The 57,671-nt window shown below is 37.0% G+C and carries 46 protein-coding genes, 2 pseudogenes and 3 riboswitches (2 of these 51 cut by a window edge); of the genes and pseudogenes, 13 read left to right on the top strand and 35 right to left on the bottom strand.

All coding sequences use genetic code 11. The features are described 5' to 3' along the window. Together PY093_RS04890 and PY093_RS04885 are read right to left on the bottom strand one after the other, a co-directional pair. Positions 1 to 233 carry the start of a WecB/TagA/CpsF family glycosyltransferase gene (locus tag PY093_RS04890; protein WP_275644755.1) on the bottom strand. The gene continues 487 nt to the left of window position 1, outside the view, so only the first 233 of its 720 coding nucleotides appear in the window; its start codon is at positions 231 to 233; its stop codon lies off the left edge, out of view. 23 nt (positions 234 to 256) lie between these two features. Then, the gene (locus PY093_RS04885; RefSeq protein ID WP_275644754.1) at positions 257 to 1,537 is read right to left on the bottom strand and encodes a nucleotide sugar dehydrogenase; all 1,281 of its coding nucleotides are present in this window, start codon (positions 1,535 to 1,537) and stop codon (positions 257 to 259) included. 285 nt (positions 1,538 to 1,822) lie between these two features. Between PY093_RS04885 and csaB the strand changes: the two genes are divergently transcribed. From csaB to murJ, 3 genes are all read left to right on the top strand, one after another. Continuing rightward, positions 1,823 to 2,932: a polysaccharide pyruvyl transferase CsaB gene (gene csaB / locus PY093_RS04880; protein ID WP_275644753.1), complete on the top strand. Its 1,110-nt coding sequence runs from the start codon at positions 1,823 to 1,825 to the stop codon at positions 2,930 to 2,932. Positions 2,933 to 2,986: 54 nt separating this feature from the next. Continuing rightward, the gene (locus PY093_RS04875) at positions 2,987 to 4,165 is read left to right on the top strand and encodes a glycosyltransferase family 4 protein (protein ID WP_275644752.1); all 1,179 of its coding nucleotides are present in this window, start codon (positions 2,987 to 2,989) and stop codon (positions 4,163 to 4,165) included. A gap of 67 nt (positions 4,166 to 4,232) precedes the next feature. Further along, positions 4,233 to 5,759 (top strand): murein biosynthesis integral membrane protein MurJ, encoded by a 1,527-nt coding sequence (gene murJ, locus PY093_RS04870; RefSeq protein WP_275644751.1) that lies wholly within the window; start codon positions 4,233 to 4,235, stop codon positions 5,757 to 5,759. A gap of 106 nt (positions 5,760 to 5,865) precedes the next feature. On the opposite strand, the gene PY093_RS04865 is transcribed toward murJ, so the two are convergent. The 4 genes from PY093_RS04865 to PY093_RS04850 form a co-directional block, all read right to left on the bottom strand. After that, the gene (locus PY093_RS04865) at positions 5,866 to 7,794 is read right to left on the bottom strand and encodes an S-layer homology domain-containing protein (RefSeq protein ID WP_275644750.1); all 1,929 of its coding nucleotides are present in this window, start codon (positions 7,792 to 7,794) and stop codon (positions 5,866 to 5,868) included. Positions 7,795 to 8,134: 340 nt separating this feature from the next. Beyond that, positions 8,135 to 10,078 carry a S8 family peptidase gene (locus PY093_RS04860; protein WP_275644749.1) on the bottom strand — a complete coding sequence of 648 codons (1,944 nt, stop codon included), beginning with the start codon at positions 10,076 to 10,078 and terminating at the stop codon, positions 8,135 to 8,137. Positions 10,079 to 10,105: 27 nt separating this feature from the next. Then, a complete protein-coding gene (locus PY093_RS04855; protein ID WP_275644748.1) occupies positions 10,106 to 11,623 on the bottom strand; it encodes an N-acetylmuramoyl-L-alanine amidase in 1,518 nt (505 codons plus the stop codon). A gap of 222 nt (positions 11,624 to 11,845) precedes the next feature. Further along, positions 11,846 to 13,834, bottom strand: coding sequence for an S-layer homology domain-containing protein (locus tag PY093_RS04850; protein ID WP_275644747.1), 1,989 nt, complete (start codon positions 13,832 to 13,834; stop codon positions 11,846 to 11,848). Between the two features lie 240 nt (positions 13,835 to 14,074). Here PY093_RS04850 and PY093_RS04845 point away from each other — a divergent pair, with 240 nt between their 5' ends. From PY093_RS04845 to PY093_RS04830, 4 genes are all read left to right on the top strand, one after another. Next, entirely contained in the window at positions 14,075 to 14,809 is a 735-nt protein-coding gene (locus PY093_RS04845) for a hypothetical protein (RefSeq protein WP_275644746.1), read from the top strand. A 134-nt stretch (positions 14,810 to 14,943) separates the two neighbouring features. Next, positions 14,944 to 15,915, top strand: coding sequence for an Ig-like domain-containing domain (locus PY093_RS04840; protein ID WP_275644745.1), 972 nt, complete (start codon positions 14,944 to 14,946; stop codon positions 15,913 to 15,915). Next, positions 15,915 to 16,583 carry an Ig-like domain-containing protein gene (locus PY093_RS04835; RefSeq protein ID WP_275644744.1) on the top strand — a complete coding sequence of 223 codons (669 nt, stop codon included), beginning with the start codon at positions 15,915 to 15,917 and terminating at the stop codon, positions 16,581 to 16,583. The genes PY093_RS04840 and PY093_RS04835 overlap by 1 nt, the downstream gene beginning before the upstream one ends. A gap of 12 nt (positions 16,584 to 16,595) precedes the next feature. Continuing rightward, positions 16,596 to 16,874: a hypothetical protein gene (locus PY093_RS04830; RefSeq protein ID WP_275644743.1), complete on the top strand. Its 279-nt coding sequence runs from the start codon at positions 16,596 to 16,598 to the stop codon at positions 16,872 to 16,874. Positions 16,875 to 16,978: 104 nt separating this feature from the next. On the opposite strand, the gene PY093_RS04825 is transcribed toward PY093_RS04830, so the two are convergent. Next, positions 16,979 to 18,397 (bottom strand): S-layer homology domain-containing protein, encoded by a 1,419-nt coding sequence (locus PY093_RS04825; RefSeq protein ID WP_275644742.1) that lies wholly within the window; start codon positions 18,395 to 18,397, stop codon positions 16,979 to 16,981. 445 nt (positions 18,398 to 18,842) lie between these two features. On the opposite strand from PY093_RS04825, the gene PY093_RS04820 reads away from it, so the two are divergent. Next, complete coding sequence (locus tag PY093_RS04820; RefSeq protein WP_275644741.1) at positions 18,843 to 19,397, top strand: hypothetical protein; 555 nt, start codon at positions 18,843 to 18,845, stop codon at positions 19,395 to 19,397. A gap of 102 nt (positions 19,398 to 19,499) precedes the next feature. Here PY093_RS04820 and PY093_RS04815 read toward each other — a convergent pair whose 3' ends face one another. Then, a complete protein-coding gene (locus PY093_RS04815) occupies positions 19,500 to 20,090 on the bottom strand; it encodes a competence protein ComK (protein WP_275644740.1) in 591 nt (196 codons plus the stop codon). Between the two features lie 333 nt (positions 20,091 to 20,423). On the opposite strand from PY093_RS04815, the gene PY093_RS04810 reads away from it, so the two are divergent. Continuing rightward, entirely contained in the window at positions 20,424 to 20,894 is a 471-nt protein-coding gene (locus PY093_RS04810; protein WP_275644739.1) for a VanZ family protein, read from the top strand. A 113-nt stretch (positions 20,895 to 21,007) separates the two neighbouring features. Continuing rightward, positions 21,008 to 21,523, top strand: a complete 516-nt coding sequence (locus tag PY093_RS04805; RefSeq protein WP_275644812.1) for a DUF3231 family protein — start codon at positions 21,008 to 21,010, stop codon at positions 21,521 to 21,523. Between the two features lie 264 nt (positions 21,524 to 21,787). Here the strand turns inward: PY093_RS04805 and PY093_RS04800 are convergent, their stop codons facing one another. From PY093_RS04800 to PY093_RS04775, 6 genes and pseudogenes are all read right to left on the bottom strand, one after another. Then, positions 21,788 to 23,122 carry a DUF5667 domain-containing protein gene (locus PY093_RS04800; RefSeq protein ID WP_275644738.1) on the bottom strand — a complete coding sequence of 445 codons (1,335 nt, stop codon included), beginning with the start codon at positions 23,120 to 23,122 and terminating at the stop codon, positions 21,788 to 21,790. A 203-nt stretch (positions 23,123 to 23,325) separates the two neighbouring features. Continuing rightward, positions 23,326 to 23,410, bottom strand: a riboswitch (cyclic di-GMP riboswitch). A 212-nt stretch (positions 23,411 to 23,622) separates the two neighbouring features. Next, positions 23,623 to 25,023, bottom strand: a complete 1,401-nt coding sequence (locus PY093_RS04795) for an amino acid permease (RefSeq protein ID WP_275644737.1) — start codon at positions 25,021 to 25,023, stop codon at positions 23,623 to 23,625. Positions 25,024 to 25,188: 165 nt separating this feature from the next. Next, positions 25,189 to 25,604: pseudogene (locus PY093_RS21370) on the bottom strand (hypothetical protein); the annotation flags it as partial. 347 nt (positions 25,605 to 25,951) lie between these two features. Beyond that, positions 25,952 to 27,442, bottom strand: coding sequence for a tripartite tricarboxylate transporter permease (locus PY093_RS04785; protein ID WP_275644736.1), 1,491 nt, complete (start codon positions 27,440 to 27,442; stop codon positions 25,952 to 25,954). Between the two features lie 15 nt (positions 27,443 to 27,457). Further along, the gene (locus PY093_RS04780; RefSeq protein ID WP_275644735.1) at positions 27,458 to 27,916 is read right to left on the bottom strand and encodes a tripartite tricarboxylate transporter TctB family protein; all 459 of its coding nucleotides are present in this window, start codon (positions 27,914 to 27,916) and stop codon (positions 27,458 to 27,460) included. Between the two features lie 109 nt (positions 27,917 to 28,025). Further along, entirely contained in the window at positions 28,026 to 29,036 is a 1,011-nt protein-coding gene (locus PY093_RS04775; RefSeq protein ID WP_275644734.1) for a Bug family tripartite tricarboxylate transporter substrate binding protein, read from the bottom strand. A gap of 294 nt (positions 29,037 to 29,330) precedes the next feature. Between PY093_RS04775 and PY093_RS04770 the strand changes: the two genes are divergently transcribed. Then, positions 29,331 to 30,260, top strand: a complete 930-nt coding sequence (locus PY093_RS04770; RefSeq protein ID WP_275644733.1) for a nuclease-related domain-containing protein — start codon at positions 29,331 to 29,333, stop codon at positions 30,258 to 30,260. Here PY093_RS04770 and PY093_RS04765 read toward each other — a convergent pair. From PY093_RS04765 to PY093_RS04690, 16 genes and pseudogenes are all read right to left on the bottom strand, one after another. Continuing rightward, on the bottom strand, positions 30,250 to 30,444 hold the full coding sequence (locus PY093_RS04765) for a hypothetical protein (RefSeq protein WP_275644732.1): 195 nt from the start codon (positions 30,442 to 30,444) through the stop codon (positions 30,250 to 30,252). The two genes, PY093_RS04770 and PY093_RS04765, sit on opposite strands and share 11 nt — an antisense overlap. 734 nt (positions 30,445 to 31,178) lie before the next feature. Then, on the bottom strand, positions 31,179 to 31,865 hold the full coding sequence (locus tag PY093_RS04760; RefSeq protein ID WP_275644731.1) for a response regulator: 687 nt from the start codon (positions 31,863 to 31,865) through the stop codon (positions 31,179 to 31,181). Continuing rightward, complete coding sequence (locus tag PY093_RS04755) at positions 31,862 to 33,460, bottom strand: ATP-binding protein (protein ID WP_275644730.1); 1,599 nt, start codon at positions 33,458 to 33,460, stop codon at positions 31,862 to 31,864. The genes PY093_RS04760 and PY093_RS04755 overlap by 4 nt, the downstream gene beginning before the upstream one ends. A 302-nt stretch (positions 33,461 to 33,762) precedes the next feature. Beyond that, entirely contained in the window at positions 33,763 to 34,455 is a 693-nt protein-coding gene (locus PY093_RS04750) for an ECF transporter S component (RefSeq protein WP_275644729.1), read from the bottom strand. Continuing rightward, the gene (locus PY093_RS04745; RefSeq protein WP_275644728.1) at positions 34,431 to 36,056 is read right to left on the bottom strand and encodes an ABC transporter ATP-binding protein; all 1,626 of its coding nucleotides are present in this window, start codon (positions 36,054 to 36,056) and stop codon (positions 34,431 to 34,433) included. The genes PY093_RS04750 and PY093_RS04745 overlap by 25 nt, the downstream gene beginning before the upstream one ends. Then, entirely contained in the window at positions 36,038 to 36,916 is an 879-nt protein-coding gene (locus tag PY093_RS04740) for an energy-coupling factor transporter transmembrane component T (RefSeq protein ID WP_275644727.1), read from the bottom strand. The genes PY093_RS04745 and PY093_RS04740 overlap by 19 nt, the downstream gene beginning before the upstream one ends. A gap of 12 nt (positions 36,917 to 36,928) precedes the next feature. Further along, positions 36,929 to 37,678 (bottom strand): DUF4430 domain-containing protein, encoded by a 750-nt coding sequence (locus PY093_RS04735; RefSeq protein ID WP_275644726.1) that lies wholly within the window; start codon positions 37,676 to 37,678, stop codon positions 36,929 to 36,931. Positions 37,679 to 37,690: 12 nt separating this feature from the next. Then, the gene (locus PY093_RS04730) at positions 37,691 to 38,257 is read right to left on the bottom strand and encodes a class D sortase (protein WP_275644725.1); all 567 of its coding nucleotides are present in this window, start codon (positions 38,255 to 38,257) and stop codon (positions 37,691 to 37,693) included. A gap of 5 nt (positions 38,258 to 38,262) precedes the next feature. Beyond that, a complete protein-coding gene (locus PY093_RS04725) occupies positions 38,263 to 40,044 on the bottom strand; it encodes a DUF4430 domain-containing protein (protein WP_275644724.1) in 1,782 nt (593 codons plus the stop codon). A 239-nt stretch (positions 40,045 to 40,283) separates the two neighbouring features. Beyond that, a riboswitch (cobalamin riboswitch) is annotated at positions 40,284 to 40,484 on the bottom strand. Between the two features lie 473 nt (positions 40,485 to 40,957). Beyond that, on the bottom strand, positions 40,958 to 41,152 hold the full coding sequence (locus PY093_RS04720; protein WP_275644723.1) for a hypothetical protein: 195 nt from the start codon (positions 41,150 to 41,152) through the stop codon (positions 40,958 to 40,960). Positions 41,153 to 41,607: 455 nt separating this feature from the next. After that, positions 41,608 to 42,741: a M20 family metallopeptidase gene (locus tag PY093_RS04715; RefSeq protein ID WP_481769272.1), complete on the bottom strand. Its 1,134-nt coding sequence runs from the start codon at positions 42,739 to 42,741 to the stop codon at positions 41,608 to 41,610. Positions 42,742 to 43,109: 368 nt separating this feature from the next. After that, positions 43,110 to 44,132, bottom strand: coding sequence for an ABC transporter ATP-binding protein (locus PY093_RS04710; protein WP_275644722.1), 1,023 nt, complete (start codon positions 44,130 to 44,132; stop codon positions 43,110 to 43,112). A 1-nt stretch (position 44,133) separates the two neighbouring features. After that, positions 44,134 to 45,120 carry an ABC transporter ATP-binding protein gene (locus tag PY093_RS04705; RefSeq protein ID WP_275644721.1) on the bottom strand — a complete coding sequence of 329 codons (987 nt, stop codon included), beginning with the start codon at positions 45,118 to 45,120 and terminating at the stop codon, positions 44,134 to 44,136. A gap of 15 nt (positions 45,121 to 45,135) precedes the next feature. After that, a pseudogene (locus PY093_RS04700) lies at positions 45,136 to 45,312 on the bottom strand (ABC transporter permease); the annotation flags it as partial. Between the two features lie 383 nt (positions 45,313 to 45,695). Beyond that, positions 45,696 to 46,610 (bottom strand): oxygen-dependent tRNA uridine(34) hydroxylase TrhO, encoded by a 915-nt coding sequence (gene trhO, locus PY093_RS04695; RefSeq protein WP_275644720.1) that lies wholly within the window; start codon positions 46,608 to 46,610, stop codon positions 45,696 to 45,698. 374 nt (positions 46,611 to 46,984) lie between these two features. Continuing rightward, positions 46,985 to 48,073 (bottom strand): NAD(P)H-dependent flavin oxidoreductase, encoded by a 1,089-nt coding sequence (locus PY093_RS04690; RefSeq protein ID WP_275644719.1) that lies wholly within the window; start codon positions 48,071 to 48,073, stop codon positions 46,985 to 46,987. Between the two features lie 360 nt (positions 48,074 to 48,433). On the opposite strand from PY093_RS04690, the gene PY093_RS04685 reads away from it, so the two are divergent. Further along, a complete protein-coding gene (locus PY093_RS04685; protein WP_275644718.1) occupies positions 48,434 to 49,333 on the top strand; it encodes an LCP family glycopolymer transferase in 900 nt (299 codons plus the stop codon). 12 nt (positions 49,334 to 49,345) lie between these two features. Here the strand turns inward: PY093_RS04685 and PY093_RS04680 are convergent, their stop codons facing one another. Then, positions 49,346 to 49,609: a capsular polysaccharide export protein, LipB/KpsS family gene (locus PY093_RS04680; RefSeq protein WP_275644717.1), complete on the bottom strand. Its 264-nt coding sequence runs from the start codon at positions 49,607 to 49,609 to the stop codon at positions 49,346 to 49,348. 227 nt (positions 49,610 to 49,836) lie between these two features. Here PY093_RS04680 and PY093_RS21365 point away from each other — a divergent pair, with 227 nt between their 5' ends. After that, positions 49,837 to 49,986: a hypothetical protein gene (locus PY093_RS21365; RefSeq protein ID WP_481769271.1), complete on the top strand. Its 150-nt coding sequence runs from the start codon at positions 49,837 to 49,839 to the stop codon at positions 49,984 to 49,986. On the opposite strand, the gene PY093_RS04675 is transcribed toward PY093_RS21365, so the two are convergent. From PY093_RS04675 to PY093_RS04660, 4 genes are all read right to left on the bottom strand, one after another. Continuing rightward, entirely contained in the window at positions 49,951 to 50,664 is a 714-nt protein-coding gene (locus PY093_RS04675; RefSeq protein WP_275644716.1) for an ABC transporter ATP-binding protein, read from the bottom strand. The two genes, PY093_RS21365 and PY093_RS04675, sit on opposite strands and share 36 nt — an antisense overlap. Before the next feature lie 557 nt (positions 50,665 to 51,221). Continuing rightward, positions 51,222 to 51,386, bottom strand: a complete 165-nt coding sequence (locus PY093_RS04670; protein ID WP_275644715.1) for a hypothetical protein — start codon at positions 51,384 to 51,386, stop codon at positions 51,222 to 51,224. A 44-nt stretch (positions 51,387 to 51,430) separates the two neighbouring features. Continuing rightward, positions 51,431 to 51,514, bottom strand: a riboswitch (cyclic di-GMP riboswitch). Between the two features lie 582 nt (positions 51,515 to 52,096). Then, the gene (locus PY093_RS04665; protein ID WP_275644714.1) at positions 52,097 to 54,328 is read right to left on the bottom strand and encodes a YcdB/YcdC domain-containing protein; all 2,232 of its coding nucleotides are present in this window, start codon (positions 54,326 to 54,328) and stop codon (positions 52,097 to 52,099) included. A gap of 575 nt (positions 54,329 to 54,903) precedes the next feature. Further along, positions 54,904 to 57,671, bottom strand: partial view of a M14 family metallopeptidase gene (locus tag PY093_RS04660; protein ID WP_275644713.1) — the 3' portion only. 469 nt of this gene lie beyond the right edge of the window; only the last 2,768 of its 3,237 coding nucleotides appear in the window; the start codon falls outside the window, past its right edge — the gene reads right to left on this strand; it ends in the stop codon at positions 54,904 to 54,906.

Below are 57,671 nucleotides of genomic sequence, written 5' to 3'. Positions count from 1 at the left end.
TTTAATTTAGAAGCTAAAAGAATGCCAATCCCATCAGGTATTTGGTAAGTTGAAGAGTTTATTAGTTGTTTGAGCTCACCGTTCTGCTCACCAGCAATAACCTTTTCTGGATTTACGGCAATTATTGTCGATTGTACACCTTTATTTATCCGTTCTTTTAAGTCTTCAATTATTTCATCATAGCTAAGTGGTGATATATCAATCCCTAAGTAGCTTTCCTTTTCCCTCATCATTATTCACCACTTTCGCATCTAAATTAATTCTCTTGAATTACTTTCACTGTTGATAAATTTCCGATTTTATAGACAGTTACCTTTGTAGGATCAATATTCGTGCAGTTTTTCGTATCAAATACAACAGGACTATTCATTTTTCCGATTAGGTCCTCTGCGTTAAGTGTCTTAAACTCATTATGATCAGCTAAGATTAACACAAGATGTGCATCACGAACTGCTTCTTCAAATGAAACTAGTGGAAAACTCACTTGGTCAATTTGTACGTGTGGATCATGTACTCGGATTTGATAACGACTGTTATGTTGAAGCTTTTCTAGTATTTCAATCGCTGGACTTTCACGAACATCATCTATATTTCCTTTATATGTTAAACCAAAGACCGCAATCTTCGGGTTTGGTAATTCACTTGTCATGTGAGCCACCTGATTGACCACGAAATCTGGCATTGAGTTATTAATTGTTCTGGCTGTTTGGATTAACGGAGACTCATCGACTGCTTTTTCAACAATAAAATACGGATCGACTGCAAGACAGTGACCTCCAACTCCTGGTCCAGGTTGGTGAATATTTACTCGTGGATGCTTATTCGCAAGCTCAATGACTTTATGTGCATCTACACTTAACTTTTGTGAGATTTTAACGAGTTCATTAGCTAGTGCAATGTTCACATCACGGAACGTATTTTCCATAAGCTTAGACATTTCAGCAGTGACAGCTTCTGTCTCAATAACATCGCCTGTAACAACGGCACGATACACGTCACCAGCTTTTTTAGCAGCTTCTGGGCTAGTACCACCAACAATACGTGTATTTTCAATAAGTTCAATTAAAATTCGACCTGGTAACACACGTTCTGGACAATGGGCAAGATAAACATCATGTTCCGTATTGAAACCATTTTCGCGTAAGATTGGTGCAACGACGTCATCCATTGTACGTGGAGGGATTGTTGATTCAACGATAACAACATCACCTTTTTTCAAAAAAGGGACAATTGCCTTTGTTGCACTAATAACATAGTCAACATTTGCAGTTGTGTCTGCATGAATTGGCGTTGGAACAGCTATGATGAAGACATCAGCCACTTCAGGTGTTAGTGAAGCTTTTAATTTCCCTTCTGAAACAACTTCTTTAATAATTTCTGGTAAGCCAACTTCTTCAATATGAATTTCACCATTGTTTAAGGAGTTAACAACACGTTCGTTTACATCAACCCCCACTATGTCATAGCCTGCACGCGCAAAAACCGCTGCAGTTGGTAGACCAATATATCCTAAACCAATAACACATATTTTTTTCATTTTATAAGGACCTCACTTAGTAAGAAAATAATGATTAGCTCTTTTATTGACGTTATATAATTCGTAACTGTTTCATGAAAGTTGTAGGTTTACAAGAAAATTTAATAGATGTAAATATTGTTTTCTCCACAAATTCTTACACATTATATCAAATCTCGTCAATCCTTGCATCAATAAGATTGAATGAGGACTACCTTGATGATAAAATAAAGGGTGATTTTATGCGACTAGCAATAATTTCTAGTCCTGTACTCACAATCATCTACTTGAGGAGGCAATACTTCTTTGAAAATTGTTATTTCCGGATTCTATGGTCTTGGAAACACTGGGGACGAAGCCATTTTAGAATCAATTATTGATAATTTACGCGATCAGCTTGATACACCTGATATTACGGTTTTCTCATTATCCCCTGAAGAAACAGCCCGTACTCATTCAGTCAAAAGCGTATATCGTGGTTGGCGTCATGATTTTAAAGGTAAGGTTAAGGCACTTAAGGAAGCAGACTTATTAGTAAGCGGAGGCGGTGGATTACTACAAGATACCTATCCTACCCGCTTTATTTTCGGTCCATTACCGTATTATTTATTAATTGTTTTTTTAGCTAAGCTTTGCAGCACAAAGGTTATGTTCTTCTCTCAAGGTATCGGACCTGTTAACTCAACTTGGGGAAAAATTCTAATGAAAATATTTGCAAATATGGCGGACTTTGTTACTGTCCGAGACGAATTCTCAAAGAGCTTGCTTCATGAACTCGGTGTAACCCGCCCTAAAACCGTCGTTACGTCTGATATTGTATTTGCATTTAAAGCAAAAGATGATAACGCATGTATCGAAAGTCTGCAGCTTGAAAGCAGAGATAATCTTGTGGCTGTATCTGTTCGCCCTTGGTTTGAAAAAGTGAAACAGTTCGAACAAGTTGCTTATATAGTTGATAAACTAGTTGAAGACCGTGGTGTTACTCCGGTGTTTGTACCAATGGAAGGACACCACGATATCAACGCTAGCGAAAAAGTGCTAGCACAAATGAAACATGCCGATAAATGCCATATGCTAGCAGGTAATTTTACACCTAATCAGTATTTAAACTTCATTGGACAATGTAAGCTAACAATTGGGATGAGGCTGCACGCCCTAATCTTTTCTACTTTAAAGGGAGTACCTCATATTGGATTAAGCTATGATAAGAAAGTCGAAAGTTTACTTAAAAGAAGTGGCATGTGGGAATTTTCCGCTGTATTAGAAGAAATAAATGAACAGGAACTAACAAATAATGCGCTTCATTTGCTTGACAATCATGAGAAATATGTTGATATCGTAAAAGATAATTCAGAAGCAATGCGTACTGAAGCAGTTCGAAATGTAGAGCTTTTGGAAGAAAAGTTTGCAAAATAAAATGAATTAGGCTTTGGTGTTAGGTATGTTTTTGACACAAGGAGGGAGTTAAAGATGAGGATTTTAATTGCAACAGCTTATGATTACCCTCATGCAGGTGGGCTTTCTGTCCATGTAGCAACATTGAAAGCAGGATTAGAAGAAAGAGGACATGAAGTGGACGTCCTCTCATTTACAGATGTACCACCTGTTATGAGAAAGCTCTATGCCCAAGGCCCCAGCTTTGTTATAAACAAAGTGAAAAAAGGAAAAGGAATACTGTGGAGTCATATCGTCCGCAGACGCCTTCTAAAAGGATTAATCGAGAAAAACAAAGGCAAAAACTACGATATTATAAATGCACAAGATCCATTTACAACGTTAGCAGCTTTAGAAACTGGAATTCCTACTGTGTCAACAGTCCATGGCTATATGGCGTTTGAGGCAGTTAGTAAGGGGTCTATTGATGAGGGTAGTCCAGAAGCACAGTATATGCAGAATATCGAACTAAAGGCGTATAAGGCCACAAGGAAGGTCATTACAGTTGACACTCGTTTAAAGGACTACGTTAAAGAAATGTCAGGTGTTGATGGAATCGCAATACGTAATTTCATTGACATCCATGGTTTTAACCCTGACAAAGATAATAAAGAGGCCTTACGTAAGCAGTACGGTATACCAAATGATACAAACGTTCTATTTGTCCCTAGAAGGTTAACAAAGAAAAATGGTGTAATTTATCCAGCACTTGCAATGCCAGAAGTGCTCAAACACCATCCTAATACAATGCTTATCTACGCAGGAAGTGGAGAAGCCCTTTCGGAGATTAAGAAAATTGTTTCTGAAAATAATCTTGAATCCAATGTACAGCTTCTTGGAGCGGTCCCACATGAAAAAGTAAAGGATTATTATGCCTTAACTGACATCGTTCTTGTTCCAAGTGTCCACTCTGCTGGTGTTGAAGAAGCAACATCAATCTCTGCATTAGAAGCAATGGGATCTGGTTCTCCACTAATTGCATGTGCAGTAGGTGGATTAAAGGAAATTGTTGAGCCTGAGAAAGACGGTTTACTTGTAGAAGAAAAAAGTGTCGAACAATTATCTGATGCAATAACCTTTTTACTTAACAACCCGAATAAAGGTGAAGAATTTGCTATAAATGCACGTAAAAAGATTGAAAGTGAATATTCTCATTTAGCTGCGGCCCAAAAATATGAAGAAATTTACTTAAGTGCATTAGATAAGTCGAAATAGCACAGTTATAAGAAGTAAGGCATTTAATCGCCTTACTTTTTGTGCATAAAAGGAATGTGAATTACTTATGTCAAAGTTGAAACGAACGGCCGTCTGGATTACATTACTAGCTCTTGTTCTAAAGTTGTCAGGTTTTTTACGTGAAAGTATAATCGCGAGACAATTTGGGGCTAATGAGTACACTGACGGCTATCTGCTTGCATTCTCCTTTATTACTCTTGTCGTCGCAATGATTTCTGGTGGTTTTAACAATGTATTCCTACCTATGTATGTGAAAAATAAAAAGGAAACACCAGTTGAAACAGAACGCAACGCAAACGGGATTATGAATGGAACTGTACTTATCTTTTTTATTATTTCCGTATTAGGCTACTTTTTAGCACCATATATTGTCCCATTTATTTTTGGTAATATGAGCCCAACGACAGAGGTTATAGCGATTGAAATCAGTCAGTTATTTGTACTATTTATGAGTGCTATAGCATTAAATGGGATCTTAGAATCCTACTTACAAGGTCGTAGAATTTTTGTGCCATCACAAATTTCTAAATTGCTAGCTACCTTAATGGGTGCCGTTTTTGCACTTCTGTTCTCTGAACAATGGGGAATTCATAGCCTAGCATATGGTTTTATATTTGGGACAACTCTTGGCGCAATCGTACAATTTTATTATTTACGAAAAGGCGGCTTTCAGTGGCATGCTACTATAAAAGTTGAAAAAATATTTCGTTCTGCATTTCTCGTTTTACTTGTCCCAGCACTATTAAACTCTGTTGTTGGACAAATTAACATGTTCGTCAATAAACTGTTTGCTTCTGGAACAATTGACGGGGCTGTTACTTATTTGAACAATGCTTCATTGCTAGTAAGTATTCCAAACGCTATTTATGCAACGACAATAGCCGCAATTATCTTTACACTACTTTCTGAACAAGTAGATGACGCACCAAAGTTTCAACAGACGGTGTTTATGGGAATGGAACTCTCTCTCGTCACCTTACTACCAATTGCAGTTGGACTTTTACTAGTGGGTGATGCTGCAATTTCGTTTGTTTATGAACGTGGTCGCTTTACCGCTGAAGACTCGAATAATACGTATTTAGCACTACTTCTCTATTTACCTTTAATCGTTACTCAAGGTTTGCAATATATTGTCTCGAAGTCAATGTACGCTAGAGGTAAAACAGCAATTATCTTGAGGATTAGTGTAACAACAATTATCATTAACGTCATTTTGAACTTCTTACTTGTAAAGCCATTAGGCTACCCAGGTTTAGCACTTTCAAGTTCATTAGTTTCTGTGTATTACCTAGCAGTCACAACCTTTGTTGTTTACAAAGACTTTGATCGTAAAGAAGTGAAAAAGTTGCTAACTTTATTTTTAAGGGTAATTCCTGCAACCTTTGTTATGGCTATTCCATTGTTTCTTGTAAAACAATTTACAAATATCGAAGCTCTATACTCGTTGATTGAATTAATGATTCTTGTTCCACTTGGGGTATTTCTCTATGTTGGAGGACTGTTCATTTTCTATCGCTCAGGTTTGAATCGATTACTTAGTATTGTACGTAAAAAGAAAACTGGATCTGTCTAAGAAAATAACAGTGCGTGCGTCCGGAGCTAGACACCAAATCAGCAATAGAAAAAAAATTTATAATAAAAAGCCTGCAATTAGTATAGATTGCAGGCTTTTTTACGTCTTATTTTACAACAGGAAGTTCCCTTACATAATCACCATGAACATAAGCATCAGTATACTTATTAGAGTCTGAGATTGTTTTATACCACATACCATCTGTTTGTTGTGAAGTTTCTAATAAAACAAATGGGAATCCTTCATTAGGATATGTGAATTGCGCGGCTAACTGAGTGTTAGGCTCTATTCTTACATTTAATTTTTCCGTATTCTCACCTATCGTATATAAACCTCTTTCGTTACCTTTTAATGCTTTATCTATACGATACATATGCCCAGCAATTTTTTGCCCCCAGTAAGGATCAGAAGCATATCTAACATTCATTCCCCGAGCTTTGTTACCTAAAACAGCGCCATTAAAGTGTTTGCCCGCAGGATCAAGATATTGATTGGAAACATATTGTCCAGCATACATAATACTCTCTTCAAAGCTAGAAAATGTTTGAGCATTTTCCCCAGGCGCCGCGTCCGTTGCTTTTAAACCGAATAGATTGAACTTTTTTTGTGCAATCTCACTAGTACCATACGTACTTTCATGAATAGCATGGGCAAGTAAATACATTGCATTTACATTATACTTTTCTTGAGCTTCTATAAAAACCGAACCCAAATCTTTAAGTGGACTTTCTGGTTTAACATTTGCAATATAAGCATTTAATTGCTCAGCCGTATAGCTGGTTTTAGTACGTAATGGAAGATAATTAAAGTATTGATGAGCCTGTCCTACCTCATTACCATTAGCTGCGTCTACAAAAGTGTCTCCATCCCAACTATAGTAGGTTTTCCCTTCTTGAAGGAAGGTAGGTGCTGCACCATATAGATACCAATCATATCCGCTTTTACCGGGGTTATAGATATAGTGAACTAATTCACCCTTATTAACCATATAATAAGAACGCCCGCCTAACATTTGATCAGGATATAAAGTCACATCTGTATGTTTTACATAACCAACCTTGTCAGCAAGTTGAACTTTAACTTTATTTTCATCAGCATCAATATATCCCATTTCAGCATTAGTCGGTAAATACCCAATTTGAGTAACCATATTTTCTGCATAAATAAGTGTTATTGATGATCCTAAAGATGGTTTAGCATAGACAACACCATTACTCATTTTGACAATTTTAGAATCAAGTGTAACTACTTGATTTTTAGTATCCCTTATTGCAGCATTAGCAGTTTCAAAAGATATATAGTTCGTAGTGCTAAAAACTAATTTCCCATTTGAATCGATTGTAGCTACTTTATAGCCAACGCTCGGTTCTGGTTTTGGTTCTGGTTCTGGTTCTGGTTCTTGCTCTGGTTTAGCTTCTATTACCTGCAACATACGATAAATAAACGCTGCAGCATGTGCTCTAGTAGCATTTTCTTTAGGTCCAAAACGGTAGCTGCCATCACCATTAGACATTCCATTTATAATTTTAAAATGGACATTATGTGCAATTCCTTGTTTAAACGTTGCGTTGATAGAAGATGAATCAGTAAAGGTAAGAGGCGCTTCAACTCTAGCAATCTTCTTATAAAGTAAGGCACGATCAATCATGATTGCCATTTGTTCTCTAGTGATTTTATCGTCAGGCTTAAATGTCTTATCTGAAAAACCTTGAACAAGTCCTGCTTGATTTGCACTATAGATTGTTTTAGCTAATGATGAACTAGCTGGTACATCAGAAAAAGTTGTATGAGTGGTAGCTACCGGTAAGGTAAGAGCCCTAGACAAAAATGCTGCAAATTGAGCACGCGTCACGGGATCGCTGGGCTTGTAAACACCTTCTTCAAACCCATTTATTACTCCTCTTTCTATCATTGCTCGTAATTCTACTTCAAGAGTGTTGCCGGTGATATCATCCTTCGCCGCGTATGTTGTTGTAGAAACTGTGAATGTTAGCAGCATAAGAACAGCTATCATCATACTAAAAATTCTTTTCAACGTTCCATTCCCCTCTCTAGTAAATAGATTAATATGTTTTAGTTTAGTTGTTTCTATCATTCTTGTTTTTTCTACAAAATCTCCTTCTATTCTATCAAATATTTCCTTTAAAATTACTATAATACGAAAAGTTTTTTCTTGAAATATATGTAAAGTACCATTTTTCTTTAGGAAAGAGCCTTTTGGACTACTTTTTTCATTTTTCTATATTAATAGCTTTACTTGCATATTTACAAGGGTTGCTAGTTTCAAATTATCATTCTAGTACACATAGATCGATCTTCAGTAAGAAAATAATTACAAAAAGGCATGTCTAGAATTGACATACCTTTCTCATAATTTAGCGAAATAAAGGATTTTCTGCCCGCGCAATAAAAACAGAGAAATCAGATCTTGTCATAAATTGATATGGTTTAAACGTACCATCCTTAAATCCTTTTGTTATTCCAAATGTAGCAATCCGACTAATCGCCTCATGCCCAGTTACATTTGACGATACATCAGTAAAAGCGAGAGTGCCTGTAGCTGTTAATTTATATGCATTTGATACCATAATAGCCATCTCAACCCTTGTTACCGGTTGATTCGGTCTAATTGTACCGTCGGTAAATCCCTTTACTATTCCAGACTCAAATGCAGACTGAATATAGCCTGATGCAAAGCTTTCAGAATTAACGTCAGAAAATACTGTATTTTTCTTTGTACCGTCTAAGCGAAGAGCTCTACCAATCATTGTAATTGCTTGTGCTCTAGTCACAGTTTCCTGTGGGCGTATCGCATTGTCATCATACCCAGTTAATATAGATTGACTTGTTAGAAATACGATATGAGGTGAAAACCAATTTTGATTTTTAATATCTTTAAAATAAGGAGAATTCACTTCCACTGTTAGAGAGTTTGTAAGTAATGATTCTCTCCCATCTAGTGATAAAGCAGCAAATTGATACTCATAGTTTCCTTTTAAAACATAATCAGTAAACGATAAATTTGTAGCATTTTTCTTAATCAATACACCATTTCTATATATATTATAAGCATTATAATTTTCGGGTAATGATACTACTTCAAAAGATACGATCCCACTTTCGTTTGCGACCATTGATACATCAAGCATTGTCTCTGTGATTTTAGCGAAAGCTCCTGATTGGGCGAGGCCATATCCATACCAAGGGTCTTTACCTTCAAGACCTAAATCTATTGCTTGATCTATTAAGAGCTGCCTTAGCTCAATATTCGCTTTTTCCGGGAATTGTTCTTTATACCCTGCAAGGATTCCCGTTATAAACGGCGTAGCCATAGAAGTTCCGGTCATCCAACCGTACCCGTCTTGATTACCGTCATAATCATAAGCCTTAGGTAGCGTACTATAAATACTATCCCCAGGAGCAACTATTTCTAGTGATGCACCTGTAGCAGAAGTTGCGCTTCTATTTTTAAGAGAATTTATTGAGCCAACTGCAATTACACTATCAAATTTTGCAGGGTATTCAATCGTGTCGGTATTTCCTAATGTTTTCCCGTTGTTACCTGCTGATCCAACAATTAATATTCCCTTATTATAAGCTTCATCGATTAATACTTCCATTGCTGGATCTAATTCGGGCGTAGTAAGACTAAGATTAATAATATCCATTTTATTTTCTATAGCCCATTCAATCCCTGCCATAATAGAAGATGTTGTACCTAGCCCTTCACCATCTAGTACTTTTATAGCAAATAACTTCGCGTCAGGAGCTACTCCAACAGCACCTATATCATTGTTTTGAGCAGCTATAATTCCAGCAACATGTGTGCCATGGCCATTATCATCATTATAGGATGTACAATTACCTTGGTATAACGTCTCCGGTATTAAGCAGATCCCGCCGGAAACTTGTAAGTCAGGATGAGTTGTATCTATTCCTGTGTCAAGAACGGCTACTTTTACACCTGCTCCAGTTACACCGCTTTGCACAGTAATATCAGCCTTAGTTTCCACAGCTCCCCAGTCTGTTATTTGTTTTTGTAATTGGAACTGGTTATCATATTGGACCGATTTAACCTGAGGAAGTGCTTCTAATAATGAAATAACATTAGCAGGAACCCTCATAGAAACTCCATTAACAGAGTTATATTGAAAGAGTACTTTACCTTTAATTTTTTCTATCAGACTAAAATCTATTTCGTCCTTAAAAAGAACGATAACGTTTTCAGATGCTAAACCTTCTGCTTGTATATTCTTATTAGGTGATACCAAGATAATCATAACTATGATTACGAGTACTTTAACAAATTTATTCAACATATCTACCTCCTCATATAATCTTATACTCTATTTTCCAACATTATATAAAGAGTTTACATCAGTCCCATTAGCTTTGTAATAATCCAAAATCCCCCAATATATTGCCTTTGCTGCTTCTTGGCGCCACTGGTCAGACTCTAATTTTTTTTTGTCTTCTACATTATCTATGAACGCTAACTCCACTAGTGCTGCAGGCATTTCATTTTCACGTAAAACATGGAGGTTTCCTTTTTTTACGCCTCTATCATATAGATCCCAAGCTTCTATCAATCTTTTTTGAACATACTCAGCTAATAGTTTACTTTGTTGAACGTAAGGGTTTGTTGCTGCTGCACTATAGTAAAAGGTCTCTGTACCATTTGCCTTCGTATTAAAAGCATTTGTATGAATACTAACGAATACATTGCCATTCCATCGTTTCGCAAGCGCTACTCTTTCAAAAAGCTCAAGTCTACTATTATCTTCTCTAGTTAATTTTATATTAAATGGTGTTTGTAAGAAATAATCCTTGACCTTTAAGGCTACATCAAGCGTTACAGTACTTTCATATAGTTTACCACCAATCGAACCTGGGTCATTACCACCATGCCCCGCATCTATTACAATAGTTTGGGATCTAAGAAAACTCTCAAGGGTTGTTTCACTATTCTCGACTATAAGGAGATCCTTGTGTACAAAACCTTCTATATCTAATCCCCTAATTAGTAGCCAATCTCCAAATTCATACAATATTTCAACCTCGACATCTTTAGGGAGTTTTCCAATAACTGGATAAGTAAGTAGTGGACCTGTTCTTACATTTATTTCAGAAACCTTTACAGTCGCCTCCTTCATAGCCGACGCCTTATAATTTAGGGTAAACTTCGGATTTATTGACCTAGCTAAAAACACCGAAAAGTCAGAGCGTTTCATTGGTGCTTTCTCACCGAAACTACCATCCTTCATTCCTTCAGCAATACCTTTAGACATCAGGACCTTAACTGCTGCTTGTGTCGTTTTAGCATCATATCCAAAAGCTCTGCTTATAAGAAGTGCCATTTCTCCTCTAGTTACAATGTTATTAGGCTTAAACTTTCCATCTGGATAACCATTAATGATTTTATCTGCTGTTGCAGAACTTATATACCCTGATGCGAAATTTGACATACCCACATCAGGAAAAGAAGTAGCTCTTTTTGTACCATCAAAGCTTAGTGATCTACCAAACATAGCAGCTGCTTCTGCTCTAGTTACAAATCGATCCGGAAGAAAATACCCGTTTGAACCTGAAACTATCTTTCCACTAGCAAGGTATGTCACTTCAGTATACACACGATGGTTTGCTGGTAAATCTATGAAGGAAGGAACAGAAACGGTTTCCTGGCTGCCTTTATCTACTGAAGTTATCTCGTCTATCACTGTTTCTTCACTTTCAGATTCGGGTTGAACCTGTTTTTCTTGAACAACTTCATCTCCTTGTTCAATTGTTTCTTCCGCAATTGATATACCACTGGAAAAAGACAGGAAAATAATCGTAAGTAATATAACGTAACATGAGCTTTTCATCCCTTTTCTCCCTCCCACTATTAAACTCTTATACTATTCTATCATTAGATATCAAATTACGGAATGTGTCGAAGAAGCTATTTTTTTATATTATCATGCCAAATTTTGTTAGGATTATAATCCCAAATTAGAAGTTCAGAACTTAAACCATGACATCTCCAAAAAACGCAAAAAAACCCAACTCCAATAAACAGAGTCAGGTTTTGTAAAATTAGTTCATTATTAGTTTACAAACTTAACAAATTGCAAGAATTTATCAAGTATTTTCGCCATTTGGTCACGTTTTGTAGTTGCTTCAGGACCGAATGAACCGTTTGAGAATCCACTCATAATATCTGCTTGCATGACTGCTTCAACTGCTTCTTTTGAAGAAGCACCTACTTTAGTATAGTCTGTTAAGTCTGTTAATTTTTTATTATTTAAACCACTTAAGTCAGCATTTACATATGTCATAGCACGTGAAATCATGATAGCTGCATCAGCACGAGTAATTTTATTACCAGGATAGAATTTACCATCTTCTCTACCTTTAATGATACCAGCTTCTACTGCAGCTGCAATTTCACCATTTTTATTGATAGCTTGATTACTAGATACATCATCAAATGTAACTGCTGCTGCATCAGTTGCCACTAAACCTAAGCTACGTGAGATAAGAGCCGCAAATTCACCACGTGTAATGTCTGCACTTGGGTCATATGAAGTTTCAGTTTTACCATTGATAATATATTTAGAAGCTAATTTCTCAATATGCGTTTCAGCCCAGTTTTTTCCACCGTCAACATCTGTGAATGTTTTTTCGTTTTCTACAATTACATATTTAGAGTTTGTTAAAGACTTAACTGTAGCCGTTTTGCCATCAAATAGAGTTGGAACAGCTGAGAAAGTACCGTTGTCATTTAATTTAACAGCAACTGATGAAGTTGATTTAAATGCAGTGCTAGATACGATATCGCGTTCAACGTATTGTGTAAAACGAGAAATTTCTTGAGTATCTTTTCCATCAACTGAACTTGCAGTTACTTTAAATTCAAGTACTTTAGAAGCTAATTTTAAGTTATTTTTAGCAACAGTATCTTTTGTTACACTCTCATCTACAACATTAACAGAGATTGAAATTTCAAGATCATCTGCATTTGAAAGACCAAGATCTTTAGCTAATTTAGCTACATCAATTTGGTTTACTGGAAGCTTGTATGAACCATCTTTAGTAGATACTTCTACTGAAGCATTTTTGTTTTTCTTAAATGCTTCAGAGAAAAGACCAGCAGGTACTTGCGCTTTAGCAGTTTCCCCGGCAGCTACTTCTTCTAAAACAAAAGAAACTACAGAGTTTTGCGTAGTAATTTGATTTACTACTTCAGCAACTTTTTCCTTTGGAAGCTTTGTAATTACTTGATCCTCTTCCTTAACTACTTCTGTAGGTGTAGTTGGGGCCGGAGTATAACCACCACCACCAATATCTCCACCACCTGTTCCAGGACGAGTAGGAGCATCTAGATTGGTAAACGCATTTAAAAGAACAGTCTTAACTGCACCGCTAGGATCAATCTTTGTTTGAAGTTCGTCTTTAATAGTAAAAATACTTGGTGCATCAATTGTTGATGTTAAAGCATTGTATTCTTCTTCAAATCCATAATTTTTTGCAAGTAATAACGCTTCTAATAAAATTAGATAAAATTCTGTAGAAGATAGAGAAACGACATCTTCATCTGAAAGAAGGTCAAATAATTGTAATTCGACTTCAGCAATATAGTTTAATAATGAAGTAGAAGTTACTGTTGATCCAAATACCTCTTGAACTTTACTGTTAGTATATTCCGCTTGGAAAGCTTCTACATTATTACTAAGTTCTTCAGAAGTTGCAGAGTAAATTACATTTGCAATAGCTTTCGCAACAGCTACTTTATCTCCTAAATCAACTGAATCATTATTAACAACTACGTCATCTAAAATGTCTTCCCATTCTTTTTGCGTCATTGCATCTAGTGCAACTCTAGCATCTAATAGAACGTCTTTATCATCATCACTTAAAGTATCATAAATAGCCTCAAAACGTTCTACTAATTGATCAACTGAACTGTATTGAGTTTGAGTAGCAGCATTAACTTCCTGCGGCGCCATAACACCAGTTGTTACAAGCGGAGTAAATGCGATTGATGCTGCTAATAAAGCTTGAATAGTTTTCTTGCTAAATGGGTAATTTTTCATATTTGTTATCCTCTCTATCTTTTATCGATTAATTATGACTATTTTCACAAAAAAATAGTAGGTATATAGTATGTACCGATTCAACTTATATACGAATGACCTATTATTAATAGTAATCTATTATTATTCTAATATCAACTAATATGTAAAAAAAGTAAAAAAAAAACAGTTTCTTGTCGATTCAATTATGGTAAAATTTCAAAAGAAGTAGTTTTTGTTTTGAGAGGGGATCCATAAGTAATGAAAAAATGGAAGATTATTTTACCTATACTAGTATTTATTTTACTTGCTTCTGCTGGTACTATTTATTATTTCTTTGAGATGAAAGAGTATGACGTTGCTGATGAACAGGTAAAAGAAATTACAGAGACTGAATACACAATTAATTTACCTATCGAAGAGGTAGAAGATGAGATTAATTCTGATGAAGAAGATAGTATAGACAAAATACAGGATGATAATAGTATTGAAAATAATTACAATGAAACTGACTCTAATCGAGATTCTGTAACAGACACTGGTTCATCCGACTCTGATACAAACACTGATAAAAAGAATGTTAAAAACGGTACAACTCAAGAAAAGACGTCTACTTCGACTGAACAACCTAAAGTGAACGAAGTAACAGTAGCTTCAATTAAGAAAAAATACAGACCAACATTTGAAGACCTTGCATCACAAGCAGATTCAAAAATTAACAACCTATTAAGCCGAGCAATTAGTGAATACAATGAAAAGAATAATAATGGCGAAGATGTTTCATTCGGTTATTTTTATTCTAAATATAATGATGCCGGAAAGTCATTAGAGGAAAAAACAGATGTTGCATTTGAAATTGCCTACGAGGCTCTTGAAAATGATTTAGTAAAGAACGGCTTTAGTGCATCCCACGCAAAGGAATTCCGTGAAGCGTATGAACAAGAAAAATCTAAGAGACGTTCTGCCTTGTTAAAAAAAGCAATGGAGCGTCTTTAGAATTCGAACCTGCTACTTAGTGGCAGGTTCTTTCATATATATTCGACAATTATTGTGTTAAGCCAGTGAATATATAGTAAAATATTAAGTAAATGATAATTCTATTTATTAAAACATGAAAGGGGTTTTTAATTTTGTTACGATTTTTACTAAACATCTCTTTAATTATTGCTATTACTCTTTCTTTCACTTTACTAGACCCTGTGACGGCCTCTACCGCTACACAAAAAATTCTAGTAAGTGAAAAGCCTAAAAGTGGTGATGAACACGTCCCACTTAATACTGAAATCACCTTTAAATTCAATGAAGATATCAAAAATTTTCACCGGGATAAAATTAAGCTTTATGTAAGAGATATATACAGTAGTTTTGTAGAAGTTGCCATTAAAGAAATAAATGTAGATGGCAAAACTGTTACGATTATTCCTAAAGACCAATTGATTTTCAATCGTCAATATAAAATCGAAGTTGATAGTTACACATTCGAATTAACTAATGGCTATTATCCTTCTAGAATATCAAACACTTTTAAAACTTCTTATATGAGTTTCTATGATTTAATGGTCGTAGAAAAAGCGAAGTTAGCTACACTTTTAAACACCTATTCTAACCGACAGTTAATTGTTTCAGCACCAGAAAAATATATTGAGGAATTAAAAATCAATCATAAAAAGCAAGGGAAAATAGAAGATGATCCAACGCAATCCATAACTGAATCTCTTACAAATATTGATATATTTCTAAAAGACACTGATATTTCACGAATCAAAGTTGATATTCTTAATAATAACAAAGTTATTCAATCCAGGAATGCAAAAAAATATACTGAAAAGAACCAAACCTTCTATACATTAAGTTTTGGAGGACTTCCTTCTAATTTTGACGTCAAAATTAGTGTGATTGGAAGCGATTATTACACAAAGGATGAACTTATTGCCAAGGTTGCTTCTGGAGATAAACTTTTTACTGAAGTGAAGGAGAAATACACTTACATAACAGCTGGTAAATCATTTACATTATATGAACTCCTGACGGACGACAAAAAGTTTAATGCACTACTTCAAGAAAATAACCTACGGAAAATAATGGTCCAGGTAGCGAGATGATGAGAAGCAGGCTACGAAATATTAGTATAGTTGTTACATTGTTAAGTATCTTAGTAGTTAACTCCATCTCTTCTAAAGCAGGCGCCGAAGTAAGTTGGACAGAAAAAACAATAAACGATACGAATAAAATGTGGACCATTTATTTTAATCAGCCGGTAAGAATAGAAACTGTTTCATCAAATTCTATCTTTGTTATAGATGAAACTAATAAACGGGTCCAAACAAACATAAAAGTATCAAGCGATCAAAAAAGTTTAATGGTTAGTCCAAAATCTTCCTATAAAACCGGTAAAAAGTACTGGTTATATATTGATAAATCCGTCAGATCTTCGAAAAATAGAGATACACTTCAACAAAGCTTATGGATGCCATTTGTGATTGCATCAAGTAAGGATACTGACTCCTTGAGAAATGAGAAAAAAGTAGAACAACCATCAAAATCAAACCTAAAAGTGTCATTTGAAAAAACACAATTCTTTACCAATATCAAAGTAATTGCAGATCCCTCTGTCACTAAAATTATTTTAGGCAGGAGCAGTATGCAATATAACGGGAATAATTCATTCACTCTCGCAATTGCCGGTATAAATAAAGGAGATAATCTACTATTTAAAGCTTATGATGGGGACAATTCTCTTCTTTTTAAAGAAACTGTAAAAATGGAATAGGAGGAATTCTAATTGATTAAGAAAATGGCAATAAGCACCTTAATCTTCTCCCTTATTACCATAAATTTAATTCTATGGCCTTATTTATATAAACAATCGAACGGTTCTGATACAGAAAGCAGTAAGGTATCTGTTATTAAAGAAACAAAAACGGCAGAAGATACTGAACCTGGTGAAGCTGAAATAGACAGCGAATTGCTTCCACCTTTAAATGAAACAAATAGTAATCTTGAAGGTAATAAAAACGATCTAGAATCTGAGGATATATTTAAGGTAGTAGATATAAAATAGCACTGCGGATATTTATAAATCATATTAGATGAATCGGTGCATTAGAATTACACATCAAAAAACTACCTATACCTGTTAGCGGCAAGGTAGTTTTTGCTTACTAGTTATTCTGTTACTACAATTAAATCTTCTATAACCATTGAATCAAATACGTATATATCAACTGTTTCATTTATAGCGGAGCCAGGGGCAAAAGTTACCTCATATACTCCATCGGCCACCTCCGAGAAATCTCGTAGTGTTGGAGTGTCCCCAACAGTATAAAATTCATCTCTTAGTCCAACTGTAAAGTCTCCTGCTTCTAAACCAATGACAGGATCACCAGCGCGATCATTTACCGTAACCGTAATGGTTGCTGTTAGGTCACCATTGTTTACAACTGTTGCTGTACTATTGTCAAACGATGGGCTTATCTCATTAATAATTGATCTATATAAGAATAGTCCAAAGTCTCCTCTGTTTACCGTACCAGTTGGATTATATTCTCCCTCAAGATTACCGATTGTAATACCGTGTTGATACAACGTCCTTACGTCCTCTTTGTGCTTATCAGATACTTTATCTAGATCAACAAGGTCTACTGGTTCCCCTTCAATTGGCTCTAATCCAAAGGCTCTTACTATTACAGAAGCCATTTGTTCACGAGTTAGAGTATCTCCAATTCCAAAAGTACCATTTGTATTCCCTTCAAATATGCCTTCTGATTTCATAGCTGAAACGGCTTCAAAATAGCGTTCATTTTTCACATCAGGAAACGCTGTTGTCGCATCGCCTGTTGCCGGAAACCATCCTGTATTAAAGAACATTAAAGCTGCTTGTCCCCTCGTTAAAGTAACATCAGGTCGGTAAGTGCCATCTTCAAAGCCATTTATCACTCCAAACTGGTATAAACTCCAAATTGCTGCATATTTTTCTTCTGTAAGATTCTCAATATCTGTAAATGGCACATCTACTGCTAAATCAGCATCTTCATCGACAGGAGTTGTCTCATCATCCACTGCAGGTTCATCAACAGGTGTCGTACCGTCGTCCACTGCAGGTTCATCAACAGGTGTCGTACCATCGTCCACTGCAGGTTCATCAACAGGTGTCGTACCATCGTCCACTGCAGGTTCATCAACAGGTGTCGTACCGTCGTCCACTGTAGGTTCATCCACAGGTGTCGTACCGTCGTCCACTGTAGGTTCATCAACAGGTGTCGTACCATCTACCGATGATATTTCAGCTTCACTAGCACCTGTTCCTTCTGCAGAAGCTTTATTTACTCCGGTTAATCCTAATGCAGGGGTAAACGCAAAAGTAGTCACTAACATTGAGCCCACCATTACCTTTACAGTCGCATTTCTAAGGTTAGGGAATTTTTGCTTGATATAACTTTTTACACTTTCATCTAATTCCTGTTCAGCTATTTTATTATCAGAGCCAAGTTCTTTTGAGAACTCCGTTACCCCTTGATCTAAATATAAAACTAAAATGTCTCTATTACCTACCTTATTAAGTTCATGTCGCTTAATGTTGTACATTTAGTTCACCTCACATTTTTAGTAACGGTATTAAAGTATCCAATCTGTTGCTCGATTATGTATTGAGTAAAGAAAAGCGCAGGGCGCCCGCCTATCGGCGACAAGCATAAGACGAGCCCTGACTGAAGGCGTTTTTTGCCTTCGGGAAGGGATTGGCTTATACCATAGAGCCGGGTGGCGCCCGGAGCTAGACACTAAAACAAGTTAAAAGTCTTTATCCTTTCTTATCTTTTTAAAATATCAACATAACCTACCAAACCTAACGTCGAAGAATATCGAATGGATATTACCTAAAATTAAAATACATTTCCTTCTTATACCTTTCATCCCCATGGAAACTATATCCAGAAAGTGTTACAATATTTTAAGTGTTGTTATTTTATTATCTATTTTCGTATAAACCCCCTTCACCACGTCAACAATGGTGCTATGGAGGTGTAATTACATGATTAAGAATATCCTGTTTATTGGAATCATAGTAGAAATCATCCTATTTTCTTTAATTATTTGGAATAAGGAAACACCCAAACCCGTAACAAGTGCACCTGTCAAACAAACGGCTGGATTCGAAACGAAGACTGTGCCAAATTCCTTTGTTTCACAAGTCACAGATGATCAACAGGTCGTCCCTGCGGGCAACACTTCTACTTCCTTACCTAATATTAAGTTGAAGTACCAATCACAGTTCAAATTGTTAGAACAAGAAACACAAGATAAATTATTTGAGCTGGCAGTATCCGCTTATGACGATTACATTCAAGGTGACCAAGACATTGTCAGTTTGTTATCGATGACTAAATACGCTAAGGAGTTAAAGGCACTTGAACAGGTTACCGATGATGCCTTTTACATGCTATATGATGAATTAGAAAAAGAACTAGTATACAACGGTTACGCAACTTCAGATGCCTCTGAATTCAAGACCGAATATGAAGCAAAAAAAGAGAGCCAAGTGAAGGAACTAATCAAAATGGCAACATCTGAAATAAGTGGTTTTTAAGAACAATTAACGGTGTCAAGTAGAGAATATCCCGATCGTTTCAAACTATTGGATATAAAAATGATGATGCCTTACACTTATTGCTGTGCAGGCATCACGTTTTTATTTTACTAGTATAGTGTCCTCACCGTTATCATTATCGTTTTCGTTTTCGTCTTCGTCTTCTTTGTTGCTTAAATGATCAGTAAGATTTCTTCGGATTGTCCTATCCTGTGGGTCAATCCAGAAGCAAAATTTGTATGGTGGTGAAAAACGCCCCGCACAAAGTGTTGTTTTCTTAAGTTGTTCTTGGATTGTGTAAAAAGATACTGGGACGATTAATTCTGCATAATTGCCAAATACGATTAACGTTTTGTCATTTTCTAGTGGGTATACATCTTTAATATGATGGACAATAATCCATATACATTGATTATGTGATGGAGACAATGTTGGGAATGCATAGATATGCTCTTGAGGTTTGACAGGGATGGGTACTCTTTGTGAAAATCTCGTAAAATAAATAACTGCTTGTCTCCTACCATCATACGAAGCACCACCATGTATACATGATACCTCCATAATTTGCATCGGAGTCTTACTACTATAGAAAACACCATCAATTGCTTTAATTTTAGTCCGATACCTCATGTGATTGACCGGAATTAAAGCTATCGTCTTTTCTGAAATAATATACTCATTTACCTCCTTCATGAGTACCTCCCTATTCATATGTTATTTGCTAGCAGCTGCTGTAATTATTATAATAGTTCGAAGTGCCTAAATAATGTGACTATTGTCTCAAAAACCGAGTTACTTGTGTCGAGATTGTGACATTTTTAGCGAAATTTGATAAATAATATATCCTATGTCAAGTTTCCCTTTATAGATATTTGATGAAAGACTTGATTCTATGAGCAATACTGCAATGTGGGGGTTATATTTTTTTACAGCGGTCATTGAGACTTAACCTGAACTATTTTTTAAAGTCATAGCGTTTATACACTCTTGGTATGGTTAATAATCATTGTAAAGGAGAGAATCTTGATGATTGAACTCGACTATCGTTTGTTGTTCGGTGATGATAAACAATTACATCTTGCATTTTTCCTACTATCCTCTATTGCCGTAGGTTTAATTGTTCTTTTTGTGACACCTCTTGCGTATGGAAAAAGGAACTTAAGCTATGTATGGTTTACGTTAGTTAGTATTGGATTAATTGAAGAATATAGACAGTTCTATCTCCCTAATCGAAGTGCGGAATTTCTAGATGCATTGACAAATATGATAGGTGCGACGGTTGGAATAGTATTTCTGCAAGTGATCTTATCTTTGATTCCACACCTAAATAAAAGTAATTCATCCGAAATAATTAAAATACTTATTGTCCTATTGATCGTCCCTTCATTTATTGGTTTATGGTTTATTAATCAAGAACCGTTTATAGACATTAATTTTACTATGCCCATAAATATAACTGATTTCATTTCTTTTCGTAAATTTCAGTTGGTAAATTAGTACTTTTACCATTTTTTAATCGACATAAAGTTAGTTGGAAGCTGACAAAATATCTATGTCTTCTATGAAAAGAAGGTGAGGTAATGAAAATTAATCCGATAAGGAGTGTTATTATGGGTATTTTAAGTGGTAATCCAAAAGAAGAGCCAATGCACTATGGTGAAGTTTTTGCTGTTTGGTCACATCTATTAGCAGCAAAAAGCATGGTCGCTGGTTATCAAACACTGCATAACCATGCAGGTGATGACGATTTAAAAAAACTCATTTTAGATATTTTGGAAAATGGTATTAAACCTGAAATCCAAGAGCTTGAAACAGTATTAAAAGATAACGGAGTGGCACTTCCTCCCGCTCCACCTGAACGTCCGGATGCTTGTGTTGATCACATCCCTCCAGGAGCTCGGATTAATGATCCGGAAATTGCAGCAACGATAGCGGCTGACAATGCGGCAGGACTTGTAGGATGTAGTAAAGTTATGGGCCAAGCGATCCGCGAAGACATTGCTGCTATGTTTGGTCAGTTCCATATGAAAAAAGCACAATATGGCTTACGCATTTTACGGATGAATAAAGAAAAAGGCTGGTTAATTCCCCCACCATTACATTTAAATACAGCTGATCACTGCTAATATTTATAAAGGGTATCCCTATGTTCATTATGGGATATCCTTTTTATTTTAATAAATACCAAGAAAGCGAGAGGAAAAACATGGGTAAATGATCTTTTTAGACCATGTTAATCATGTAATGATTGCACTAGAAAACGTTTTTAATTTTGACAATGACTTGACCAAATAGCTAAAACCTACGTTTTGAATGCAACGCTAATGATTTTAAATTTAAAAAATAGTGCTAGGAACCAAGTCCTAACACCATTATTAGCTTATATTGTTTTAATTGTTATCACTTTCGTCTTCGTCTTCGTCGTCACCATTTTTCTTTTTCTTTGATTCTCTTTCTTCCTTTTCACGCGCTTTCTCTTCTGCCTTTTCACGTGCTTCTTCTTCTTTTTCTTCAGCCTTTTCACGTGCTTCCTCTGCTTCTTCTTCAGCCTTTTCACGCGCTTTCTCTTCTTCTTCTTCAGCTTTTTCACGTGCTTCCTCTGCTTCTTCTTCAGCTTTCTCACGTGCCTTCTCTGTTTCTTCTTTAGCCTTTTCACGCGCTTCCTCTGAATCTTCTTCAGTCTTTTGACGTGCCTTATCTTCATTTACAGATTTATTTTGTGTTTTTTCTACAACTTTTTCATTTTTCTTTGCTTCTTTTTCTAAGGCTTTTTCAGTCTTTTTCTCTACCTTCTCTATAGCTTTTGTAACTTCTTTATTTACTTCTGTTAACGTTTCTTCTTTTTCTTCTGTGTATTCTAATTCAAGCTCAACCTTTTCTTTTGTTGCTTCTTCCTCTGTTATCTCACCATCAGCAAGATCTTGCTCAATTTCTGCTAAATCCTCTAAGTATTCTTCTTCCTCTTCCTTAAGTTCTTTCACGTTTTCAGCAAGCTTTTTGGTTGCTTTTTCAATATTCTTCGCTAGGGCTTCTTTTGCTCGTGGATTTTGAATTTTTTCCATCGCTGCTGTTAGTGCAATGATGTTCTGTGATAATTTCATTTCTAACTCAGTCATTTCCACATCCGTGGTAATTTCTGAATCTACTACTGCAACATCGTCTTGAGTAGTTGTCGTTTCAGTATCTTCACTTGTATCTGTTTCTTCACCTAAATCATAGGCAGCTTCTATTTGGGCAATCGCTAATTCTAATGTATCTTTTGCAAGCCCTTCTTCACCTTTTGCAAATAGTGCTTCAGCTTCTTTGATACGATCTTCTGCTAAGCTTGCTAAAAGTTGGGCTTTTTCTGTATCTCCGAAAGTCAGAGCTAATTTAATTTTTTCAGTGAATGTTTTAAAAAAGTAAAAGAAATCACCTGGTAATAGTGCTATATCTTCAGTTTCAATATTTGTAGAACCCTCTACTTCAGCTTTAACATCTTCTACAACTACACTATCTGTTTCAGTTGACTCAGTTACAGATGTTTCATTTGTAGTTTCTGTTACAGCTTGTCCATCCGTACCAACAGTTGTTTCACTAGTTTCTTCAACTACTGTTTGCTCCGGTGCTATAGTAGTCGTTGTATCTTCATTAGCAAATGCTTGACCTGCACCTATTGAGAATGCGAAAATTGCAGCTATAGAACTTGTTGCTAGTACATTTTTAATCTTTTTATCAAATAACATTTTAAAATTCCTCCTTATTTTTTATCAGCTACTAAATGTATTCGTGCCATACTGTTCTTTTCTGTCGCTATTAAGGAAACTTTCTTCAGTGGGGGTCTTATGGCCGGTAATGCCGGATAAAATAAAAATATTCTTGCAATCTATTAAAAAATAAATAGATTGCAAGAATACAGGAAATAACATCTAACCGTTATTCCTCATTCTGTAGCAACCCAGCCGCCATTGTGATTTCACTTTAGGCCCGTGGCTTTGCGTCACCGTTTTTCAACGATTTTGCCTTTGTTCAAATGGGACAATACATTTTCTATTATTGTACAGAAAATTTTGTCGAATAGATATGAGTAAATTTTACTAAAAATTTAAAAGAATACTCGCTGATTGGTTAGCGTGAGTGGCGAAGACAGGGGCGTAGTTGCAATTATGCATTCAGAATTTGTGGATATAATTTCTGATTAGCCAAAAAAAGAGCATCAGACATGTGCCTGACACCCTTTTTACCTTTAAAGAGACTTACTATCAAGATCTACTTTCACATCACGATTTTTCTTCTGATGTAAGTAATATCCAATCGAAAGAAGTACTAGCCACGGAACACCCACAAGCAATGTCATTTTAAAGAATGAGACAAACCAAGTTGTGAATAGTAGGCTTAGCATGAGAAGTGCCCCTAGTAATGTTAAATATGGATAGCCCCACATACGAACGGCAAGTTTCTCGCCTTTGTACTTTTTACGGAAAAAATAGTGGGTTACGAAGATCATAAACCATGTGAACATCGCACCAAACATGGAGATCCCCATCATTAATAAATAAGCTTGGTCTGGAACAATTGCATAGATAGCTGCAGCAATCGCAATCCCAAATGTTGAAAGGATCAAGGAGAATACAGGGACGTTCTTTTTGTTTAATTTTCCAAATCGAGCTGGAGCATAGCCTGCTCTAGATAATGAGAACATCATTCGTGTTGTAATATATAATTGGCTATTCATCGCTGATAATGCCGCAACTAAGACGACAAAATTCATAATTCCCGCTGCACCAGGTATGTTCATGATTTCAATTACTTTTACAAATGGGCTTTTTTCAATACCTGCTCCAGCCCATGGCACAATTGCAAGCATTAGTATTAATGTCAGAAGATAGAAAAGGATTAGACGAAATACAGTTGCTTTTAACGCTTTAGGTACTGCAGTCTGCGGATCCTTTGCTTCACCAGCTGTAACCGCTATCATTTCAATACTTAAGTAACTAAACAGGGCAATAACAACCGCAACCCACATTCCTGACCAGCCATTTGGTAAAAAGCCACCATCATTTACATAGTTTTGGAAACCAATTTCAGGATTACTTCCTCCAAACACAACATAAGTTCCGATTAAAATGAACCCAACAATCGCAACAATTTTAATCATTGAAAACCAATACTCAACAGATCCAAATAGGTTAACACTTGTCGCATTTACATAAATTAAAATCGCTGAAAAAATAAGAATCCAGACAGTACCAGGGACGGCGGGGAACCAATAGGACATATAAACAGCTACCGCTGTTACTTCAACCCCAACTGCCGCAACGATACAAGCCCAATAGGAATAGCGGACAACATATCCTGCTAAGGGATGAATATAGTGTTCAGCAAATGCTCCAAATGAACCTGATGTAGGGTGAGCCACTGTCATCTCAGCTAAGCAGCCCATAAGTAGTAAAGCAATAAGTGCCCCAATTGCATAACTGATAATAACACTTGGGCCTGCCTGACCGATTGCAAATCCACTACCTAAAAACAACCCCGTTCCAATTGCCCCACCAATTGCAATCATTGAAATTTGCCCAGTGGTTAACCCTTTGTTGAGACCTTTTTCACGGTCTACAATTTGTTGAAAGCTTCCATTTTGTTTCATACACTTCCTCCTTTTTTACTGTGACGGGCCAAAATCCCAGTTTATAAACGTATTATCGCTATTTTGGCTCAGGCACCAATTCATCGTTTTTTTATCTTCACCCAAATGGGGGGAATTCCGTGTGGTTGAATCTGACCCACAGTTCATTTTCGCACCGGGATCCCTGAACCAACCCGCTAGTCCTGGTGCAGTACCAAGATGTAGTTCATGGACAAACATTCCACCCCCTCCACCTGGGCGGCTATTCCGGTATTTACAGTTACACCAAACCGCAAAGTCTACTCCCCAATCATGTAGAGAATGAGGTAGCGCACCAATGGAATGAGCCAAGTCAATGCCTATTAAAATATCTTTTTTATGAGCCTCGGGGGATAAACGTTTCATATCTATTAATTGACCACTTCGGTATAAGACAGATGGAAGCCAGTCGATTCCATCCATCTTCCATGATTCTTCCAATCTTCTAAGGAGCTCAATAGAGTTTTCTCAGCACGTTTAGATAGCACTCCAAGTGAATTCCCGTCCATATAGTATGTACCTTCTTTTATATAAAACTTAGCTCGAAAGCGGCGTAAAGAGTTTCCGTTGAGCTAATTGTTGTGCATAATCCTTTATTGGTTGAAATGTCATCAAATTGTCATTACTTTCCACTATTTTAATAGGTATAATACCGCACTTGTTGACACGATGTCAATATGTTGTATAAAAATATTAATAATATTCTGATTAATTAAGCGATCATATGTAGGAACAGCTAGAAAAAATCATTACCCTACACAAGAAAAGCGCAGGGCGCCCGAAGCTAAACGTAGATAGACAATGAAACGAAGTTATACACAACTTTACAATTTTATAATTTCCTTAATTTCCTAAACAATCAAAAAAAGGAATGCTAAATCACTAGATTTAGCACTCCCTTCATACATTTTTAAGCGACCGGTTTTTTCCTTCTATCTTTGATATATGGAATCAAGAACGATAAAAGTGCAATTGCGATCATCGTTAATGCGATCGGACTTTGGAAGAAGATATCCAAGCTACCGTCTGATATCGTTAATGCCTGGCGCAATGCTTGTTCCATCATTCCACCTAGAATGAATGCTAGGATAAATGGTGGTGCCGGGAATGAATAGATTCTCATAAGAAAACCAATGACACCGAATGCTAATAATAGATACAAATCAAATGTACTGAAGCTCAGCGCATAAACCCCTATTAAACTAAAGATGATGACTAACGAGATTAATAGTGGGCGCGGAATCCGTAATACGCGTGCAATGTAAGGAACGAGTGGCAGGTTTAAAACAAGCAAAAAGATGTTCCCGACATACATACTTGCGATAATGCCCCAGAATACTTCAGGGTTATCTTGAACAAGGAGTGGTCCCGGTTGAATTCCTAATACTAAGAATGCACCTAGTAAAACAGCGGTTGTACCTGATCCAGGTATACCTAAACTTAATAACGGTACGAATGCCCCACCTGTTGCGGCATTGTTCGCTGTTTCCGGTCCTGTAAGCCCTTTAATTGAACCTTTACCAAATTCCTCAGGATTTTTAGAGAGTTTCTTTTCTGTAATATAGCCAATGAAGGAAGCGATAGTTGCTCCAGCACCAGGTAATACTCCTAAAATAAAGCCTAGAAGGGATTGTCTTGCCATCGGACCTTTCATTTCATTTAAATCATCCCTTGTCAGCTTCAAACTACCGATATTTTTTTGCTGACTAACAGAATCATCATTTCTATTAAAAATAAGCATACAAACCTCTGCTAATGCGAATAATCCTAGAGCAATTACTAAAAAATCGATTCCTTCTAGTAGATTTGGATTACCGAACGTAAAACGAGTTGTACCGGTTTGTCCATCAATTCCAATTGTTACTACCATAAAACCGACAACCGCTGAAATAATTGCTTTTACAGTTGAACCTTCTGATAAACTAGCAATTGCAGTTAGTCCAAGCAGCATTAACGCAAAATACTCTGGTGGACCAAATGTGATTGCGACAGCTGATAACAATGGGGAAAATAGCATTAATAAAATGACACTCACCGTACCGCCTGTAAATGAGGCGATTGCCGCAATGGCCAATGCTTTTCCAGCTTTACCTTGTTGTGCCATTGGGTACCCATCAAATGCTGTTGCAACTGTCCCGGAAACCCCTGGTGCATTCAGTAAAATTGACGAGGACGAGCCGCCAAATATTGCACCATAGTATACTCCAGCCATCATCACTAACGCTATGGTTGGATCCATGCTATAAGTAACTGGAATCATGATCGCAATCGCACTGATTGGTCCGAGTCCAGGCATCATCCCGATAAATGTTCCAATGAATACGCCTAAAAAGACAAATAATATTCCTTCAAGACTAAGCGCTACTTGAAAACCCGTCATCATTCCTTCAAATGAACCCATATTGTTCTCACCCCTTTATAGTGGCAGTATTCCTGCGGGTAAACTAATAAGTAATAATCTTGTAAATAATAGATAGATTGATAGTGAAAACACAACCGACGTAATTCCGTTCACTTTATGATTTTTATAGCCAAGATACCATGAACAGAAATAAACGAAAGTCATCGTCATAATGACAAAGCCAACAATTTCAAGTAAGATAATATAAGCCAAGATAAATCCACAGACCGAAAGTAACATGAGGACATCCGCTTTGGGGATCGTTCTTTTTTGTTTTTCTGCTTCCGTTTCTTCTTGTTTACTAAAGAATAATAATACTGCTAAAAATAATAGTAAGAAGCCAAGTATTTTTGGAATCGCATCTGCATCAATTTGTGCATATGGATAGGATGGTAATTGGTAACTTAAAATCAAATAGATAATTGCAAGTACACCAAGTATAAGACTAACTTTTCGGTTTATCGCCTTTAACATAATCTTCACCTTCTTTGTGTAAAATCTTTAAAAAATGAAGCCAATGTACAAATGACATTGACTTCATTTTCTATACCGCTCTAACTATCGATCAAGTATAAGTAAGTCCTTAATTTCCTAAGCCTAACTCATCAAGCAGCTCTTGCATTGCGATTGTTTCACTGGCTAACAATTCTTTGTATTCTTCACTAGTTAAGAAATACTCATTCCAGCCATATTTTTTACGAATTTCATCCCATGCAGGAGAATCGTTTAGCTCTTTAAATTTGTCTTCATAGTATTTTAATTGTGCATCCGTTAAATTTGGAGGTCCAAAGAAGCCTCTCCAGTTAACAAAAGTTTCATCGATTCCTTGTTCTTTTACAGTAGGGAAATCCGATAGTACATCACCTTCTAAACGTTCTTCAGAAGTAATACCTAGTACTCTCACTTTTCCTGCGCGAACTTGTTCAACCGTTTCCGCTGTACCCGCAGAGTATACATCAACACTTCCGTTTAGAAGCTGAGTTAATGCTCCACCGTCTTGATCTGATACATATTTAATCTTTGTGATATCAACACCAGCAGCCTTCGCAATTTTCACAAATTGCATGTGGTCCATACTACCTGGTGATGATACTCCAACTACACTAACACTTGATGGATCCTTTTTCATATCATCAAAAAGCTCAGTTAAGTTATTCCATTTAGCATCTGCTCTTACTGCAAAAGCAGCGTAATCTGCAATCACATTTGCAATTGGTGTAAAATCTTTATAGTCATATTCTGACTGACCATTTAACGGAACTAGAACTAATGGTGGTGATGCAACAAATAGGTAATTAGGATTTCCGTCCTTTTGCGCGATGTAAGACCAACCTACTGCTCCTCCACCACCTGGCTTATTTACAACTGGAAGTCGTTGATCGATAATCTTTTCTTCCTCGAACACTTTTGTTACCATTCTAGCCGTTGTATCCCAACCACCACCGGCACCTGCTGGAGCAACTACTTCTATCGGTTTCTCAGGACTCCAAGTACCATCTGCGTTTTCTCCTCCAGACGTGGTGCTAGAACAAGCTGTTGCAAAAGCGACCAAAAATAATAGCATGACTATACTAAGACTTTTCTTCACATTCATTTCCCCCTTTTCATTTTTATCCTTGTAACTGAATTATAGATTAGAATTTTCAAAATGTAATCGTTTTCAAATTAACCTTCATAACGTATCTTCTGGGCATTTTGTTCATTTTGTTTACACGGAGGGAAAATTCCCTAATGAAGAAGAAACGAAGTATTGACGCTTCTTCATGTTATAAATAATTTTTCAAATTTTTTCCATACAGTAGACATAGAAAGGTTAAAAATCTGTCACTTGAAAATATAGGTAATGTTTTATAAAATTAATTTATACTTTTCGATAAGGATGTGGAATATGATATTTAAACCTCGTTATGAAACAGAAGAATTAAAGGTTCTTCGAAGTTTGTATAACCGTAGCAATTTAACAGTTAAAGAAGTGAATTATTACTTAAATCTTGAAAAAGGCTTCTCAGGTGAACAACAATTTGACTCGTTAACAGAGAAGCTAACCGAAGATTACATTGTTCTAAATGATTTACTTCTTGAAAATAATAACACGGTCTTTCAAATTGATACTCTGCTAATCTCTAAAGAGAAGATTTATTTTTTCGAAGTAAAAAATTATGAAGGTGATTTTTATATTGAATCTAAAATATGGTATTCAATCACTCGAACTGAAATAAAGAATCCCCTCCTTCAGCTGAATCGAAGTGAATCCTTATTGCGAAGATTACTCCAAGATCTTGGTTGGAATTTTACAATCGAACCATACATTGTCTTCATAAACCCCGATTTTTACCTATATCAAGCTCCATTAAACCTCCCTATTATTTTTCCGGGACAGATTAAGCGGTTTTTTAACAACAATACTAATGTAGAGTTATCAAAGTTAAATGATAAGCACCTAAAGTTGGCAAAACAATTACTGTCTTGTCATTTAGAAAATTCACCATATAAAAAAATACCTGAGTATAATTATGATCAATTGCATAAAGGAATCATTTGTGTAAATTGTCACTCGTTACTTGTTGATATTAATGCTGCTACCTTTAAAGAAAGAACATTGGTATGTAGTAAATGTTCTTGCAGAGAAAGGGTAGAATCTGCGGTTATACGAAGCGTTGAAGAATTTCATTTTCTTTTTCCGGATAAAAAAATAACAACAAATATTATTTATGATTGGTGCAAAATAATTGAGTCAAAGAAAACTATTCGAAGGATTCTTGCAAAACACTTTAGAATAATGGGGCATAGTGGGTCTTCCTATTTTATTAAATCCTAGTGAATAACATTAGATTGGTTGGCGTGGGCATCTGATTGTTCTCTTGGTTACCGTTTTTTATTTTTTGCGGAGTTTCGGGCATCTGATTGCTGTTTTGGTTACCGTTTTTTATTTTTTGCGGAGTTTTGGGCATCAGATTGCCGTTTTGGTTACCGTTTTCTGTTTTTTTCGCGATTTCGGGCATCAGATTGTTGTTTTGGTTACCGTTTTTTATTTTTTACGGAATTTCGGGCATCAGACTGCTGTTTTGGATACCGTTTTCTGTTTTTTTCGCGATTTCGGGCATCAGATTGTTGTTTTGGTTACCGTTTTTTATTTTTTACGGAATTTCGGGCATCAGACTGCTGTTTTGGTTACCGTTTTTTATTTTTATCGCGATTTCGGGCATCAGATTGTTGTTTTGGTTACCGTTTTTTATTTTTTACGGAATTTCGGGCATCAGACTGCTGTTTTGGTTACCGTTTTTTATTTTTTGCGGAGTTTCGGGCATCAGACTGCTGTTTTGGTTACCGTTTTCTGTTTTTTTCGCGATTTCGGGCATCTGATTGCTCTTCTTCTGATATTACAAAGAAAACTCGCCGAGTGGTGAGCCAAAGGGGCGAAGACAAAGGCGTAGTTGAACTTATACGTTTTAGAATTTATGGATATAAATTTTGATTTCGAACAATAGCGCAAGGCGCGTCCGCTTACCTGAGCGTCGATTAAAACCCGCCACGTCCTGTGGCGAACATCGACATCAGCACATCCTGTGCAAGTCAAGCATAAGACAAGCCGGCTGGAAGGTTGTTCTTTACCTTCCGGACGGATTGACTTATACCATAGAGCCGATGGCGCCTGGAGCTGGACGTAGATAGACAAAAACTCGAAGTTATACACAACCTTACAATTTTATAAATTCCTTAACAACCAAAAAAAGCACTAATCATTAGTGCTTTTTGTTAAATAATATTTTCGCTCGGGTCTTCCGACTATGCCGTATTCTAGCTCAGCTTTTGCCAATTCAACAGAAATTAAATACTCTAAATAGCGTCTGGCTGTTGTTCTAGAGGCACCGAGATATTCTCCCACTTCTTCAGCATTCACACCCTTTTTTAGCTGGTTCATAATTTCACGTACTTTTTTCAGGGTTAGTGGATCAATTCCCTTTGGAAGCTCACTTTCAATGGGTGAAGAGATGCTATTACCAATTACCGTATCTACTAATTCTTGATCAAACTCTTGCTGCTGTGTGAAAAGGTTTTTTCGCTTTTTATATTTATCGATCGCATTTGTAAATCTTTCAAGTGTGACAGGTTTAATGATATAATCGAGCACTCCGTTACGAATTGAATCTTCAACTACTTCTTTTTCAGTTGCTGCCGTAATCATGATAATGTCTACTTTAGGGTGATGCCCTCGGATCTCTGGAAGCAGGGAGGTACCTAGCTTATCTGGCATATAGACATCAAGCAACAGGAGGTCAACTTCGTTTTGCTCTAATAATTCGCTTGTCTCCTTTGCATTTAATGCTTTACCAACCACATGGACACCTTTAATTTTACTTAAAAATTGTTCATGTATCGATGCGACTCTAAAATCATCTTCAGCAATCACTACTTTAATCATGCCTCTTCCCTCCTCTTCCTAGGTAAATAAACGGAGAATATAGTGCCTCCGTCTAAAATGTCTTGAATTTCGATCGTTCCACCCAACACATCGACTATCTGTTTTACGATCGCTAAACCATAGCCTCTATCCTTCATACCTTTCGTTGAAAAACCTATACCAAATATTTGCTCAAGTTTTTCAATAGGTATACCTGGGCCATTATCCGTGACTTCAATTATCACATCATCACCAATATCAATTGTAAAGAAGGAAACCTTTTTTATATCATTTTTCTCAACAGCATCAAAGGCATTGTCCACTAAATTTCCAATTACCGTAATAATGTCAGTCGCCGAAATATGGTCTGGCAACGTGTCTATTGAACTATTTTCATCAATTTTAAAATCAATTCTTTTTTCAGAAGCCATTCCTAGTTTCCCTAACAAGATTGCTTGTATTTTCGTATCTAAAATCTGCTCAAACAGTACTTTATGTTGTCTATCAATAATAAATGATTCTTCTTGAATCATTGCAATTGCCTCATTATATTTTCCCAACTGCATCAACCCTGAAAGTACATAGAGCTTGTTAGAGAATTCATGTGTTTGAGCTCTAAGCCCCTCTGAATACTTCTTAACCTCAGTTAATGTAGTAATCATTTTTTTCAATTCCGTTTTATCACGAAAGCTTGAAACAACGCCAACAATCTTGCCCTTTTCTAAAATTGGCGTACGGTTCACGACCACTGTTCGGTTCCTTATCAGCATTTCTCTATCTTTTTGCGGAAGCCCTGTCTTTAGTACTTCATACATTCCAGTATTTGTGAGGACCTGCTCGATTTTTTTATGAGTAACATCTTCTTCAATTCCGATAATGTCCTGTGCTGACTGGTTTATTAAGGTAATCGTCCCTTGTTCATCGATTGCGATAATACCCTCTTTAACGGCAGACAAAATGGCACTTCTTTCCCTATATAATGAGGCGATCTCATAAGGTTCGAGTCCTAAAATAGCTGTTCTAATATTACGAGCTAATAAAACACCGCAAGTAATACCAAATACTAAAACAATCATTGCAGGAACACTCACCTTGATGATCCTGTTAACAATAATCGCCCTTATATCTTCAAGCAAATAACCTACAGAAACAATTCCAATTATTTCGTTATTGTCATTAAAAATCGGCGCTTTACCTCGTAACGCTGGGCCCAATGACCCTTCAGCTTTTGAAATATAATACTGACCATAAATGAGGGCTTGATCATTGTCTCCTCCAACCATCTGCTCACCTAATTTATAGTCATAACGATGTGAGTATCGAACACCATCCTTGTTGCCGACGACAATATACTCTGCTCCAATTTCTTTGCGAATCTTTTGTGCAATTGGCTGAATCGTTTCCGCTGGGTCCTCTAGCTCAAACGCCTTCACAATAGACGGCATTAACGATACTGCTATCGCAACCTGGAGCGCCTGCTTCCCCATATATTCCTCGGTTTGTTTATATTCAAAATAACCATTAATAACAGATATTAAAAGAGTTATAGTAATGATTAGCCCAACTATGAGTCCTACAATCTTCGCTTGAAGTGAAATCGCTTTCTTCTTATTCATGATGCGGATCCCCCCTCAAATGCTGATAGAAGACTTTCTATCAAACTATTACTATACTATATTATCAGAAATTTTGGGTGAGAGGTGGTGATTTGTTGTAAAATTGGAAACTGGAAAAAACGGTACATTTTCATAGTGAATTGTAAAGGTTCACGTATTTTAGGGTAATTAAAATGAAGTTGAGGGAATTGAGAAGTGTTTTATTGCCTCGAGAAAACATAATGATTATATAGTGGAATAGATAAATAGTAATGTTGCTTTAAAACCTACCAGTAAGTCTTATCAGCAATAGACTATTCCCCCTATTCCAACAACCCATACTTCCGCTTAAACCTCGTCAAAATTTTAATCCATACCCCACCAAACACCAATAAAAAAATGACATTGGATACTGAGTGCATAATGTCAAATAACGCACTTCCTGCGAAGTATGATAAAAGTATGTTCGTATCTAATTCACTACCTGATTGGGTAAAAGCAAGTAGGCCCCAAAGGTTCATGATTGCTCCAAATAGGAAGCCCCAGGCAATACCGAAAAGGATTCTACCCCAGGTGACCTGCATAATTTTTCTTTTTCGTAGAAGTCCGGCACTAAATCCGACTAAGCCCCAGGCGACCATTTGCCATGGCGTCCATGGACCTTGTCCTAAAATCATATTAGAAGCAAGTGCAGCGACTGCGCCAATGATGAACCCGCTCCCGGCACCGAATACGAGGCCGGCCATCATGATGATAAAGGTAGTCGGTTGGACGCTTGGAATACTTGCGAATGGAACCCGGCTAACAGTGGCAATTGCTGCTAATACCGCAAGTAATACTAATTCCCTTGCTTCAATTTGTCGTCTTTCAAATCGTGTTACTAAAAGGAGGATAGCGGTCAATGCAACTCCTAGGCTCAAATATAAATAATAGTCTTCCCACCAAACCGATAGAAGCAATAGCGCACCGAGGAGCGAAAGCAAAGAGAACGTTACAAGTTTTTGTTTAGTGAGCATGCTCGCACTGCCTCCTTTAGTGTCACAATGTTGGTGTCAGGCATTAAACGGAATAGTCTCTGAATCATCGTTGTATAAAAGAAATTACCTTTAAAGAAATTTCTTGGTGAGTCTTCTGAGGTGATTTTCCCTTCAAACATCATTCCACATTTTGTTGCGTGCTGGGCTGCAAATTCGACGTCATGTGTTGCCATTAAAATCGTGAGTTCTTCTTCTTTTAGCTTGCCAAGGATCATCACCAAGTTTTCTTTTGAGACAGGATCAAGGCCCTTCGTTGGTTCATCAAGGATTAGAACTACTGGCTTCCTAATTAGCAAACAAGCGAGTGCTGCTTTTTGGAGTTCGCCGCCACTAAGATCATAGGGATGACTCCCCGTTAGATGTAAAATCCCTAATCTATCAAGGATTTGATTAACTTCTGCTCTATCTGTAATTCCCCATTGTTTCATTGTTTCTTGAATTTCTAGCTCGACTGTGTCATGAATAAAAAACAGCTTTGGATTTTGCGGTAAATAGCCGATTTTCCCAGCTATATCTTTGCTTTTCCATGACTTTAAAGGTTTATCGTGAAGGAACACTTGCCCGCGTTGTGGATGGAGAATCCCACACATCACTTTCAGTAAAGTCGATTTCCCCGAACCATTGCCACCTAATAAAGCATATGTTTCTCCTTTTTGGAGTAAAAAATCAACTTCTTTTAAAATGAGGTCGCTCTTTTTGTCATATTGGTAGAATACATTTTTAACCTGCAACAACACTGGTTCATCATTTTCTGCTTTATGAATTTGCTCTGCACCTTGTGAAATTGATAAACTTTGAACAAAGCGCCTTCCCGCTTTTACATTCAAGGGTATTTTTTTACAGCTACCTTCCATGCTCATATAGAAGGAAGGTATACTAGGAACAAACGCAGCTTGTCCTTTTGAACTCCATAGCTTTTCAATCACATCTCGCGGTTCACCTTCATGCTTCACTCTACCATTTTCCAGCATTACTATTTTATCGGCCATTGTAAAAACGTCATCTAACCGGTGTTCGGCAATGATGATCGTCATTCCGAATTCTTCATTTAATCGCATAAGCATGTCTAAAAATTCACGAGCGCTTACTGGGTCAAGCTGTGCAGTTGGTTCATCTAGCAGTAAAAGATCAGGTTGCATTAAAAGCACTGACGCTAGATTAATTTGTTGTTTTTGACCACCAGAAAGCTCATGTGTTTTACGATGTAAGAGGTGAACGGATCCGAAAAAGTGAACCATTTCAGCAACCCTGTTTCTCATTTCATTTGTAGACAATCCACTATTTTCAAGGCCGAAGACAATTTCATGAAGAACTTCATCTGCGACTACTTGATTTTCCGGGTCTTGAAAAACGAAGCCAATATCCATGGAATCCCCATTGACGTGGATATCACCAGTCAATGTACCATGGGGTTGAATTTCTTTTTTTAACAAATGTAAAAGCGTACTTTTCCCGCTACCTGAGGAACCGAAGAGAACGACAAATTGTCCTTTTTCAACTGTTAAAGAAAGATCCAAAAGTGCGGCCTCAGGCGCATCTGGATACGTAAAGGTTAGACTGCTTACTTCAATATGCGCCATCTGAGTTGCCCCCATCCTTCAACTAGTAGTGGAAATAGTAAAAACACTAAATAACCCGAAAGTACAACCATCTCCATGCTTGACATTTTCATAGACTCCATCACAGGATAAATGTTTAAATAGCCAAACCCATTAAATCGTTCAAAAATAACTCCAGCAAAAACAATCACTAGATAAGCAATTGCACTTATATCTGATTTTTTTAGGAGGAAATGTTCGTATGTTGACCGGGCGCCACTACCATATCCTCTTGCTTTCATTGAGTCAGCAGTTTGAATCGCTTCCTCCAGTGAGTAGGTAAGTAAAACCTGTACATAGAGTAAGCCATTTTTCGCCTTATTCTGCCAACGCCCCTGTAAGACTTGGATCCCTTTACTACTTTGAACAGCTGCAATTTCTGCTAACCTTCTTCTCATCAGCGGAATAAAACGAAGCGTTAACATAAGTAGCACGGCAAATTGCGGAAGAAATTTCGAAAAAAGGTATAAAAGTTTATTTGGCGCCATCACCTCGTTGTATGATACAAATAACAAAATGACACTGATGATTGACAAAGCTGTCATTCCACCATATACGACCGCTTCCAATGTGATGCGATGACTAGCAAGTTCAAATAATACATAGCGCCCTCTCTCATTAAAAAGTGGATTTAAAATGAAGATAAATAGTCCACTTGTAATGATCAAAAAAAGCCATCGTTTTAGTCCTTCAAAGCGGTCTTGGACAAAGTTTATCGCTAAAATAGTGAGAAACCCAAGCACCAAAAAGACAGGATGTAAAAGGAGCATGACTAAAGATAGTGCCCCTACATAGTAGATGAAAGTAACAACTGGATGAAAATCACTAAATCGATGGATCATGCGTTGTCCTTTCTATTCTTCCGTATAAACCCAGTCAATTCGGTCTCCATCCTTTACTTGTATGGCATCTGAGCTTTTTGGTAGGTTAGAGCCGTTTGATTTTGCTACCCAGCCACTTTTGACACCATAATCAAATTCATAAATATGATTGATACCTTCTACATATCCCGTTGCTCCGCTACCTCTGTATTCAACCGGTATATCCATTTGGCTCGTTAGTGTTAAGAGAACATCAAGAATTGTATCGCCCACTTTGAAACTCACTTTTGTTTCGCCAACAATTGTTCCGATCTCTTTAGGACCAATGATCGTGATTGTGACTGTTGGCAAAGGTTGCTCGGGTTTTTTCTCTTCCTGTTTTGGAGGAGTTGGTTCTGTTTTTGGCTTTGTTGTTTCTGTTTTTGTTTCGGTTTTTGGTTCGGTTTTTGGTTCGGTTTTTGGTTTAGTTGTTTCAACTTGCTTGGTCTTTTCCTTAGGTGTCGTTTTAGCTTGCTCGGTTGCTGTTTCTTTAGTCGTTTCTGTTTTTGGAACCTCCGACTTTTCGGTTACTGCTTCTTCTGTTTTCACCTCTTGTGTAGCTGATTCAGTGGATGTTGTTTTCTCTTCTTGAACCTGCTCTTCGTCCTGTTCTACCGTTTCTTCCTGTACCACTTCCGGACTTTGAATTTCAGGCTGCGTCGTTTCAGTGCTAGTACCACAGCCACTTATTAATAAAGCAAGCATTAGTGCAAACAAGAGGTTTGTTATATTCTTTAGTTTCATTCTGTGTCCCTCCTACGGTTTTCGCTTTGCATTTACAATGTACCTTTGCGGGGCATCTCCAACAAAATTAAAGGGGTAACAGGTTGTTAACGTTAAAACTTCATTTGGTGCAGTTGACTTTATAACCGTCCGGTCGTCCGCTTCCACAATGAACGTTTTCTCAATTACATACGTAAACGTTCCATAAGGCATTTCAACAGTCAGTTCATCGCCAAGTTTTAATTCGCCTAGCCTTTTAAAAACTGTATCTCTGTGACCCGACAAGACGATTTGATCTTTTTCATTAGGAAATGCTGTACCATCGTAATGTCCTACTCCTTTTTCGAGATCCTCATCAGTTGTGCCCGCAACGATTGGAAATTGTTCAGCAAGAGGTTGCAGGTTTAGGATACCGATTACATCCTCATTTTGGGAAGGGGGTACTTTTTCAAAGCTGACCGGCTGTTCTGCCTTTACAAGTTGTGTTGCTTTTTCAAGTGTTTCGGACTGTATCTTTTTGGAACTATAAATTTGGATTCCTGCGACTGTTATAAAAAAGAACCCTCCAGCCAAAAACAAGAGGGATATTTTTCTTTTCATAGCCATTATGCCTTCTTTCTTCTTTCACTTACAAAAAATACTGCACCGATCATCAAAAGGATGATCCCAACTGTTAAGTAGTTATACATATTTGTTGATGTATTTGGTAGCAATTTACCTTCTTCAGTTGTGGTTGTTTTGGTTTCTTCTTTTTCAACAACTGGAGTACTGTCTGAAACTAATGGTAAGGTATATAATGAGCCTTCACCCTTAACGAATAGCTGGTAGGCAACAAGTGCTTGGAATCCTTGAGCTGTTGTGAACACGTCACTCACATCTCCGCCTTGCCAGTCAAATCCACCATCTGCATTTTGGAAAGTTAGAAGGTAACCGATTAAGCTTCCTGCATCACTCGCGAATAATTCACCATTTGCATCGATTCCTAAAGCTGATAGCGCGATTATAACTTGAGCTGCAGTTGAGCTATTATCAATTTTACCAGCTTGATATTGTGCTGATAAATATTCCACAGCAAGATCAATGTAAATTTGAACTTCTGCTTGATTTTGGTGTGCTGCAAGGGCAGTCAATACCATCGCTGTTGTATCAATATCACTTGTTGCACTTCCATCCCAAGACCAGCCACCATCTTCATTTTGCTTTTCTAGTAAGTGGCTAACTAGCTTTTCACGTGTCCAAGTTGCATTTTCAGGAATCTCAAAATCAGCGCTATCTAACGCAAGTAAGCCATATGCTACTCCGTTTAGGCCTTGCTTCGTAACGTCTCCATTATAGATTGCTTCTACTAGATTGTAGCCTTCAACATTAGTAGGATTACCACCAGCTGCTAAAATTCCTAGTACATAACGCTCTGTATCTGTAATTCTTGAAAATTTACCTTCTTTTTCTTTCACTAGTTTTTGTACAGTTGTTAAGTAACTTGGTGGTACGCTTTTTCCCGCTTTATTTAAAGCGATTGCTTCCCACTCACCTATTTGGTTAGCTAAGACATACTGACTTGCAGTGTCTACCGCTGTTCCAAGTGTTTTCTGATCAAAAGGGATTGCAGGTGTTTCTACTATAATTTCATCGTTTGTTTCTTCTGTCGGTGCTTCCAATGATTCATATTTAAATGTTATTTCATCGCTAGCTTTAAGTTCATAGCTGTCAGCACCTACAGACGCCATTTCACCATTTACATAGAATGCCCAATAGTACGTACCTTCAGCTGCAAGATCGTCAATAGCTGAGATCATCTTCCCATATTGTTCTTCGCTATATTTAATTTTGTCATGTCCTAACACGACTTGTAGAAGTTGAAAAGCAGTTGGATTGTTGATAAATGCGATAGCTGTCGCTTCTTTAACGGTCTTGCCATCTTTTCCAACAACTGTAATTGATGTAGTGTTCTCAACTGGCACCGTCCAATCAATATATTGGAACGTTAGTTGATCATCATCTTGCACAACATAGCTATCTGCACCAACTTGCGCTGATACTCCGTTAATATAAAAGGCCCAGTAAAAATTACCTTCTGCAGTTAGGCCTTTAATGCCATTAATCATTTTTCCATATTGACCGTCAGTGTACTCGATACTATCTTCACCCACAGCTTTAACAAGTACATCAAAAGCCGTTTGATTTTCTGCGTCTTTGACGACTGTCAGGTCAAGTAATGTCCCTACTTCTGCATTACCGATTATCGTAATTGTTTCTTCTTGCTCTGCAGCTAACGCTTGTGTTTGGAATCCACCAACAAATAGTGCAAACACCAACAGTAATGAACTGAGTGCACGTAAATTTCGTTTCAACATTTGTAACTCTCCCCATTCATCATATTTTGGCATAAAGTGAACCTTCAATCAGTGGGGGCTTTTTCCCACTGATTGTTAGTTGAACTTATCGGACCTTTAGGGGCAGTTGATCCCACACCTAACCTCCCTCGAATTCTCCAAGTTTTGAGGTGGGGAGATTACTGCCCCTTAAGAGTGGGATAAAAAAAATCCCCTATGGAGGAGATTATGTAGAGTTAAGCGGAATACGAAAGGATCGCTCCGTCTTAACACCCTCCTATCCGCGTAGGTTAATGGTGCAATAAAAACAGGCAGGTTTCCTGGCTCATGATCATTGCTCCCTATGTCTTCCCATCCGGATGGACAGTGACGTAATATAGGTCGCTCTCATTTACAGTGGCGGGACCGCGTTGGACTTTAACCAACTTCCCTATTAAGCTAATAATCTATTTTTATTCGAATAGACGATTAGCACCTGTTTTTTGCCGATTCAGTTTTCTTATGTCGAAATCTATTATACAAAGAATGGACGGGTTTGTATAGGGTTTTGATTTGTGTGTTGGTTTATTTGGGTTGTGTCTTCCTTAAGGAGTTGAACTCTATCCTACGTGTAGAATACTATCAGACTGATAAACAAAATGATAGATACTAGAATGAGTAGTTTAATTTTCATAGATTGGCTCCTAGAATGTGGATAATTTAAAAGTAGAGGATTTATGTGGATTCAGCAAGGTGACGATTGGTTTTAAGCTTAGTTTATAGGTTGTGCACGTATTTAGTGGATTTTCGCACGTATTTTACTAAATCACGCTCGTAAACGTCAAAATCCGCACGTAAAAGTTGAGATTCTGCACATAAATCGATATATCTAGCACATATTACCAATTAAAAGGAGAATATATATTGTAATTTATGCGGTCAACTCATAGAAAATGGTGCAAGGGACCCATGCCTGACACCTAATTACTCAGTATCGCCTTAGAAAACTCACTAAAATCAACCGTGTTTTTTTAATCTCAGGAACTTCACTTAATGGACTTAAATATTGTTCAACTAACTCCCCACCAGTGGGTAGGTCATTTTTATTTGGTTCAGCCCAGTCGTTATTTTCTAATAATTGCTTTGTTGCTTTATCAATGTTGTATTCCCACGGTGAAAACATACTTCATACCTCATAGTACGAACAAACAGTAAAAAAATAAAAGTAGGCTCTTTTCGTAAATACGGCAATGTCATTGATTATAAAAAAACGATAGGTCATGTTCGTGTGACTAGCTGTAAGATCAGTGATTTTGACTTGTTGATTTAAGTAGCCTAACTACGTAATAATAAACCAAAGTAGTTAGCATTGTGGAATAATTTATTGTTATCTTTTCAACTTATAAGCCCTACGTTCCGCATATTCTGAACAAGGAAGGCAGACTTGGAGCGTAGTGCCCTTGTCATCTACATATTTCCGTAAAGGACTTACCTTTCGCTTGCAAATTGTACATTTTTTGTTAAAGAAATTGAATAATCCCATTTTCCCACTCCTTTGTCCCTTAGTATATAACCTATTCTATTAATCTTCAAAAAAATGGTGTCAGCTCGCATGCTGGCACCAAAAAAATTCTATATTTACTCCGACAATCTTTGAATCGTCTTCGCTAATAACAAAGTCCGCTCAGTCAGAGTCGGGATTTCTAAGTATTCATTTTCACTGTGCGCGTTACCTCCAACAGGACCTAGTCCGTCTACGGTTGCTACACCTGTGGCTGAGGTAAAGGACGCATCTGATCCACCCCCGGTTGCAGTATCAAACACCTTGATCCCGATTTCTTTCCCAACTTCTTCAATAACATGGAGCAATGACTTTGTCTGCTCATTTTTTTCCATTGGTGGGCGACTGATATTTCCTTCTAATGTGATTTTCGTGCCTGACACCTCGGACGTTGCACAGATTTGTTCAATTTTATCTTTTAGAAATTGTGCTTGGGCCATTTCGGATATACGAATATCGACATGGGCAACTGCACTTGGTGAAACGGTGTTAACCGATGAGCCACCTTCAATCAGACCAACATTGACACTGATACCTTTTTCATGATCAGTCAGACTGTGTAGTTGGATGATTTTATGTGCTAATTCTTCAATTGCACTTCTTCCATTTTGAGGCTCGATTCCTGAATGTGCTGCTTTTCCTTTGACGATTAACGTATAGCGACCACCACCGCGTCTTGAGGAAACAAGTGAACCATCTTTTCGTGCAGGTTCCATAATGAGTGCGTATTCTTTACCTTTTGAATTTTTTTCTATAATTGCACGGGAGGTTTTCGAACCTATTTCTTCATCACTATTTAGAATGACTTGGACATTTTCGTAACTCTTGATTCCCGCTTGCTGTAACGCCTTTAGTGCATACAAAAGTTCTACATGACTTGATTTCATATCCACTACACCAGGTCCATATGCACGATCACCTTCTATTCTAAATGGTCTTTCTGCTACCGTTCCTTTAGGAAATACTGTATCCATATGGGCAACAAGGATAATTTTTGGATTTTTTGCATCTTTATGCTGAATGACTAAGTTATTTCCAAATTCTTTTTCTTCCTTTACTTCAACAATAAAACCGAGTTCTTCGTATTTTTCCTTTAAAATCGAACCGACCTTATCGATGCCCTCTTTATGATATGACCCACTGTCTATATTTACTAGCTGCTCAATTAATTTAAGCATTTCCTCTTGCTTACCATGCAAAAACGTATTCACTTCTGACCACTCCTGATTTATTATTACGAAAATGCAGGGCGCCCGCCTAGAGGAACGTCGATTAAGACCCGCCACGTCCTGTGGCGAACATCGACATCAGCACATCCTTTGCAAGTCAAGCATAAGACGAGCCCTTCAGAAGGCGTCTTTTTGCCTTCGGAAGGGATTGTCTGAAATGCGTAAGCGCCTTGGTAAGAAACGAGAAAACTGGAGACTCCGACGAAAGAAGCGTTCTTTGCTTCTGTAGGAGGAGTTGAAGTTTCTCGAGTTTCTATGCGCTGAAGCTAGACAAGCTTATGACCTCAGGTCCGATGGCGCCCGGTGCTAGACACCAAAAACTAAGTTCAAACCTTCTATACTTTACTCTATTATATGTCTTGTAATATCCCATGACCTTCCTTAAGAGGAAAATGACATGCTACAAAATGTTCTGTATTTTCTTCAATAAGCTCTGGGACATCTATTTTACATTTATCCTGAGCATACGCACATCTCGTATGAAAGCGGCAACCAGATGGGGGATTCGCAGGACTCGGTATATCACCTTCTAAAATAATACGGTTCTTCTTATCTCTTAAAAATGGATCTGCAAGTGGCACTGCAGAAAGTAAGCCTTCTGTATATGGATGTAACGGCTGATCAAATAACTTTTCCTTTGTCGTAATTTCAACAATTTTCCCAAGATACATAACGGCAATTCGATCACTGATATGCTTAACAGCAGGTAAACCATGTCCGATAAAAATGAAGGTTAAGTTAAATTCCTTTTGAAGCCTTGCCATCAGGTTTAGAATTTGTGATTGAATCGATACATCTAAAGCCGAGACTGGTTCATCACAAATAACTAGCTTTGGCTTTAATGCAATTGCCCGTGCAATCCCAATTCTTTGTCGTTGCCCTCCACTAAACTCATGTGGAAACCGCCGCGCATATGAACGATCCAATCCAACGACATCCATTAGTTCATAGACTTGTTCCTCTAACTCCTTCTTCTTTACCTGGCGGTGTGTAATTAAAGGTTCGGCAATAATATCAAACACACGCATTCTTGGATTTAACGATGAAAAAGGATCCTGGAAAATCATTTGAATTTCTGAGCGTTTCTTACGTAATTCTTCAGCTGAAAGCGAACTTAGTTCCACACCTTCAAAGATAATTTCTCCCTCTGTTTTATCAAGTAGATGCATAATAAGATTACCTGTCGTTGATTTTCCACAACCAGATTCACCAACAATACCGAGTGTTTCGCCCTGTTTCACTCTAAAGTCAATTCCGTCTACAGCGCGTAAATATTGTTTCTTTCTTTTAAAAAGACCTTCAGAAACATCAAAGTATTTTTTCAAGCCTTTTACTTCTAATAGATACTTTGCTTGTACTTTCGTTTCTGCCATGTTAGATTGCCACCTCTCCCTCTTCATGTAACCAGCAACGAACTTTATGATCTGTTGCTAACTCTTGTAGCTCAGGTAGCTGATGTTTACATTTTTCTAATGCAAAAGGGCAACGCGGCTGAAAACGGCAGCCTTGTGGCATAGTAGCAGGACTAGGAACTGTCCCTTCGATCGATTGTAGTTCATCCTTTATTTCGTGAATTTTAGGTGTACTATCTAGCAATCCTTTTGTATAAGGATGCTTTGGATTTTTAAAAAGAGTGAACACATCGGTATGCTCAACGACTTGGCCGGCATACATAACGATAACCGTGTCAACCATTTCAGCCACTACCCCTAAATCATGAGTAATTAGCATGATTGAGGTATTATATTCACGCGTTAACTCTTTCATTAATTCTAAAATTTGAGCTTGAATAGTTACATCAAGGGCTGTCGTAGGTTCATCAGCAATTAATAGCTTCGGATTACAAGAAAGCGCCATCGCTATCATTACTCTCTGTCTCATCCCACCACTTAATAAATGAGGGTGTGAGGAATAAACTTTTTCAGCTCTCGGTATGCCTACCTTTTTTAACATTTCAATACTCTTCACTTTTGCTTCTTCTTTGGAAACCTTTTGGTGCAATTTAATAGCTTCCGATATTTGGTTTCCGACTGTAAATAGTGGATTAAGCGAGGTTAGAGGTTCTTGAAAAATCATCGCAATGTCATTCCCACGTAATTTCCGCATATCTTTCTTAGATAGTTTGGTTAAATCTCTACCTTCAAAAACGACCTCTCCACCTTCTATCTTCCCTGGAGCACCTACTAATCCCATGATAGATAAGGATGTAACACTTTTTCCACAGCCTGATTCACCAACAACCGCAATCGTTTCTCCCTTTCGAACCGTAAAGGAGACACCATCAACAGATGGAATCACTCCTGCTTCTGTATGAAAATGAGTTTGTAAGTTTTTTACTTCTAGTAAATTTTCAATCGCCATTGTTTTAACCCCCTCCTACTTCCGACTTACAGAACGCGGATCCAGCACATCACGGAGCCAGTCACCTAAAAAGATAATTCCTAAAACAGTAATGGTAATCGCAATTCCAGGGAATGTTGCAAGCCACCAGCTAGTTGCTAAATAATCTCTTCCATCACTTAAAATACCCCCCCACGAAATGGTCGGAGGTTGAAAGGGGTTTTATAATATGAAACTCTTTATAATGGTGCTAGAAGATGAGGAATAGTTAGTTTTTTAATATAGCAATGAAATAACATTCACATAAATGTATAAATTTCTATTTCCGAAATAAAAAAAGCGCAGGGCGCCCGCCTATCGGCGCGTCGATTAAAACCCGCCACGTCCTGTGGCGAACATCGACATCAGCACATCCTGTGCAAGTCAAGCATAAGACGAGCCCTGACTGAAGGCGTTTTTGCCTTCGGGAAGGGATTGGCTTACCTCAGGTCCGATGGCGCCCGGAGCTAGACACTAAAACTAGGTTCAAATTTTTATACTTTCTTATCTTTTAAAAAAAGATGCCAGTTCACAACTGACACCTTGGTGTATTGTATTTATACCCCTGTATTCATCCCATGTTCCTTCACATACCGATTCCAATCATGTTCTTTACATTCTGAACTACATGAACGAAGATGTTCATGCTCGCAATCTTCACACATGATTATGTGTTTGTTACATTCAGGATTTCCACACTTAACAATTCGTTCTTCAGGTTCTCCACAGTAATAGCATTCCCCTACCACTTTTGCCTCATCTGTGCGGTTCACTGGTACTGAGATCCGGTCATCAAATACATACATTTTCCCGTCCCATAAGCGACCCTTTACTTCTTCATCATATCCGTAGCTGATAATCCCACCTTCAAGCTGTGATACATCTTTGAAGCCCTCTTCAACTAAGAAGCCTGAGAATTTCTCACACCGAATTCCACCTGTACAATATGTTAATACTTTCTTATCCTTGTATTGACTGAAATTTTTTCGAATCCAGTCTGGTAATTCACGGAAGGTTTCAATATCAGGACGGATTGCATTACGGAAATGCCCAAGATCATATTCGTAGGTGTTGCGAGCATCCAATATCACGACATCATCATCTTGCATTGCCTCGTAAAAATCTTTAGGCTTAAGATGTTTACCCGTAACCTGATGGGGATTTACATCATCCTCTAAACTTAAATGAACAATTTCAGGTTTAACCTTCACTTTCATTTTTCTAAAGGCATGTCCTTGAGATTCTTCTATTTTAAAAACTATATCAAAAAATCGGGGATCCTTTCGCATAGCCTGCATATATTGCTCTGTTTGCTCTGGAGTTCCTGAAACTGTTCCATTAATTCCTTCATGTGCGATAAGAATACGACCCATTAGGCCAATCTCATCACAAAGTGCCTTTTGTTCGTCTCTAAAAGTCTCTGGGTCCTCGATTGGCACATATTTATAATAAAGTAATACTTGATAATTCATCTATATCACACCTATCTACCTTTATTCCTTTTCTATAATATCAAAAATGCAAAAAAAAGAAACATCTATGCACTGGTAATAATAGTAACTAAGATGAAAAGATACTATACTCCATTTTTAATGTAGTAGTTCTTCGTTACATGATTCATTCATACTTTTCTATGTAAATACAAAAGCTAGAAGGAAATGGCTTATGACCTCAGGTCCGATGTCGCTGGAGCTAGACGTAGATAGACAAAAACTCGAAGTTATACACAACCTTACAATTTTATAAATTCCTTAACATAACTAAAGGTGCCAAGCGACTGCCTGACACCTTACTTTTATCTCCAAACATTATATATAGCCCATAGTCCCGAAGTTACTTGCTTCAATTACCTCAAGATATTCTGCTTATTTCTAATTTCTGTCGCCTCATTTATTGTATGGTTGATTAATTCTTCAACCGTCTGATTTTTTGCTAATGTTAGGGTCTGACCTGTCCAAAGTGACATGAATTCTGGATTCTCCTGAGCAGCCGATGCTTTTCTAATCGCAGAAGTTAGCGTATTTTGCACTGGGAAAGGGAGAATCTGATCCTGATAGCTTTCCATTTCTGAGATAAATTGATTCTTTATACCTCTTGCCCATTTTCCTGAAAAAGCTCGTGTCATAACTGTTTCATCCTCATTAGCATGAAGAATTGCTTTTTTATAAATAGGATGTGCCCCACTTTCAACACAAGTTAGGAATACTGTTCCCATTTGCACAGCCCCAGCACCTAAACAAAGCGATGCCATAAGACCTCTTCCATCCATTATCCCACCCGCTGCAACAACGGGTATCGATACTTTATCGACAACCTGTGGAATGAGTGACATTAACCCGATTACTTGATCACGATTTTCGTCAGCAAATGTACCGCGATGACCTCCAGCTTCGCTACCCTGTACTGTGATTAGATCCATTCCAGCACTTTCATTTTGAATTGCTTCATTTGTAGTAGTAGCTGTTCCAATTGAAACAATTTGGTGTTTTTTCAACTCATCGATAATCTCTTTCGATGGGACACCAAAGGTAAAGGAACAAACAGATACATTTTCTTCCAAAATTACTTCAAGTTGTTTATTAAATGTATCGAGATCCTTTCCATAATTAGAAATCGCAGGAATTTCACCGACTACACCTAACTCTGAACGAAATGTTTGTAAACTAGCAAACCCCATATCTACTTCAACTTTAGATACCTTATAATCAGTTGGAACAAACAAATTTACCCCGAAACTATTCTTTGTCAGCGTCTTGATTTCTCTTATTTGTTCACGTAACTGATTTGGACTCATATATCCAGCACCAATCATCCCTAACCCACCAGAATTAGCAACAGCTGCAACTAACCTTGAAGTTGTTATCCCCCCAGCCATTGGAGCCTGGATGATTGGATATGTAATTTGTAGTAGGTTGGTTACTTTGTTATTCCACATTTGTATTCACCTCAGTTCCACTTCATCTATATACCATTATATTCCTATTAATTTAACTATAAAGCAAGGGGAAAAATTTTGCAGGTGCCTGTCAATCTTTCGACATCTTCTATGAACCTGTCGAATTTAATTTAATCTCATTACAACGAATCATTTGTTAGGGTAGGACAAATATTTCAAAGGTTGGACCCGTAGTCTGACGGAATGAGATATAATATGATGCAATATTGTTTAGCATAGTAATCCAAGCATTGATACATACTAAAATGAAATATTTATATATGGTATCCCCAGACCTTACTGTTTCCGGAGAAACAAAAATTATAATTATATTTAGTTTTAACGTAGGAGTAGTGAGTTATGAAAAAGAAAATACTACTAATCTCTGCCAGTATGCTGATTGCACTAATACTGTTTGTCGTTGGACTTTCCATGTACTTGTATTTCTCGGTTTCAAACACGGTTGACGTAGTTATGCACGAAGAAGTAGACCGAACAAATGAAAAACGTCCGATAGACATGAAAAAGAAAGATCCCTTAGCATTTCTTATCCTCGGTACTGACGAGCGAGGTAATGAGCGAGGACGGACAGATACGATTATTATAGTTACTGTCAATCCCACAAACAATTCAATGAAAATGGTAAGTATACCAAGAGACACAAGGACTATGATCGTTGGTCGTGGAAATCAAGATAAAATCAATCATGCCCATGCGTTCGGTGGTGTTCCAATGACAATTGCAACTGTAGAACAATTTCTAGACATTCCTATAGACTACTATATAAAGGTTAATATGGAAGGCTTCAAGGATATTGTTGATGCCGTTGGTGGAGTAACTGTAAATAATCGTTTTGAATTTACACAGAGCAACATAACTTTTCCAGATGGAGTACAACGACTTAATGGTAAGGAAGCCCTTGCCTATGTTCGAATGAGAAAAAAAGATCCACGTGGAGATATCGGACGAAATGATCGCCAGCGTGAAGTAATTAAAGCTATTATTAAAGAAGGAGCTAAAATTTCCTCCATTACAAAGATTAACACTATTCTAAATGCGATTGGTCAAAACATTCGCACGGATATTAGTTTCGATGAAATGAAAAACTTACAAGCAAACTATAGTGGTGTTGATGATAATACTGAATCCATTGAAATAAACGGTACAGGAACAACAATTAATGGAGTTTGGTATTTACAAGTGCCGGAGGAAGAGCGGTTAAGAATATCAAATAAATTAAAAGATCAACTGAATTTATAAAGAAACGAGGTTCTAGGCGATGGTATAAACATGGTCAATTGTTTCAAGAGAGTCTACCAATGAAAGAGGTTCGTAAATAACCCTAGCTATGTCCTTAATATCACTTGGATTAGATACACGTGTTCTTTTTCCTGCTAATATATCAGGATGTTTATAAATAATTTCACCCTTTGGATGTTCACGGTATGCTAATTGTACTAATTCATTATTCGACCATCGTCTATTGCTCCCCATAAGAATGGAAGCATCATCTTCAACCTGTCCAATCACTAGCACTCAATACGCTTGCTTTTCCACATACATATCTTTAGTTTTTTTCTACTTACATGGTTATATTTACTTACATCAAGTTTTTAAAATTGCTCTATTGCCTTATTTGCTTGAACCGTTAAAGAGGGGTTTTGGCCAAAATTATACGTGTTGAGAAGATGCTCTAGATCGCTCGGTTTCGTAGAACTCTCGCTGGTTTTGAAGCATTAATTAGAGGGATACCTGTTACAACAATGGGGGTACCTTTTTATTCAGGATGGGGATTAACGCATGATCGGCAGCCAGTTGGTCGTAGAGTATGCAGTTTGTCTATTAATGAATTGTTTGCTGCGCTTATATCCTATTCCCTAGGTATATTGACCCGTATACATATGAGCCTCTGACGTTAGACGAAACGATGGTACGCATAATACAATCGCCTTTTTACATATTTCCCTTACTTGCTGGTTGCTGTGAGATACAAAGATTATCGTTTTATTTTGCAAATATGTTTCAATTGCATTCATGGCCTTTTTCCTAAATCTCGCATCACCAACTGCTAAAACTTCTTCTAATAAAATAATATCTGAGTCCACATGAATGGCAATCGCAAACCCCAACCTAACTTTCATTCCTGATGAATAGTGTTTAATTGGGGAATCAATATAGCCTTCTAGTTCTGCGAATGCGATAATGTCATCCATAAGTGCGTCAATTTCCTTTTCTTTCAATCCCAGGACGACCCCATTAATATAGATATTTTCTCTTCCTGTCATCTCTTTATGAAATCCTGCTCCAAGTTCTATTAAGCCACCTATTCTTCCTCTTACTTCTACCGATCCCTCTGTCGGTGCTGTTACACCTAAAATAACCTTTAGCAACGTGCTTTTTCCCGATCCGTTCCCACCAAGTATTGCAACAGTCTCACCTTTTTGGATTGTCAGTGAAATATCTCTTAATGACCAGTATCCTTCCGCTTTTTGACGGTTTAATAATTTATTTTTAATATCAAATAAACTACTTGCACTCTTGGAATAATGTTTTCCAACATGATTTAGTTTGATTAAACAATCGTTTCCCATTGTGATTCACTCTTTTCTTACACTACATCAGCGAAGTTCTTTTCTAGTTTCATAAAGGTTATCCAGCCAATGATTAATACAAAAATGCTAAATAGTAATGAGTATAAAAGAAATACCCAATTTGGTGGTTGATTATGTAAAATTGTTCTTCGATAACCATCAAGAAAAAAAATGTGGCAAGTCCTAATAAAGATATAACAAAGTTCATCGACCCAGAAAATAGTTTTATTAATACTAAAACGGGCCTGTAGAAGTTCAGTTCTGTAGCTGCATCTCTTTGCCAACTACTTTTTAAATCAGTTCACAGGCTAATTCGCGATGACTCCATTTTCGTCAATCACTGGGTGGTGTAATTTGGAATATATTATTTTATTGGTACAGATGAAGAGAAAGTAACGTTACCTAGGATTATAGAAGACAGGGCTGACGAAGATGTTTAGCAGAACAACATCAAATAATTTGTTAAAATAAACTATGTATAACATTCATAAAACAAAAAATGGAACAATAGTTTCCTATTATCCCACTTTATCTATAATATTAATTTTAAGGAATGATTACATTTTCAGCATGTAATCAATTGCAGCTCTTTCATGATAGGAAGCTTTTGATTCTAGTAGCGATTTAACACTTTCATTTAAGCAGTCATTAAATAGAACCTGATTTTGCTTCCATTGTGTATAATGCCAATAGTACTTTACTCGGTAAATAGTCTTTAACACATAAAATCCCCCTCGAAAAAATATTCATAAATCGACGAGTCGTATTCGGAAACTGGCTGGCATAGTCAATGACATTAGCCCCTATAGTTTTGCGTCACCATTTTTCAATGGTTTTGCCGTTTCGTACAATTTATGTTGTTTAATTAAGTATATAGTAACTATGATTCTTCCGAAAAGGGTCTTTTTAACTATATGTATATATAACTTTTAAGTTATTTTTAACTGATAGATAGCACAAACAACTAATTCAAAATAATCTAATTGTTGTTACTATGACAGACAACAGCTTATCACTTGATGTTCTCTTTACTGAATCATTGAAGATACACTGAATATAACTAATCGTAAATGGGTATAAATAGAAAAAGTGACTTAAATCTAATCACGGTTATCTATAAGTGAAAGTGATGGTGTCGGCAATGGAGAATACTCGTTTTTTTATTGGAATGATATGGGGAGTAAGTTTAAGTATCCCCTTGTGGATAGCCGCTATTGGCTGGTTATATATTTTTATTCGAGTTTTTTCATGAGATAATCGAGTTAATGGAAATTCGTAATATATCCCTCCAAAACCACAAGTGAATCATAAAATATTATGTGGTATTGGGACGTAAATATTGGTTCAGATAGAATTTTCGACATCTTCAGAATTTTCGACATCTTCATAGAAGATGTCGAATAATAAATAGCAACTGCTCTCAAAATAATTTCTAGTATGACCTTGTTTCGCCAATCAGTTTCGCTAGTTTAATATTAGCCACCGCAAGCTCAGCTAACGTCACTTCATGTGATGGGTTAAATAATTTGTATTTTACATTGAATAATCCTAATTGATTTGCTAAAGCAACATAACCAGTGTATTTTTTCTGAATAAGATCTGAGTCTTTAAATGATAGTGTATAGATATCACTATGTTTTGCAGCTAAGTCTAAGCCAAGTGCTCGAATATACCAATAAGCAAGCTCCTCATTTGAAATGTTTTCATCTACTGAAAAAGTATCTTGCTCGGTATCGATAATTTTTTGCTGTGCTGCTAATTCAATGACTGAATAGTATTCATGATCTTTGTCGATATTCGAGAACGTTTCCTTGTCTTGGTATTCTACTCGCTCAAGCTCGTAGTAATTTGCAATTGATTTCATCAGAACATCAAGTGCTTCACCTTTCGTCAGTGGTGCATCCGCATTAAATGTGTCTGGGTCATCTACTTTAATAATCCCTGCTTTAATGAGATAGTTTAATTCTTGTTCAGCAGTTGGATGTGATATTTCCACACTCGTTCCTGGGTCTACTGTATAATAACTCTGACTTTCCCATTCTCCAGTAATCGCATTGTAATAATGAAATTGATTAGCAAATTCACGGAAATAAACTAATGAATAGTGATTTTTTTCGTAATCTACTTTTGTATAAGCTAGTTTTGCATCAAGTTGATCTAAGTAATCCTGCAATGCTTTTTCTTTAGCAACTGCTTTATCTATGCTTGGCCATTCTTTTACTACTGGTGATTGAACACTGTAACGTCTTAGTGAGCCATCTTTTTTTATCGATACCTGAATAGAGTCACCTGATACGATAATTCCATTTTTCACTCTTGGGAATGTTAAAAATGTCTCATCTCGATCTTGTTCAAGTTTATTTAATTCATTATTAATAGGATATGAATATTCATGCATAATCGATGGTGAAAATTCTTTAATTTTTTCTAGAGCTTTAGCAACTGCTTGAGTATATGTTAGCCCAGCTTTGTCTTTGTCTGAAGGATCGTATCCAAAAACATCATCTGAAATATCATAAAAACTAATTACTTCACCTGTATTCTTATCAATCTCGATACTAGCACCATTTCCTGAGTTTCTGCTTTCATACATATAAACTACGGAATAAATGGACCTCCCTAAATAATCATTTTCTTGTTCTGATACTTCTTGAATCCGTAGTTTGATGTCATCATTACCCGGCCTTAATAGCTTTTTAGCAATCTCTTTTGCATCATTTTCCGTTATCGGTTTAGCAGTAGTGTTAATAGGTTTGTTTGTTAACATTTTAATATTATTCAATTGTGGTAGTTTGTCCGTAAACTCACGACCAACCAACCACTTACCATCTTTTGCATGAATGGCATTGACTTGAGTCTCCACCCCATACACTAACTTCACCTGTGTTTCTTCACCACGATAATCATAATTCACCATATATTGTAATGTTACATCAAGGTCAGCCTTTAATTTCTTCAGTGCAGATTCTGCATTTAAAATAGGATTATTCTCATCATATGTTGCTTTGCTCTTTTGAAAGTCTCCGCTATAAACTTCTGTGATTTCACCATTTCCTAGGACGGTCACATTCGTACTTTGCCCCATAACAGGTATATCATTTTCAAGTCTTTCAAATTGGAAGCGATAACTGATGGGTTCTGTTAGATTCATAGGTATCGGATAATAATTTAGGTCATCACTATTTAACTGGTAGGAAAGGTTTGGATATTGGCTATCTAAAAATTCCTTTGCAATCTCAAGTGCCTTCTTTTCTGTTACTTTTGCGGGAAAAATAGCATCTTTATAATCTAAAGGTGAATAATAGAATGATTGGAGTTCTAGCTCTTCTCCAACAAATTCAATTCCACCATAGACTTGTTTACCATCATAATCTTTATTAAATGAGAGGTTATAGCGGATAATACTCTCGTCATCTTCACTATAACGATGACCCGTGTTGAAGTAGAAATCCTTACTCGATAGAAAATCAAACCTACCTGGGAAAAGCTGTTTTAATTTTTTTATGAGAGTCTCTTTATTAACCTCTGAATCTACACTAGCAATTGTAATAATTTGCTTCTCTTTATTTTGATTAGGTAAATCACTTGCGCTCACTTGTGATGAAAAGACACTTAAAGATAATGCAGCAGACAATGATAGAACTCCAACTTTTTTTAATTTCAAAAAATGATCCCCCTTGCTATTTTGATTTTACAATTAAATGGTAACACACTTCTACCAAATTAAACCAATACCTATCTATCTATCTTTTTACTTAATTTGATCTAGGTCAAATTAACTAGTAATCTGGTAATAGGATAGGGTAAATTGGCTTGTACACATATAAACGTATGCTGTTGGTGGTTAGAATATGCTGAATTATTCCCATTACATTGGGGAACCTGCTGTGAAACAAGATTATTCAGATCCGATAGGCCCGGAGCTAGACACCAAAACTCTGTAAAAACTTTTATGCATTCTTATCACTTAAGAAAAGCGCAGGGCGCCCGCCTATCGGCGACCAGCATAAGCCAATCCGTCCGGAAGGTTGTTCTTTAACCTTCCGGACGGATTGGCTTATGACCTCAGGTCCGATGGCGCCCGGAGCTAGACACTATAACTAGGTACAAACTTTTATACTTTCTTATCACTTAAAAAAAGAGTAGCACAAGGCCACTCTCTCTCTGTCAATCTATATATCAGATTATAAAATGTGGAACAACGCTATGAAACATGAATATTCGGGCGGTGACAGGCACCTAATACAAAATCCGATATAAAAACGCTGCAAATTGTGCTCGACTAACTGCATCATTTGGAAGGTATTTGGATACATTCGTAATTCCATGTTGCTTTAGAATTTTTACGTCTGCTTTATGTGTATCAGAAATACTATCCATATCTGTTACCGTTACATTTTCACCATTATCCTTAAGTTCAAATGCACGAACTAATATCGTTGCCATTTGTTCTCGCGTAAGGGTATCACTTGCTCCAAAGGTTCCATCTGTGTTACCCGTGAAAATACCTACAGCCTTTAGTGAAGCTGCAAATGGTGCATAGTGACTAGTTACTGGAACATCCTTAAATGGCGCACTCTTTAGTTCGTTAGAAACCTCTAAATTCAGTGCTTTTGCTAATAGTTCAGCAGCTTGTCCACGGTTCAATAAAGTATTAGGTTTAAACGTGCCATCTGCATAACCATTTATAATTCCATCAAGGCTAAGTGCTTCAATTTCATCATTTGCCCAGAAACTATCATTTACATCTGAGAACTTCTTCTTGTTTACATTCTTAATCGATGATGCAAATACACTATTAGCTAATAAACGATAGCTATTTTGTGTATGGCCTCTAAATGCCAAGTCATTTGCAAAAATAGTCATTGTTGTATTGTCTAAAGTTGTAGTAAATGCAAGAGTTTGCCCTTTAGCAGCCTCATGTCCTGGCCACCAGCCAGCAACATAAAAATCATCTTCTTCTGAAATTGTTGCAAGTACTTCTGCTCCTTGTGGAACTTTCGTAATCCACGAGCCTGACGCTGTATATAGTAACTCATTTTCAGCATAACCAGAGGTTAATAGATGATCATTCACATTAGCTTTTAATAGTCCTTCATGTGATAGCTTAGTAGTTTGATAGTCAAAACCTTGAAGTAGTCCTGCCTTTTTGACACCAGCAAGGGCTCGACCACCAATTCCTATATAGGTTTTACCAGCTAAACTTTCAGGGGTAAGTGCTCCTGAATCATCAATAATGACATCTGCGCTTCCTTGGTCAACTAAAGTGAATCCAAGCTCAAGCAATGAGAATTTACTTTGATTTGAACCTATTACAGCTACTTTAGGTTGTTTAAGTCTTACTGTTTTAGGTGTTTTAGTTACTGGTGTTGCATCAAATACATACTCATCAACATAAGCCAGTAAATCCTTTGTTTTAACAACAAAATCACCTTTATTACTACCTTCTAAAACCGTATCAACCTGTTTACCCTTTGCTAGTAGATCATTTACGATCTTGACTACATCATTATTTGAATTAGCAATGATTTGCTTTGGTGCTGATGTGTCAAGCGAGATCGCTACTTTAGTAACCGAATTTACTTCTGTCGTCTTATTTGTAAATGCATCCTTCACACGTACCTCTGGTGCATCAAATCCTCTAAGTGCGGGGAAGTTGACAACGACTGGATCATACATTGCATCCCAATCCGAAACATCATCACCCTTGTAAAGCATCGCATTTGCAAGTCCACGTTTCGCTTGTTTCATAGGAACGATATACGTGCCTGCTGAATATGTGACCCCAGCAACGGTTACTACTTTTGTTGTTTTTTCAACTTTAATCCCATTTCTGATTAAATACTCAACCATATTTGTTGCTTCTAAAGCATTCTTTTGGTTTTTATCAACCGGAATGACATAGTATTCTGGGAAGAAGTTTTCATTATCACCACGGACACGACCTATTTCTTCTCCTGCCTGGTTAATATAGAATTCGTCTACTGCACGATTGTCTTCACCATCTACCCCACGTTTGAATAGTTCAAGCTGGCTTTTAAATAATTGATCCTTATTTTCTACTACAAAGTTTGCAGCCCCTAGACCTGCATAGACTAACGCATTTAAGGAATCCTGACTTAAAGTAGGTGCTTCAATTGTATGACCAAGTGAACCCTGTAGCATTGCAAAAATAGCTGTATAAGCTGGAGTCATATCATCCCAGCCATTGCCGTAGTCGAGCGCCGGAATGACATAAGATTCTAAATTTGAATTCGCAACTCCTGCTCGACCCATAGCATTTGCTTGGTCTAGCATATTATTAATTAGTAGATCATATTCAAAGTTTGGGTTATGTGGCGGTGTTGCAGGCTCAATTAAAAATCCTTTAACATAACCATGCCCATCAAGGAAAGAAAGTGGCGTCCATTTAGCCAGTTCTTCATTAACCGTAATTGTTTCAACCTGTGTTTGATATGCATTATCACGGTTTAAATCAAACCCATTTGCATTAGTTCGTGTATTTGCAGCACGTCCATCAGGATTATGGGTAAAATTAAATAAGAATATAACATTATCCAATACTTCATCAACATTAAGTGTGACTGTCGATTCAGTACCATTTTCATCTGTTGTCTTAAATGTAATTTCATCTTCAAGCGCAAACTTTTCTAGTAATTCAGCCTGTGAATCAATTCCCTCAACTTCATCAGGATGGATGTTGTTAAACCAAATTGGTACTTGATAATCTCCAATTGTTCCATCCTTAATTTTTTTAAGAAGCTCACCAGGATTTTCAAGTGCTTGAGGCAAGGTTTGATCAAGGTATTTTGTTACTGCTGCTTCATCTTTTGCTAAAATAACAAAGTGAAGAGCACGTCCTTGAACTGACTCTCCTAACTTCTTATATTCTAAGTAACGATCGTTTTTAGCTTTAGCTTTTGCAAATACATTGTCAATAGCTGGCTTAATTTCATCATAAAGTAAGAATTCGTCATACACATTCAGTTTTACAGTTGTTGAAGCTT

It is taken from the genome of Cytobacillus sp. S13-E01 (assembly GCF_029193815.1).
In the GTDB taxonomy this organism is placed as follows: domain Bacteria; phylum Bacillota; class Bacilli; order Bacillales; family Bacillaceae_L; genus Bacillus_BV.
Note: the sequence above shows the minus strand (reverse complement) of the source record. Positions and strands in the feature narration are given on the sequence as shown.

Excerpts from the sequence above, each read along its gene's own strand:
- PY093_RS04760 (WP_275644731.1), bottom strand. The coding sequence starts at position 31,865 with ATGATTAAAGTAGTGATTGCTGAAGATGATTTTAGAGTCGCATCGATA.
- PY093_RS04860 (WP_275644749.1), bottom strand. The coding sequence starts at position 10,078 with ATGTTGAATAAATTTGTTAAAGTACTCGTAATCATAGTTATGATTATC.
- PY093_RS04755 (WP_275644730.1), bottom strand. The coding sequence starts at position 33,460 with ATGAATAAGAAGAAAGCGATTTCACTTCAAGCGAAGATTGTAGGACTC.
- PY093_RS04850 (WP_275644747.1), bottom strand. The coding sequence starts at position 13,834 with ATGAAAAATTACCCATTTAGCAAGAAAACTATTCAAGCTTTATTAGCA.
- PY093_RS04855 (WP_275644748.1), bottom strand. The coding sequence starts at position 11,623 with ATGAAAAGCTCATGTTACGTTATATTACTTACGATTATTTTCCTGTCT.
- PY093_RS04800 (WP_275644738.1), bottom strand. The coding sequence starts at position 23,122 with ATGTTATTTGATAAAAAGATTAAAAATGTACTAGCAACAAGTTCTATA.
- PY093_RS04825 (WP_275644742.1), bottom strand. The coding sequence starts at position 18,397 with ATGTACAACATTAAGCGACATGAACTTAATAAGGTAGGTAATAGAGAC.
- PY093_RS04805 (WP_275644812.1), top strand. The coding sequence starts at position 21,008 with ATGGGTATTTTAAGTGGTAATCCAAAAGAAGAGCCAATGCACTATGGT.
- PY093_RS04740 (WP_275644727.1), bottom strand. The coding sequence starts at position 36,916 with ATGATCCATCGATTTAGTGATTTTCATCCAGTTGTTACTTTCATCTAC.
- PY093_RS04750 (WP_275644729.1), bottom strand. The coding sequence starts at position 34,455 with ATGCTCACTAAACAAAAACTTGTAACGTTCTCTTTGCTTTCGCTCCTC.
- PY093_RS04795 (WP_275644737.1), bottom strand. The coding sequence starts at position 25,023 with ATGAAACAAAATGGAAGCTTTCAACAAATTGTAGACCGTGAAAAAGGT.
- PY093_RS04765 (WP_275644732.1), bottom strand. The coding sequence starts at position 30,444 with ATGCCCGAAATCGCGAAAAAAACAGAAAACGGTAACCAAAACGGCAAT.
- PY093_RS21365 (WP_481769271.1), top strand. The coding sequence starts at position 49,837 with ATGGGGGTACCTTTTTATTCAGGATGGGGATTAACGCATGATCGGCAG.
- PY093_RS04810 (WP_275644739.1), top strand. The coding sequence starts at position 20,424 with ATGATTGAACTCGACTATCGTTTGTTGTTCGGTGATGATAAACAATTA.
- PY093_RS04720 (WP_275644723.1), bottom strand. The coding sequence starts at position 41,152 with ATGTTTTCACCGTGGGAATACAACATTGATAAAGCAACAAAGCAATTA.
- PY093_RS04835 (WP_275644744.1), top strand. The coding sequence starts at position 15,915 with ATGAGAAGCAGGCTACGAAATATTAGTATAGTTGTTACATTGTTAAGT.
- PY093_RS04730 (WP_275644725.1), bottom strand. The coding sequence starts at position 38,257 with ATGAAAAGAAAAATATCCCTCTTGTTTTTGGCTGGAGGGTTCTTTTTT.
- PY093_RS04775 (WP_275644734.1), bottom strand. The coding sequence starts at position 29,036 with ATGAATGTGAAGAAAAGTCTTAGTATAGTCATGCTATTATTTTTGGTC.
- PY093_RS04780 (WP_275644735.1), bottom strand. The coding sequence starts at position 27,916 with ATGTTAAAGGCGATAAACCGAAAAGTTAGTCTTATACTTGGTGTACTT.
- PY093_RS04685 (WP_275644718.1), top strand. The coding sequence starts at position 48,434 with ATGAAAAAGAAAATACTACTAATCTCTGCCAGTATGCTGATTGCACTA.
- PY093_RS04815 (WP_275644740.1), bottom strand. The coding sequence starts at position 20,090 with ATGAAGGAGGTAAATGAGTATATTATTTCAGAAAAGACGATAGCTTTA.
- PY093_RS04690 (WP_275644719.1), bottom strand. The coding sequence starts at position 48,073 with ATGTGGAATAACAAAGTAACCAACCTACTACAAATTACATATCCAATC.
- PY093_RS04710 (WP_275644722.1), bottom strand. The coding sequence starts at position 44,132 with ATGGCAGAAACGAAAGTACAAGCAAAGTATCTATTAGAAGTAAAAGGC.
- PY093_RS04725 (WP_275644724.1), bottom strand. The coding sequence starts at position 40,044 with ATGCCAAAATATGATGAATGGGGAGAGTTACAAATGTTGAAACGAAAT.
- PY093_RS04875 (WP_275644752.1), top strand. The coding sequence starts at position 2,987 with ATGAGGATTTTAATTGCAACAGCTTATGATTACCCTCATGCAGGTGGG.
- PY093_RS04845 (WP_275644746.1), top strand. The coding sequence starts at position 14,075 with ATGAAAAAATGGAAGATTATTTTACCTATACTAGTATTTATTTTACTT.
- PY093_RS04675 (WP_275644716.1), bottom strand. The coding sequence starts at position 50,664 with ATGGGAAACGATTGTTTAATCAAACTAAATCATGTTGGAAAACATTAT.
- PY093_RS04770 (WP_275644733.1), top strand. The coding sequence starts at position 29,331 with ATGATATTTAAACCTCGTTATGAAACAGAAGAATTAAAGGTTCTTCGA.
- PY093_RS04705 (WP_275644721.1), bottom strand. The coding sequence starts at position 45,120 with ATGGCGATTGAAAATTTACTAGAAGTAAAAAACTTACAAACTCATTTT.
- trhO (WP_275644720.1), bottom strand. The coding sequence starts at position 46,610 with ATGAATTATCAAGTATTACTTTATTATAAATATGTGCCAATCGAGGAC.
- PY093_RS04820 (WP_275644741.1), top strand. The coding sequence starts at position 18,843 with ATGATTAAGAATATCCTGTTTATTGGAATCATAGTAGAAATCATCCTA.
- PY093_RS04745 (WP_275644728.1), bottom strand. The coding sequence starts at position 36,056 with ATGGCGCATATTGAAGTAAGCAGTCTAACCTTTACGTATCCAGATGCG.
- murJ (WP_275644751.1), top strand. The coding sequence starts at position 4,233 with ATGTCAAAGTTGAAACGAACGGCCGTCTGGATTACATTACTAGCTCTT.
- PY093_RS04785 (WP_275644736.1), bottom strand. The coding sequence starts at position 27,442 with ATGGGTTCATTTGAAGGAATGATGACGGGTTTTCAAGTAGCGCTTAGT.
- PY093_RS04885 (WP_275644754.1), bottom strand. The coding sequence starts at position 1,537 with ATGAAAAAAATATGTGTTATTGGTTTAGGATATATTGGTCTACCAACT.
- PY093_RS04735 (WP_275644726.1), bottom strand. The coding sequence starts at position 37,678 with ATGAAACTAAAGAATATAACAAACCTCTTGTTTGCACTAATGCTTGCT.